Annotated in this window: 41 protein-coding genes (1 of these 41 running past the window's edge); 19 read left to right on the top strand and 22 right to left on the bottom strand. The window is 34.5% G+C overall.

The window, feature by feature from the left end; genetic code table 11:
- The 3 genes from EGI22_RS20570 to rpmH all read right to left on the bottom strand — a co-directional run.
- Positions 1-585 carry the beginning of a S41 family peptidase gene (locus EGI22_RS20570; protein WP_255070338.1) on the bottom strand. Its footprint begins 1,089 nt before the window's first position, so the window shows 585 of its 1,674 coding nt (coding positions 1-585); it begins with the start codon at positions 583-585; its stop codon lies beyond the left edge, outside the window.
- 391 nt (positions 586-976) lie between these two features.
- Positions 977-1,378, bottom strand: a complete 402-nt coding sequence (gene rnpA, locus EGI22_RS20565; RefSeq protein ID WP_255070337.1) for a ribonuclease P protein component — start codon at positions 1,376-1,378, stop codon at positions 977-979.
- Between the two features lie 66 nt (positions 1,379-1,444).
- A complete protein-coding gene (rpmH, locus tag EGI22_RS20560) occupies positions 1,445-1,600 on the bottom strand; it encodes a 50S ribosomal protein L34 (protein WP_255070336.1) in 156 nt (51 codons plus the stop codon).
- 85 nt (positions 1,601-1,685) lie between these two features.
- Here rpmH and EGI22_RS20555 point away from each other — a divergent pair, with 85 nt between their 5' ends.
- The 4 genes from EGI22_RS20555 to glmS all read left to right on the top strand — a co-directional run bounded on the left by EGI22_RS20555 (position 1,686) and on the right by glmS (position 7,600).
- Entirely contained in the window at positions 1,686-3,110 is a 1,425-nt protein-coding gene (locus tag EGI22_RS20555) for a M61 family peptidase (RefSeq protein ID WP_255070335.1), read from the top strand.
- A 145-nt stretch (positions 3,111-3,255) separates the two neighbouring features.
- Positions 3,256-4,065: a glycogen/starch synthase gene (locus tag EGI22_RS20550; protein ID WP_255070334.1), complete on the top strand. Its 810-nt coding sequence runs from the start codon at positions 3,256-3,258 to the stop codon at positions 4,063-4,065.
- The gene (locus EGI22_RS20545; protein ID WP_255070333.1) at positions 3,974-5,416 is read left to right on the top strand and encodes a DUF4270 family protein; all 1,443 of its coding nucleotides are present in this window, start codon (positions 3,974-3,976) and stop codon (positions 5,414-5,416) included. The genes EGI22_RS20550 and EGI22_RS20545 overlap by 92 nt, the downstream gene beginning before the upstream one ends.
- Before the next feature lie 345 nt (positions 5,417-5,761).
- Positions 5,762-7,600 (top strand): glutamine--fructose-6-phosphate transaminase (isomerizing), encoded by a 1,839-nt coding sequence (glmS, locus tag EGI22_RS20540; protein WP_255070332.1) that lies wholly within the window; start codon positions 5,762-5,764, stop codon positions 7,598-7,600.
- A 60-nt stretch (positions 7,601-7,660) separates the two neighbouring features.
- Here the strand turns inward: glmS and EGI22_RS20535 are convergent, their stop codons facing one another.
- Positions 7,661-8,263, bottom strand: coding sequence for a M23 family metallopeptidase (locus tag EGI22_RS20535; RefSeq protein WP_310588198.1), 603 nt, complete (start codon positions 8,261-8,263; stop codon positions 7,661-7,663).
- Between the two features lie 71 nt (positions 8,264-8,334).
- On the opposite strand from EGI22_RS20535, the gene panC reads away from it, so the two are divergent.
- A complete protein-coding gene (gene panC / locus EGI22_RS20530; RefSeq protein WP_255070331.1) occupies positions 8,335-9,171 on the top strand; it encodes a pantoate--beta-alanine ligase in 837 nt (278 codons plus the stop codon).
- Positions 9,172-9,185: 14 nt separating this feature from the next.
- On the opposite strand, the gene EGI22_RS20525 is transcribed toward panC, so the two are convergent.
- On the bottom strand, positions 9,186-9,809 hold the full coding sequence (locus EGI22_RS20525; protein WP_255070330.1) for a 4'-phosphopantetheinyl transferase superfamily protein: 624 nt from the start codon (positions 9,807-9,809) through the stop codon (positions 9,186-9,188).
- A 61-nt stretch (positions 9,810-9,870) separates the two neighbouring features.
- Between EGI22_RS20525 and EGI22_RS20520 the strand changes: the two genes are divergently transcribed.
- The 7 genes from EGI22_RS20520 (at position 9,871) to htpG (ending at position 18,435) form a co-directional block, all read left to right on the top strand.
- Complete coding sequence (locus EGI22_RS20520) at positions 9,871-10,770, top strand: WD40 repeat domain-containing protein (protein ID WP_255070329.1); 900 nt, start codon at positions 9,871-9,873, stop codon at positions 10,768-10,770.
- Positions 10,771-10,928: 158 nt separating this feature from the next.
- Positions 10,929-12,149, top strand: coding sequence for a DivIVA domain-containing protein (locus EGI22_RS20515; protein ID WP_255070328.1), 1,221 nt, complete (start codon positions 10,929-10,931; stop codon positions 12,147-12,149).
- Positions 12,150-12,156: 7 nt separating this feature from the next.
- A complete protein-coding gene (gene folB / locus EGI22_RS20510) occupies positions 12,157-12,513 on the top strand; it encodes a dihydroneopterin aldolase (protein WP_255070327.1) in 357 nt (118 codons plus the stop codon).
- On the top strand, positions 12,510-13,691 hold the full coding sequence (locus EGI22_RS20505; RefSeq protein ID WP_255070326.1) for an MFS transporter: 1,182 nt from the start codon (positions 12,510-12,512) through the stop codon (positions 13,689-13,691). Before folB ends, EGI22_RS20505 begins: the two co-directional genes overlap by 4 nt.
- An 82-nt stretch (positions 13,692-13,773) precedes the next feature.
- The gene (locus tag EGI22_RS20500) at positions 13,774-14,655 is read left to right on the top strand and encodes a bifunctional 5,10-methylenetetrahydrofolate dehydrogenase/5,10-methenyltetrahydrofolate cyclohydrolase (protein WP_255070325.1); all 882 of its coding nucleotides are present in this window, start codon (positions 13,774-13,776) and stop codon (positions 14,653-14,655) included.
- Positions 14,656-14,696: 41 nt separating this feature from the next.
- Positions 14,697-16,118 (top strand): sodium:alanine symporter family protein, encoded by a 1,422-nt coding sequence (locus EGI22_RS20495; RefSeq protein WP_255070324.1) that lies wholly within the window; start codon positions 14,697-14,699, stop codon positions 16,116-16,118.
- 514 nt (positions 16,119-16,632) lie between these two features.
- Complete coding sequence (htpG, locus tag EGI22_RS20490) at positions 16,633-18,435, top strand: molecular chaperone HtpG (RefSeq protein ID WP_255070323.1); 1,803 nt, start codon at positions 16,633-16,635, stop codon at positions 18,433-18,435.
- Positions 18,436-18,560: 125 nt separating this feature from the next.
- Here htpG and EGI22_RS20485 read toward each other — a convergent pair whose 3' ends face one another.
- The 7 genes from EGI22_RS20485 to EGI22_RS20460 all read right to left on the bottom strand — a co-directional run bounded on the left by EGI22_RS20485 (position 18,561) and on the right by EGI22_RS20460 (position 39,402).
- The gene (locus EGI22_RS20485) at positions 18,561-22,211 is read right to left on the bottom strand and encodes an OmpA family protein (RefSeq protein ID WP_255070322.1); all 3,651 of its coding nucleotides are present in this window, start codon (positions 22,209-22,211) and stop codon (positions 18,561-18,563) included.
- A gap of 52 nt (positions 22,212-22,263) precedes the next feature.
- Positions 22,264-24,498 carry a DUF5723 family protein gene (locus EGI22_RS20480; protein ID WP_255070321.1) on the bottom strand — a complete coding sequence of 745 codons (2,235 nt, stop codon included), beginning with the start codon at positions 24,496-24,498 and terminating at the stop codon, positions 22,264-22,266.
- A 95-nt stretch (positions 24,499-24,593) separates the two neighbouring features.
- Positions 24,594-31,013, bottom strand: a complete 6,420-nt coding sequence (locus tag EGI22_RS20475; RefSeq protein ID WP_255070319.1) for a 3-coathanger stack domain-containing protein — start codon at positions 31,011-31,013, stop codon at positions 24,594-24,596.
- Between the two features lie 8 nt (positions 31,014-31,021).
- Positions 31,022-35,005, bottom strand: coding sequence for a GEVED domain-containing protein (locus EGI22_RS20470; RefSeq protein WP_255070318.1), 3,984 nt, complete (start codon positions 35,003-35,005; stop codon positions 31,022-31,024).
- A gap of 49 nt (positions 35,006-35,054) precedes the next feature.
- Positions 35,055-35,321, bottom strand: coding sequence for a LytTR family transcriptional regulator DNA-binding domain-containing protein (locus EGI22_RS24190; protein WP_369010886.1), 267 nt, complete (start codon positions 35,319-35,321; stop codon positions 35,055-35,057).
- Between the two features lie 192 nt (positions 35,322-35,513).
- Entirely contained in the window at positions 35,514-36,344 is an 831-nt protein-coding gene (locus EGI22_RS20465) for a LytTR family DNA-binding domain-containing protein (protein WP_255070317.1), read from the bottom strand.
- Positions 36,334-39,402, bottom strand: coding sequence for a histidine kinase (locus EGI22_RS20460; RefSeq protein WP_255070316.1), 3,069 nt, complete (start codon positions 39,400-39,402; stop codon positions 36,334-36,336). The genes EGI22_RS20465 and EGI22_RS20460 overlap by 11 nt, the downstream gene beginning before the upstream one ends.
- A gap of 147 nt (positions 39,403-39,549) precedes the next feature.
- On the opposite strand from EGI22_RS20460, the gene EGI22_RS20455 reads away from it, so the two are divergent.
- On the top strand, positions 39,550-40,383 hold the full coding sequence (locus tag EGI22_RS20455) for a winged helix-turn-helix domain-containing protein (protein WP_255070315.1): 834 nt from the start codon (positions 39,550-39,552) through the stop codon (positions 40,381-40,383).
- A gap of 40 nt (positions 40,384-40,423) precedes the next feature.
- Here EGI22_RS20455 and EGI22_RS20450 read toward each other — a convergent pair whose 3' ends face one another.
- Genes EGI22_RS20450 through EGI22_RS20435 form a run of 4 tightly spaced genes read right to left on the bottom strand, consistent with a single transcriptional unit; the run spans position 40,424 to position 43,187 of the window.
- A complete protein-coding gene (locus EGI22_RS20450) occupies positions 40,424-40,876 on the bottom strand; it encodes an FKBP-type peptidyl-prolyl cis-trans isomerase (RefSeq protein ID WP_255070314.1) in 453 nt (150 codons plus the stop codon).
- Positions 40,877-40,891: 15 nt separating this feature from the next.
- Complete coding sequence (locus EGI22_RS20445) at positions 40,892-41,242, bottom strand: DoxX family protein (protein ID WP_255070313.1); 351 nt, start codon at positions 41,240-41,242, stop codon at positions 40,892-40,894.
- A 1-nt stretch (position 41,243) separates the two neighbouring features.
- Positions 41,244-41,924 (bottom strand): response regulator transcription factor, encoded by a 681-nt coding sequence (locus tag EGI22_RS20440; protein WP_255070312.1) that lies wholly within the window; start codon positions 41,922-41,924, stop codon positions 41,244-41,246.
- A 3-nt stretch (positions 41,925-41,927) separates the two neighbouring features.
- Entirely contained in the window at positions 41,928-43,187 is a 1,260-nt protein-coding gene (locus tag EGI22_RS20435; protein ID WP_255070311.1) for a sensor histidine kinase KdpD, read from the bottom strand.
- Between the two features lie 141 nt (positions 43,188-43,328).
- On the opposite strand from EGI22_RS20435, the gene EGI22_RS20430 reads away from it, so the two are divergent.
- A complete protein-coding gene (locus tag EGI22_RS20430) occupies positions 43,329-44,963 on the top strand; it encodes a sodium/solute symporter (protein ID WP_255070310.1) in 1,635 nt (544 codons plus the stop codon).
- 229 nt (positions 44,964-45,192) lie between these two features.
- Here EGI22_RS20430 and EGI22_RS20425 read toward each other — a convergent pair whose 3' ends face one another.
- From EGI22_RS20425 to EGI22_RS20400, 6 genes are all read right to left on the bottom strand, one after another.
- Positions 45,193-46,854, bottom strand: coding sequence for an AMP-binding protein (locus EGI22_RS20425; protein ID WP_255070309.1), 1,662 nt, complete (start codon positions 46,852-46,854; stop codon positions 45,193-45,195).
- A 151-nt stretch (positions 46,855-47,005) separates the two neighbouring features.
- Positions 47,006-47,830 carry a serine protease gene (locus EGI22_RS20420; protein ID WP_255070308.1) on the bottom strand — a complete coding sequence of 275 codons (825 nt, stop codon included), beginning with the start codon at positions 47,828-47,830 and terminating at the stop codon, positions 47,006-47,008.
- A gap of 15 nt (positions 47,831-47,845) precedes the next feature.
- Positions 47,846-49,468: an amidohydrolase gene (locus EGI22_RS20415; protein WP_255070307.1), complete on the bottom strand. Its 1,623-nt coding sequence runs from the start codon at positions 49,466-49,468 to the stop codon at positions 47,846-47,848.
- 11 nt (positions 49,469-49,479) lie between these two features.
- On the bottom strand, positions 49,480-52,020 hold the full coding sequence (locus EGI22_RS20410) for a M14 metallopeptidase family protein (protein ID WP_255070306.1): 2,541 nt from the start codon (positions 52,018-52,020) through the stop codon (positions 49,480-49,482).
- A 132-nt stretch (positions 52,021-52,152) separates the two neighbouring features.
- On the bottom strand, positions 52,153-53,004 hold the full coding sequence (locus EGI22_RS20405) for a pirin family protein (protein ID WP_255070305.1): 852 nt from the start codon (positions 53,002-53,004) through the stop codon (positions 52,153-52,155).
- Between the two features lie 5 nt (positions 53,005-53,009).
- Positions 53,010-53,720 (bottom strand): pirin family protein, encoded by a 711-nt coding sequence (locus EGI22_RS20400; protein ID WP_255070304.1) that lies wholly within the window; start codon positions 53,718-53,720, stop codon positions 53,010-53,012.
- Positions 53,721-53,830: 110 nt separating this feature from the next.
- On the opposite strand from EGI22_RS20400, the gene EGI22_RS20395 reads away from it, so the two are divergent.
- The 5 genes from EGI22_RS20395 to EGI22_RS20375 all read left to right on the top strand — a co-directional run.
- Positions 53,831-54,358 carry a DsrE family protein gene (locus tag EGI22_RS20395; RefSeq protein ID WP_255070303.1) on the top strand — a complete coding sequence of 176 codons (528 nt, stop codon included), beginning with the start codon at positions 53,831-53,833 and terminating at the stop codon, positions 54,356-54,358.
- 50 nt (positions 54,359-54,408) lie between these two features.
- On the top strand, positions 54,409-54,822 hold the full coding sequence (locus EGI22_RS20390; RefSeq protein WP_255070302.1) for a hypothetical protein: 414 nt from the start codon (positions 54,409-54,411) through the stop codon (positions 54,820-54,822).
- 82 nt (positions 54,823-54,904) lie between these two features.
- Entirely contained in the window at positions 54,905-55,108 is a 204-nt protein-coding gene (locus EGI22_RS20385; RefSeq protein WP_255070301.1) for a PspC domain-containing protein, read from the top strand.
- A 120-nt stretch (positions 55,109-55,228) separates the two neighbouring features.
- Positions 55,229-56,977 (top strand): aspartate--tRNA ligase, encoded by a 1,749-nt coding sequence (gene aspS, locus EGI22_RS20380; protein WP_255070300.1) that lies wholly within the window; start codon positions 55,229-55,231, stop codon positions 56,975-56,977.
- A 181-nt stretch (positions 56,978-57,158) separates the two neighbouring features.
- A partial coding sequence (locus tag EGI22_RS20375; RefSeq protein WP_255070299.1) for a transposase occupies positions 57,159-57,671 on the top strand: 513 nt, incomplete at its 3' end.

The raw sequence follows: 57,671 nt of genomic DNA, 5'->3' as shown, positions 1-57,671 counted from the left end.
AAAGTGTGGCACATTTGGAGTTTTTATTACACCTCTATCTACTTTTATTGTCAAAGGTTTGCTTTGCCCTACTCTATCCAATGTCAACTTAACCGAGGTCCCGGTCTGGCCTTTAAGTAACCTACCGAACTCCGCATCCGTTTTGTCAGTAACATCTATTCCGTTGATTTTCAGTACTTGATCTCCAATCTTTACACCTGATTTATCAGCAGGAGAATCTTCGTAAAGCATAGCTACAATATGTTTTTTCTCAAAATATTCAATAGTAGCACCAATGCCATTATACGCACCAGTATTCATCGTGAAATAGTCCTCGATTTCGTCTTCGGGATAAAATACAGTGTAGGGGTCTAGTTCTTTCAACATTGCTTGTATTCCTACCCGCATGGCTTTTGTGGGGTTTATCTCGTCTACGTATAAGGCATTCAACTCCTTATACATAGTAGCAAAAACATCGAGGTTTTTGGCGATTTCAAAAAGCCTATCATCAACAGTATAGGCTGAAAATACCAAAACCGAAGTGGCAAAAAAACCGATGATGGCTATTTTTGATTTCTTCTTTATTTTATTAAAAATGTTCATCATATTTTGTTTCATACTAAATCAAAACGCAGAAGTAATGATTATCGTTTAATTATTATTTCAAAAAGTAATTCTTAATACCTTTGTGCCAAATTAAAACTCTGCAATGACAATACCAAAATTAAAATTTCATCAAAACTTTTTGCTTTGTCTCTTATTTTCAACAATTCTAGTATTGATTATACATTTTTCGAGCTCAGTATATTTATCATTATTCTTTATAATACTTTTTTCAGTATTAGTTGCCCTTCTGGAACCTAAAAAAGGCTGGATACTGATTATTTTACAAATCTTCGTGATTATAAGTGGATATTGGATTTTGGAAAACCTAAATATTAAGGCCCAAAAACCAGATGAGGCTATATTTGCAACGCACATAAGCTTCCTTCCTTCTTTAGTCGCTAGCTTTATGACGAGTTTCCTTTTCAAGCCTCGCTAAAACACCTTTCATTGATTTTTCAAGAATACGATAGTCTAATATCTCAGAAGCAACATATATTAACGCCAAAGTAATATTTTTCCCAAACAAAAGCTTATTTTGACGATAAGCTTCTTTAGTTCTACGTTTTATTTTATTTCTATCTGTAGCGTTTTTAAACTTTTTTTTGGAAACAGAAATTAAAACTTGTGGTAGTAAAACCTTATCTAAGTCTACGGAAACAGAAGAAAAAATAACTTTATAAGGGTAGATAAGAAAGGAAGAATTGGCAGCAGAATTCCTATCAAAGAGTGAAGAGATCACCTTTTTGCTTTTTATACGCTCATTTTTGCCAAAACTTTGCTTTGATGTGTTCACGTAAGTACAAATGAAAAAAGCCGCAAGAAGCGGCTAATATCTTAAATAAATGTAAAACCTCAAATCTTATTTGTGAGATTTTTCATCCGAAACAGATAGCTTCCATCTACCTCTAGCACGACGAGCAGTAATTACTCTTCTACCACCTGGAGTAGACATACGCTCACGAAAGCCATGTTTGTTGGTACGCTTTCTATTTGATGGTTGGAATGTACGTTTCATATCCTTTTTCTATTAATTTTGTTCCTCGACCCGAAATTGGACTGCAAAGGTATTAATTTATTTTTAATAAAAAAACCTCAAACAAATGATTCAGTATTTTTTTTCTTTTTATCCTGAAAAACAAATCATAGATATAGAAATACGTTTAGCTAGTTCAAACGAATCGCGAAGGAAACTACATCTTCCTATGTGGCGTCCTGGCAGATATCAACTCCAAAATTTCGCAAAAAACGTCTTGAACTTCTCGGCGAAAGATGATGAAAACAATGCAATATCTTGGCGAAAAACTGAGAAAAACGTTTGGTCGATTTATGAAACTACAAATAAAAATCTGATTATTAAATACCAATACTATGCAAATGAGCTAAATGCTGGCACAAGTTTTCTGCAGAAAAGCTATGCATACATTAACCCTGTCAACCTTTGTCTTTACGAATTAGAGCACATAAACCAATCATTTGAAGTTTTCATAAAAAAAACAAATGATCATGTAATATTTGCATCAGGTTTAAAAACAGAATCCATAGGTAACAATTTTAAAATAAAGCCTAAAAACTATCATCACTTTTTTGATTCTCCAATTATTATAAGCAACAACATTTTTCACAAAGAATTCGAAGTACTCAAAACCAAATTTCATGTTTGGATACAAGGCAACTACCAAATTGATTCTGACAGGTTTATTCAAGACTTAGAGAAAATTGCAGAAACTCAGATTCAAATATTCGGAGAATTCCCTGAAAAGGACTTCCACTTTATGTTGATTGTGCCAGAAAATAGTTATTACCATGGTGTGGAGCATGCCAATAGTACCATGATGGTATTGGGAGAAAACGGCGTATTGCCACAGACATACTACAATGATTTGTTAGGCTTGGCATCACATGAGCTTTTTCATGCTTGGAATATTGCCAAAATCAGGCCTAAAGAGCTCTTACCCTATAATTACGACAAAGAAAACTATTTCGAAACGTGTTTTGTGGCTGAGGGTTTCACAACGTACTATGGCGATAAGGTCTTGTTAAGCAGCGGGGTATTAAGTTATGATCAATATTTACATGAATTAGAGACAACCTTGCGAAGACATTTTGAAGAATCCGACAACGCTTCTCAATCCTTATTAGAAAGTAGCTTTGACCTCTGGGTAGATGGCTATGAGAAAGGCACACCTAACAAAAAAGTAAGTGTTTACAGTAAAGGAGCAGTAGTTTCGCTTATTCTTGACATTAAAATTCGGAAAAAATTCAGAGAAGCGAAATCATTAAATGAGGTAATGTTGGCTCTTTGGAATAAATTTGGAGATCAAAGGATTGGATATTCGTATCAAGACATAATAGATATATGTGAAAGTGTTTATGAAGCTCCCTTAAAAGACTACTTTTCACAATGCATCGAAAGTAATAGCTCACTGTTTGATTATACCAATGAACATCTTGAATTCTTAAATTTAAAAATGATAAAAACTGGCAATATTTGCAGTTTGACAGAAACTAATGTATCGAAAAATTAATTTAAAATGCCATTTTTTAGGTGAATAGAATAGGCAAGTAAATCAATTTGTTTGAATCCCTTGTATTTTAATAGATTATTTTTTAGTATCTTTGCACCTGTATTTGATTCAAATACAATAAATTTAGAAACATTATTGGTTTTTTATGAGCAAACTGCGAATATTATATCTCTCTTCAGAAATTGATCCTTTCTTAGAAATCTCTAAAATTGCTTCATTATTAAGAAAACTACCTCAAGAAATGCAAGAAAGAGGTATGGAAATCAGAATATTGGTCCCTCGTTTCGGATTAATAAACGAAAGAAAGCATAGGTTACACGAAGTGGTTAGACTTTCTGGAATCAACATCACCATCGGAGAAGAAGAAAAACCTTTGATTATTAAAGTAGCATCTATCCCATCTGCTAAACTCCAGGTATATTTCTTAGACAATGAAGACTATTTTCAAAGGAAAACCGTCTTTACTGACAAAAAAGGAAATTTTTATGATGATAACGACGAGCGTGCAATTTTCTTTTGCAAAGGTGCGTTAGAAACTGTGAAGAAACTTGGATGGGCACCTGATGTGGTTCATTGTACTGACTGGATGACCGCATTGGTTCCATTGTATTTGAAAACTACTTACAAAAACGACCCTATTTTCAAGAATACCAAAACCATTTTTTCGGTTTTCAACAATGTCTTTGAACATAAGTTTACAGAAGACATGATACCGAAAGCAAAAATGATGGATATTAGCGATGAGAATCTTGCAAATCTAAGATCTCAAGACTTCCTTGGATTCATAAAAATCGGGTGTCAATATGCCGACGTAGTTGTTAAGGCCAACCCATCTTTGAATGACTCAATTAAAAATGCTTTGAATGAAACTGCAGACAGACAAATTGATTCCTTTTTTGATGACGAAAATTCAACAGAAACCTTCTTTAACCTTTACACTGAGCTGGCCGATTGATTATTTTATGAAAAAAATGCTTTCTGACTTACAGAAAATTGCTTTTTTGCTTTTTTCTGTTTTCGTATTTTCTTGTGAGAATCCCGGAGAAATAGGATTTGATTTAGATGGAACTCAAAACGGAGCTTCTATATACACCGACACACTAAGTTTAGATATATCTACAGTTTTAGCCGACTCTACTGTAAATGGCAAGTCAAATTATTTGATGTTTGGAAATGTAACCGACCCAATTTTTGGTAACATTAAAGCTACTACCTACTTTCAGCCTACCATGGTGGGTTATACTGATGTTAACGGAGCTGTTGCGTACGATACTTTAAAGGTAAACGCTAATCCAATAGCAGATTCTCTAAGACTTAGATTGGTTAATTTTGGCCTTATTTATGGCGACACTTTAGCTAAAAACTTTTTCAGTATACATAGATTAAAATCCCCGATGGATTACAACAAAAGATACAATGCTGAAGATAAATTAGAATATGAATCAACCGAAATAGCTAAGTTTGGCGTTACATTAAAATCTTTCAAAAACGATTCAGCTTTTAATTCATATTACATAGACCTTCCTAAAAGTATTGCTCAGGAAATTCTAAATGCTGCTCCCTCCATAAACGGAGATAATTCGAAATTTGTTTCCGCTTTTCCAGGATTCGCAATTGTATCTGAAGGTTCAAACAAATCAGTTTATACTATTCTAACTGGTCCATATAGTGCAAGCACTAGTACTTTAATTGCAGATTGGCATTATGAAGGAGATACAACTAAATATTTTTACCAATTTGATTTAAACGGCCCAAGGCATACCTCTTTCGAATTTGACCGAAGTGGCACAGCCTTAGCAGCACTTTCTAAGTCTAATAATGAAATAAATTCGAACAAAACAGGTAACCTATCTTATATTCAGGGAGGTAGTGGTATAAGTACAAAGATTAACTTTGACAATATTTCTAAATTAGGCACCAATATCAAAGTAAGTAAGGCAATTTTAGAATTTAATACACTACCGAATTCTTTAGATGGTCTTTATCCAAAAGTATTTAATTATGTCCTAGCAGAAACGGGCACCAACAATCAACAATTAAGAAGTTCTGGCAATATCCCTACATACTTAACGCCGATTGGAAATGATTTATCTGGCGTTTCTTTTACTTTAGATACGACCCAAACTGTTAATTTGGATATTACCAATTTCTTGCAAAAACTTACAAATAAAAAAGTCACTTCTACTTCTATAATTTTAATGCCAGCGGCACTTTTAAGTACCGGCAATGGAATTCTTGCTAATGACAATTTACGCCGAATGGTTTTTACCAAACCCAAATTAAAAATATATTATTCTAAATATTAAGAGCCTTTTTAAGGCTCTTTTTTTTGTGTATTCAGAAACCAAATTAATAAGGTATTATAATTATTCAAAGAATAATTATACATTCAAAGCCTATAACTTTATTCTCGTCTTTTGATTTTAAAAAATTTCTTTTTTTTTAAAATAAATTAATAAATCAGAAAAGGCAATTTTCACAAATACCTAAAAATAAATATATTACTACCCAACTTACTCTAATCTAAGCAGTTAAAGACTAATTGTATTTTTTAAAATAATTTAAAATTTTAAGAAAAATATACTTAAGAAATATTCATTAATTTTGTAACGAAAAGTATTCTTTTATTGTAATATTTTAAGAAATTATATATGTGTGGAATAGTAGCTTATATTGGTCATAGGGATGCCGCTCCTTTAATAATTAAAGGATTGAAAAGATTAGAATATCGCGGATATGATAGTTCTGGAATTGCGGTTATAAATGAAAAAGGTTTAGGTGTTTTTAAGAAAAAAGGCAAAGTAGTTGATCTGGAAAATGTCTTAGCGAATGAAGGAATCTTTGCAAATATTGGCATAGGACACACAAGATGGGCAACTCATGGAGAACCCAATGACGTAAACGCCCACCCACACAAATCAAATTCCGGACGATTTGCCATTATACACAACGGAATCATAGAAAATTATTCTTCTATTAAGCAAATCTTAATAAACAAAGGCTATGTATTTCATAGTCAAACTGATACGGAAGTTTTAGTCAATTTTATAGAAGAAATTCAGAAAACTAAACATTGTGATTTACCTGAAGCTGTTAGAATTGCACTTCAAGAAGTAGTTGGTGCTTATGCAATAGTTGTGCTTGATGCTGAAAATCCAAACGAATTAGTTGCTGCAAGAAAAGGTAGCCCACTAGTTATTGGTGTTGGTGAAAACGAATTCTTTTTTGCTTCAGATGCTACGCCAATAATCGAATACACCAAAGAAGTTGTATATCTTGATGATTTGGAAATAGCTGTTGTAAATGAAAACGGCTTAAGTATCAAAAACCTTCAAAACGAAATCCAGGATCCCTATATCCAAACTGTGGAAATGGAATTAGAAGCCATAGAGAAAGGCGGATATGACCATTTTATGCTTAAAGAAATTTTTGAGCAGCCTAAATCAATCGCTGACTGTCTTCGTGGAAGAATAAACGCTGATGAAGCCATCATTCAATTGGGCGGCTTAAGAAATCATATCTCAAAACTAGCAAAAGCCAAAAGAATAGTATTTGTCGCTTGCGGAACTTCGTGGCATGCGGGTTTGGTTGGGGAGTATCTATTTGAGGAACTTGCCAGAATTAATGTTGAAGTAGAATACGCTTCAGAATTCCGCTACCGCAACCCAATCATAAAAGAAGGAGATATTGTAATTGCAATTTCTCAATCGGGAGAAACGGCAGATACCTTGGCGGCTCTTGAGTTGGCGAAATCAAAAGGTGCAATTATACTTGGCGTATGTAATGTTGTTGGTTCTTCTATTTCAAGAGTAACTGAAGCAGGGGTTTACACACATGCCGGCCCAGAAATAGGCGTTGCGAGTACGAAAGCTTTTACTGCCCAAGTTACGGTATTAACGATGATTGCGATTGCTACTGCTCATGCTAAAGGCACCATAAACGAAGATACTTTTAGGAGACTATTAACTGAAATGGCTGCAATACCGCAGAAAGTTGAGGAAATATTAAAAAGTGCCGAAGAAATTAAAGATATATCAAAACTCTTCACTTTTGCGTCTAACTTTATATTTTTGGGTAGAGGCTTAAACTTCCCGGTTGCTTTGGAAGGAGCTTTAAAACTTAAGGAGATTTCATACATACACGCCGAAGGATATCCTGCTGCTGAAATGAAACACGGGCCTATTGCATTAATAGATGAAGATATGCCCGTGGTATTTATTGCCACAAAAGATAGTTCGTATGAGAAGGTAGTCTCAAACATTCAAGAAGTGAAAGCTCGAAAAGGTAGAGTGATAGCGATAGTTTCAGAAGGTGATGTGGAAGTTAAGAAAATGGTAGATTTTGCCATAGAAGTACCAAATACGCATGAAATCTTGCAACCATTATTGACTGTAATACCTCTGCAATTACTGTCATATTATATAGCGGTAATGAGAGGAAGAAATGTAGATCAACCAAGAAACTTGGCTAAATCGGTTACTGTGGAGTAAAATAGAAGTATTCAAAGAATTAAAGGTTTTGGGAAACGTAAGTTCTTCAAAACCTTTTTTTTAAAAAGCCTTTTCAAAAGTCATGAAAAGAAAATCGAAAGGATCTAAATATTCTTGATTCTTTTTAAGCGTATAGTGAAGATGTGGCCCAGTTACTTTACCCGTTGCTCCAACCTTACCAATATTTTGGCCTTTTAACACTTCCTGGCCTTTTTTAACTGAAATTTTACTTAAATGCCCATAAATGGATTCAAAGCCATATTTATGCTGAATTTTTATAAAATTACCTAAATCTTCCCTAAAGCCAGCATCAATTACTTTTCCGTGTCCACTCGCTATCACTTGTTCGCCTTGAATTCCTTGTAAGTCAACACCCCTATGAAACTTCACAACTTTATGAATAGGATGCGAACGAACACCATAGAAAGAATTTACTGAAATTTCTCGAGCGAGAGGATTTCCGCCAGGAATAAAATCTACAAAAATAAAATTATATGGGTCGTGATGTATATAGGTAACGATTTCGTTTAAATCTGTTAATGGACTTAATTCTTCCACCCAATAATCTTCCAATTCCACTGGAACTATGGACACTTTAGCGTCGAGTTGGGCGAAGCAAATATTCGAAAACAGATACAAAAAGAGAAATATTCTTAACATCATATTTATTTAAAACCGTGCAAAATTACAATATAAATGCTTAATTGCCTTCATGTTTAACATTATTAAAGACAATGCTGATATTCGACAACATAATTGAGACGCAAAATTTCCTTAAAAGTCAACATGGAAAATCTATCGGCTTTGTACCCACAATGGGTGCCTTGCATGAAGGACACAGAGCTTTGGTTAAAAAATCAATAGCTGAAAATGATTTGACTGCGGTAAGCATTTTTGTAAACCCAACGCAATTTAACAATCCTGATGACCTCAAAAAATACCCAAGAACATTAGAAGAAGATTGTAAATTACTTGAAGAAGCTGGTTGCGATGTAGTTTTTGCACCTTCAGCAGAGGAAATGTACCCTAATTTACCTCAATTAAAAATAGACTTTGGCTTTTTAGAAAATATCATGGAAGGGGAATTTCGACCAGGACATTTTAACGGCGTAGGTATTGTGGTGAGCAAATTATTTAATATAATAAAGCCAAATAGAGCATATTTTGGACAAAAAGACATCCAGCAAGTTGCTGTAATTAACCGATTGATAAACGACCTCAGTTTTGATATCAAATTGGTGGTTTGCGAAACTATTAGAGAAAAAGATGGCCTAGCTATGTCATCCAGAAATCGAAGATTAACTGAAGACGTACGACCTTCTGCACCAAAAATATTCCAGTCTCTTGTGATTGGCAAAAAGTTATTGCTTGAAGGAAACTCTCCATTTATCGTAAAAAACAAAATCGAAGACTTTTATAATTCAAATCCCGAATTTAAACTTGAATATTATGAAATTGCTGATTTCGAAACTTTAGAACCTATTACTGAATTTGATAAAAAAAGAAAAACAGCATTGATTGTTGCTGCACATTTGGGCGGAGTTCGCTTGATTGATAATAAAGTGTTTTAAATTGAATTAATAACTCAATATGCAATCACTAAAAAATAATCAAAAAGTTTTTCTACAAAAATATGATGCTCGGCTTCATGGTCGGGCATTTTTATTTTACCTAGAATATAACCTTCAATATTTTCCAAAAACAAATTCTCTTTAAAATCGACCTTTCGTTTTCCGTACAATTTATACAAGGCCTCTTTTGCTGACCAATAAATGGTCGCTTTATCAACATTCTCATTTACTTCTTCAACTTCAGCTTCAGAAAACAACCGTTTAAGTATCCGCATTATTTGAGGTCGAGGTTTTTCAATATCTATCCCTACGGGGCATTTTTTCGAAAAAACTACACCGATATACTCTAAAGTATGGGTTAAAGAAATCTCAAAAGGATTATCTTTCAAGAAAGGTTTACCATGTTCGTCTTTATAAATTCCCAAAAATGGCAAACCTTGTGATTCGCACATTTTCATTATTGCATTTTTCCCTGCGAGATATTCTCTTTTCTTTGCGTCGTGATTTATTGCCTCTAAAATCGACAAATCAGCTTCATCAGGATTTACCATTTGCCATAGTTCTTCAGTGGTTTCGGTTAAATGCCAAACCATATAATGAATTTCAGGTGATAATATTTTGTTGAAAAGTAGAGCCATAGGAATATTTTGGCCGAAATTTGCAATAAAATATACATATAAGAAAGCCAAAAGGATAAAAATGACATTCAATATTGAAAAAATAGAGAATTTTACAGGACATAAAGATTGCGTTTACACACTTTGTGAAGGCACAAATGACCAAAGTTTTTTCTCGGCTGGAGGAGATGGAATGGTAGTAGAATGGAAAAACGCTGACATTGGAAAACCCATTGCCAAAATCCAAAATTCTATTTATGCCATGCATCACGAGCCAGAAAATCATAAACTATGGGTAGCCAACAATACTGAAGGCATACATCTTATAGATACAGAAAATAAAAAAGAAACGCTAAATGTGAGCCTTGGCAAAGTTTCTATTTTTGATATTAAGAAAAACAACAATTCACTAATCGTCAGCGACAATATTGGTTTTTTGCATATCTTAAATCTTGAAACAAATACTTTTGTAAAACATATAGAAGGATCTCAAAAAAGTGCTCGTTGTATAGCTATCAACAACAAAACCAACGAAATGGCCGTAGGTTTTTCTGATTGGAAAATTAGAATTTATGACCTTGATACTTACAAATTAAAACAAACGCTGGAAGGACATCAAAATTCAGTATTTAGCTTACAATATATAAACAATGACACTCAACTTATTTCTGGTGGAAGAGATGCTCATTTGATGCTATGGAATGTTGAAAATTCTTATGCAAGTGGAGAAACTATACCAGCACATTTATTTGCGATTAACCACATCATAGAAATTACTCAGCATGGATTGTTAGCCACTTGCAGTATGGATAAGTCTATAAAAATTTGGGATAGTCAAAGTCTCAAACTTTTAAAAGTAATAGACAAAACCAAAAATGCCTCGCACGGAACCTCGGTAAATAAGCTACTCTGGAACCAAAATACTCAAAGGTTGATATCTGCAAGCGATGACAGGAGTATTTCAATGTGGAAATTGTTTTAAGTTCCATTGTTTTTTTTGTTATTTTGTAAAAAATTAGAATGCTCCAGTAAACAAGGAATTATAACAGGAAAATAAAGCTACGTTTTAGTAATAAATCAAGGCATATAGTGTTTTCTTTAATATTATTCCATTTTGTTTTTCCTAAAACATAATTAACAATGAAAATAACGTCGTTAGAAATAAAACAACACGAATTCGAGAAGTCATTTAGAGGTTACGATATAGAAGAAGTAAATCATTTTCTTTCAAACATAGCTCAGGAATGGGAACGCATGTTGAACGAGTCCAAAATGCTGAAGATGCAATTGGATATTTCAGAAAAAGAAGCTTCTAAACTACGAGAAGTAGAAATGACCCTGATCAAAACTCTTCGTACTGCAGAAGATACTAGCACCAGACTTACAGAAAATGCTGCCACAGAGGCCAATCTTAAAATTGAAAATGCTGAGCAAAAGGCAGCTCAAATCATAGCTGAAGCAGAAAATACTGCTAAGCAATTGGTAGATGATGCAGAGCAAAAAGTTAACAATATAAATACAACTGCTAAAGCCGAATTTGCAGAATTAGAAACCAACTTTGCGGCACTCGAGGCTAAAAAGGCACAATTTCTAACAGAACTGAAAGGTATATCTGGGGAAATCAACCAAATAGTTGGTGGTCATAGCTCAGAAATCGTGTATAATGCACCTCAGATAGTTCAAGAAAAAACGGTTAAATTTGTTTCTAACTCAATAGAAATGGAAGTTGAAGAGATTGAGATTGAGATAGAATCTGAAGAGGAAATAGCAGCAATTGTTGAAGAACAATTAGAATCTCATAGTACTCAAGAAATTGAAATTCTTGAAGAAGAGGAAGAAGAATCTCACGGAATTAGTTTTTCTTCTGCCGTAAACGAAATCACTAGTGAAAGTGAGGAAAAAGATAATACTAATCTTGAACTGATAGAAGGAATTGGACCTAAAATCAAAGAAGTTTTAAATAATGCACGCATTGTAACTTTTAGAGATTTGGCCACTACACCATTGTATAGAATTAAGGACATTTTAGATAACGCTGGCTCTCAATTTGCCTCTCACGACCCAAGTACTTGGATAGAACAAGCTCTTTTGGCAGAACATGGTCAGTTTGAACAACTCGAAGAGCTCAAGAAATATCTAATAGCAGGTAGAGTACCAAAAGAAGACTTCAAACCTGAGAAATCTAAATCTGAAATTTCGGAAAGTGGTAATACAGAAGAAATGCTTGACAAAGTAAATAAAGTAAAGGCTGCCATCAGAAAAGCTATGGTTGAGAAATCAGAACCAAAAGAACCAAAATCAGTAAATGATTACATAGCTGAGAAAAAACAGAGTGGCTCTTTCTTTGACAACTTAAATTAATCCTCAAATGGACCAAATAGCCTTAGAAGGCATGGAGTTTTTTGCCTACCATGGCCATTTTGACGAAGAACAAAAGATTGGAAACAAATATTCTATAGATGTTTTTCTAGATACTGACTTATCAACTGCGGCAACTACTGATAAGTTAAAAGACACCATAAACTATGGAGACATTTATGCAATTGTAAAACTGGTAATGTCCAAAAAACATAGATTACTAGAGCATGTTGGCCATGAAATAATTGATGCCATTAAACTGCAATTTTCAGGAATCAATAAAATTACGGTAGAAGTTTCAAAATTCAATCCGCCTATTGGTGGTGTTTGTCATAGGGCAAAAGTTAAACTACAAGAAAGTTTTTGAAAAAAGAAAAAAGCATATTTACCCTTCAGTTTTGGTTATTATGCACTAGTTCGTTCTTGTTTTTTTCAAGTTTCAATATGCTCATTCCTGAGCTACCTGATTACCTATCTAAAATGGGTGGTGGGGAATTTAAAGGGCTTATCATTTCCTTATTTACACTTACAGCGGGACTTTCAAGGCCATTTAGTGGAAAACTAACAGACAAAGTAGGTCGAGTGCCAGTAATGGCTTTTGGATCTTTGGTTTGTTTTGTAGTCGGTTTTCTATATCCATTAGCTACAACTCTACTCCCCTTTTTTCTTTTAAGATTTGTCCATGGTTTTTCTACTGGTTTTAAACCAACGGGCACTGCCGCATATATTGCTGACATAGTACCTATAAACCGGAGAGGAGAATCCATGGGGATTCACGGTTTGGTGGGAGGATTAGGGATGGCTTTCGGACCAGCTTTGGGTGGTTGGATTGTTCAACATTTCGACATAAATGTTTTATTTTACACATCATCTGCTCTTTCCTTATTATCGATTTTGATATTGGTAAACATGAAAGAAACCTTAAATCCTATTCAAAAAGTACCATTTTCATTCTCCCTTTTAAAACTAAATCGCCACGAAATTCTGGACTTTTCGGTTATGCCTGTAGTAATCGTAATATTCTTTTCCTCATTTGCTTATGGCACTATCGTAACTCTAGTACCCGATTTAAGCAAACATATAGGATTACAGAACAAGGGCTATTATTTCTTAATATACACCTTGGCATCAATTGCTGTTAGATTTTTGGCAGGTAAATGGTCAGACCGAAACGGTAGAGTTAAAGTTTTGCTTTTGGGCCTTTGGGTCTTAATTTTTGCTGTTTTGACAATTGCTTTTGCCAATTCAATTTTTGTTTTGACGGTTTCTGCCATTCTTTTTGGTATAAGCATGGGCATTATTTCACCTATTACCCAAGCATGGACTGTAGACTTGTGCAAGGAAGAAAACCGAGGCAAAGCAATCGCTACTATGTATATTGCCTTAGAAGCGGGAATTGGTTTTGGAGCTTTGCTTCCAACACTTATTTATCAAAATCAAATTAAAAACTTACCACAAACTTTCCTTTTTTCAATGTTAGTTGTTTCTGTTGCACTTATTTATCTATTGAGATTTAAGCGAAAAAGCCAGATTAATTACGTTTAAAATCTTCCATAAATCATTTAAGTTTTGAATTGGATAAGATAGCCTTGAGTTTTATCTTTGTAAATAAAAAAGCTTCAAGAATATGGAAATTATAGATGGAAAATTAATATCTGCACAAGTAAAAGCCGAACTACAAATCGAAGTAGACAAAATCAAGGCCGAAGATGGCAAAATTCCACATTTAGCAGCAGTATTGATTGGTGACAATGGAGCCAGCGAAACATATGTAGCCAGCAAAATAAAATCTTGCGAGCAAATTGGGTTCAAATCAACTTTAATTAGAAGAGATTCCACAAGTACCGAAGAAGAAGTTTTAGAAATAATCGCTCAGCTTAATGCAGACGAAGATATTGATGGTTTTATAGTACAGTTACCACTGCCCGAACACATCAACGTTGACCGTGTAATAGAGGCGATAGACCCTAAAAAAGACGTTGATGGCTTCCACCCCATCAATATTGGAAGAATGGCAAAAGGGCTTCCAGCGTATATTTCTGCCACTCCTTTTGGTGTTTTGGAATTGATAAAAAGATATAAAATAGAAACATCAGGAAAGCATTGCGTGGTTGTGGGTAGGAGTCAAATAGTCGGCTTACCAATGAGTATATTGATGCAGAGAAATACGTATCCTGGTAACTGCACCGTTACTTTGGCTCATAGTAAAACCAAAAACTTACAAGAAATCTGTCTTCAAGCTGATATTTTAGTAGCCGCATTGGGAAAACCAGAATTCATAAAAGCTGATATGGTAAAAGAAGGTGCAGTGGTGATAGACGTCGGTTTGACAAGAGTAGTAGATACCAGCAAAAAAAGTGGCTTCGCATTGAAAGGAGACGTGAAATTTGACGAGGTAGCTCCGAAAACCAGTTTCATAACACCAGTTCCGGGAGGAGTAGGTCTTATGACCGTGGCAGCATTGATGTACAATACTTTATTGGCTTCGAGATCTGAGATTTACAAATGATAAAACTTTAATTTTCAACAAACTATAACCCTAAACATAAAATGGAACAAATCGTAAACACTGTAAATGACCTGGTTTGGTCAAATGCCTTAATCATTCTTTGCCTTGGTGCCGGAATTTATTTCTCTATCAGTACGAAGTTTTTACAAGTAAGGTTTTTCAAAGAAATGATTCGCTTACTTTTTGGAGGTAAAAGCTCTGAAAAAGGTGTGTCGTCTTTTCAAGCCTTCGCAATAGCAATTTCAGGTAGAGTTGGAACTGGAAATATTGCTGGCGTAGCCACTGCAATTGCGATGGGTGGCCCAGGAGCATTGTTTTGGATGTGGTCCATTGCATTTTTAGGTGCCGCCTCCGCATTTGTCGAAGCCACGCTTGGCCAAATCTACAAAGAAGTAAAAGATGGACAATACAGAGGTGGGCCGGCATATTATATTGAAAAAGGAATGGGCATGAAATGGTATGCAGTGACTTTTGCCATCGCAACTATAATAAGCACTGCACTATTACTGCCAGGCGTACAGAGCAACAGTATTGCTTTAGGTGTTAAAAGTGCATTCAACATACCTGTAGAATACACTGGGGCTATCGTTTGTTTATTTTTAGGATTGATAATATTCGGAGGTGTAAAAAGAATCGGAAAAGTTGCAGAAGTTGTAGTCCCATTTATGGCAGGTGGATATATATTGATGGCTTTGATTATTATTGCAATTAATTTTGCCAAAATCCCAGAAACATTTGGATTGATTTTCCGCTCGGCATTTGATTTGGAGCCTGCTTTTGCAGGTATATTCGGAATGACTGTAGCTTGGGGAGTAAAAAGAGGAATTTATTCAAATGAAGCTGGACAAGGAACTGCACCACACCCTGCAGCAGCAGCTGAAGTAAGTCATCCGGCAAAACAAGGCCTAGTTCAAGCTTTCTCTGTATATGTTGATACACTTTTCGTTTGTACTGCTACTGGTTTGATGATTTTGTTTACAGGTAAATACAATGTATTAAATCCTACTGGAGGTTTTTTAGCTGAAAACGTACCAGGAATGGCCGTTGGGGCAGAGTTTACGCAGAATGCAGTAGACACCGTTTTCCCTTCTTTAGGAGCTGGCTTTATTTCAATAGCCTTGTTTTTCTTTGCTTTTACGACCATAATGGCTTACTATTATATAGCTGAAACCAACTTTAGTTATCTTTTAGAAAAAGGTGGTAAACAATGGATGATTCAAGGATTAAGAGTAATGATATTAATAGCTACTTTCTATGGAGCCATAAAAACCGCAGCTTTAGCTTGGACTATAGGTGACATTGGTGTAGGTATAATGGCTTGGCTAAACGTTATCGCAATTTTAATTCTAAGAAAAAAAGCCTTCGCCACCCTCAAAGACTATGAAAAACAAAGAGCAGAAGGCAAAGACCCCGTTTTTGTGGCCAAAGACTTAGGAATAGAAAACACAACAGAGTGGAATTAAATAATTCACATTTCAATCAAAGCTTTCAAGGTAAACTTGGAAGCTTTTTTTATTTAAAATACTAGTTTATTAAATGCCACGAATACACTAATTTTCAAGGATTTATATAAATTATTATTTGTGTTAATTCGTGCATTCGTGGCAATTGAAAAACATATTAAATGCCACCAATACTCTAATTTTCACTAATCTATTTCTATTATTATTCGTGTACATTCGTGAATTCGTGGCAAATAAAAATCACAATAAATGCCACAAATACTCTAATTTTTACTAATCTATATAAATTATTATTCGTTTTCATTCGTGCATTCGTGGTAAATGAAAAACAAATTAAATGCCACCAATACTCTAATTTTCACTAATCTAAATAAATTACTATTCGTTTTCATTAGTGCATTCGTGGCAATAAAACCCACAATCTCTTCTTAACCCTCTGTCAAATTGTCACAAAAACAAGTATTGGAACAAGGTTTGACAAGTATTCAGCAGTAATCAAAAACAACATAAGAAAATGGTAGCAGAAAAAGGTACAATTTCGATTAACACCGAGAACATTTTTCCGATAATTAAAAAATTCTTGTATTCGGATCATGAAATCTTCCTAAGAGAATTGGTTTCAAATGCAGTCGATGCAACACAAAAAATCAAAAAACTTTCTTCTATAGGTCAATTTGAGGGTGAATTGGGCGATTTGAAAATCAAAGTTTCGATAGACAAAGAAGCCAAAACCATCACGATTTCAGACAAAGGCTTGGGAATGACAGCCGATGAAATCAAAAAATACATCAATCAAATAGCATTTTCAGGTGCTAAGGAATTTGTAGAAAAATACAAAGACGAAACTGACAAAACCCAAATAATCGGACAATTTGGCTTAGGCTTTTACTCTGCCTTTATGGTAGCCAAAGAAGTAGAAATCATCACAAAATCTTACCAAGATGCTCCCGCAGCAAGGTGGTTTAGCGATGGTACTACCGAGTTTGAAATATCGGCAGCCGAAAAAACCGAAAGAGGAACAGACATTATATTACATATAGCTGAAGATTCAGAAGAATTTTTAGAAGACAGTAAACTAGAAGGAGTTTTAATTAAATATGGCAAATTCTTGCCAGTTGAGATTGAATACAATGACAAAGTCATTAATAACCCCAATCCTATTTGGGTAAAATCACCTTCTGAACTTAAAGATGAAGATTATATAGCTTTTTACAAAGAGTTGTATCCATATAGCGAAGATCCACTTTTCTGGATTCACCTCAATGTTGATTATCCGTTTAATCTTACTGGAGTTTTGTATTTCCCAAAAGTGAAACAAGACTTCCAACTCAACAGAGAAAAGATACAATTGTATAGCCGTCAGGTATTTATTACAGATGATGTAAAAGATATCGTACCTGAGTTTTTACAGTTATTGCATGGCGTTATTGACTCTCCGGATATTCCATTGAACGTATCCAGAAGTTATTTACAAGCTGACGGGAATGTAAAACGAATCAATTCGCATATCACCAAAAAAGTGGCTGATAAGTTGGCGGAGTTGTTCCGTGACGACCGCAAAGCTTTTGAAGAGAAATGGGAAAGCATTGGCCTTTTTGTAAAATATGGCATCATCTCTGACGATAAATTCTACGATAGAGCCAAAGACTTTATTTTATTGAAAAACACTGAAGGCGAATGTTTTACGATAGAAGAATACAAAACCAAGCTTGAAGCCAACCAAAAAGACAAAGACGGTACTTTGGTGGCTTTGTACGCCAACGACAAAGACAAACAAGATGCTTTCATCAGTAATGCCAAAAAACGTGAGTTTGATGTTTTGGTATTTGACGATGTTCTAGATGCTCACTTTATCAATGCTTTAGAAAGCAAAAACGAGAAGTTCACCTTCAAAAGAGTTGACGCAGATACATTTGACAAACTGATAGACAAAGGCCTTAAATCAGAGGTGGTGCTTAGTGAAGACGAAAAGAAAAAAGTTGAGGAAGCCTTCAAGGAGTTTGCTGGAACCAATATCGTACAGATAGAAGCTTTGCCAGTGGACGAAATACCTGTTTCAATCGTAATGCCTGAGTTTATGCGTAGGTATGCTGATATGTCTAAGGTAAACGGACAAGGTGGCATGTTTGGCAATATGCCAGTTATGTACAACTTGGTAGTAAACGGCAATCACCCAATCATAAGTAAAGTAGCCGCAGAAGGAAACGAAAACGGACTTGTAAAACAATTGTACGACCTAGCCCTCCTTTCACAAGGAATGCTAAACGGCAACGATCTTACACAGTTTATTGAGCGTAGTGTTGAGAAATTAGGGTAACATCCTATTTTAACATATTTAAAAAGCCACTCTTCGGGTGGCTTTTTTGGTGAGTACTTTTCTGAAACAAGAATCAAAATACACTTTCAATAAAATAACTAATATGTTAATCTTTTAGATTAAAACTAAAGCACTAAGAACTCAACTCTACGATTTTTCTTTTTGTTTTCTTCGGTATCATTTGGAGCAATAGGTTCTATTGGCCCCCGTCCTACTACCGAAAGCCTTGTTTTTGAGATGCCTTTTGAAGATAAGTATTCAGTTACAGACTCACATCTACTTTTTGAAAGTTTGACGTTTTCAAACAAATCTCCAACATTATCAGTATGTCCTCTTACTTCAATCTTCAGATCAGAGTTTTCTTGCAAAACCGTAACCAACTCGTCCAATTGTTTAAAAGATTCAGGTCTTAAAACAGGGCTACTTTGGTCAAAATAAATATTTTCTAAAGTTATTTTCTTGCCTTTACTAATTTCTCCAAAAGTTTTTGTATTTATTACTGCTGGTGCATTTTCTTCAACTTTAGGTGTTTCTAATTTCTTTTGTACCAAAAATATATTTTTCTCAAAATCCTTGGATTTAATCCAGTCTAAAGCATCTATTTTTAGCACCATAGGTTCGTATAAAGGGGTATTTAATGTAAAAATATAAGATTTTTTTGGTGATAAATAAACGAGATTTTTTCCATTTAAAAACTTTTGAACTTCAGCTTTGCTTGAGGTCTCTACAACCGAATATTCTATCCTTGGAATAGATTTATTTGTTTTTTTATCATAAAATCTAAACTCAAACTCATAACTTAGTTTTTGAGCTAATAAATCCTGCCGAACTTTATTTATCAAACTATCCACAAAAGCCAATTTATAACTTTCTGGCTCAATATTTTCTCCGCTTAAATTGACATTAAAAACTGTATTTTCGGGACCTTGAATAAAAGTAGGTGCTACACCTTTAGAAGTGGTATTGGAAATAACATTCGGAAATAGTTCTTCCTCTGTAAAACGATCATACACAAAAAGTTTTAATTCATGTATTTTTATTTTTTTCTCAATAGGTTTAAAAGTCACTTTGGTATTCAACTTCAAATCTTCTATTGCTTGCTCATCATTGTCATAATTTTCTGCTGATAACAAAACAGTATATTTATTTTTTTGAGGTAAAATATATTCTACAAATCCTTTACTATCTGCTTTCAAAACAGCTATTTGCTTTTTATTATTATCTAAAATTGTAAAAGTAGCCATTGGAATTGGTTTGTTTTTCTCTAAATCTATGGCAAAAAGTTGGAGCTTATATATTTCTTTTTCCAGCTTCATTTCGATTATGAAATTTTTAGAACCTTCCTTTGGTAGTTCTATTTTCACAATTTGCTCTGTAGAATTATAGTTCTTTGCAATTGCTTTTACTCTCCACGTATCTTCACCTACTAGTGTGATTTTCAAAACGCCTCCTTTAATATCATACACTGTTGAATCTTTCGATTTTCTACTAAACACTATGATATTCCCATCCAAAGGTTCATTGGTATTTATATCTTTTAAATATACCATAAGGCTGGACTCAGCCCACCTCTTTTTCTCTTTGGCCAGTATTTCTTCTTCTAGCCTTTGCTTTTCTAAGGCAGCTTTTTGTTGCTTTTCTAACTCCAAAGCTTCTTGTTTTAGTTTTTCAGCAGCCAATCTTTCTTCTTCTAGCCTTTGTGTTTCTAAAGCAGCTTTTTGTTGCTTTTCTAACTCCAAAGCTTCTTGTTTTAGTTTTTCGGCAGCCAACCTTTCTTCTTCTAATCTTTGCTTTTCTAAAGCAGCTTTTTGTTGCTTCTCTAACTCTATAGCTTCTTGTTTTAGTTTTTCGGCAGCCAACTTTTCTTCTTCTAATCTTTGCTTTTCTAAAGCAGCTTTTTGTTGCTTCTCTAACTCTATAGCTTCTTGTTTTAGTTTTTCGGCAGCCAACCTTTCTTCTTCTAACCTTTGTTTTTCTAAGGCAGCTTTTTGTTGCTCCTCTAACTCTAAAGCTTCTTGTTTTAGTTTTTCCGCAGCTAACCTTTCCTCTTCTATTCTTAGTTTTTCTAAGGCAGCTTTTTGTTGCTTCTCTAACTCTAAAACTTCTTGCTTTAGCTTTTCCGCAGCTAATCTTTCTTCTTCTAGCCTTTGTTTTTCTAAGGCAGCTTTTTGTTGCTTTTCAAGCTCCAAAGCTTCTTGCTTTAGTTTTTCGGCAGCAAGTCTTTCTTCTTCTATTCTTAGCTTTTCTAAGGCAGCTTTTTGTTGTTTTTCTAACTCCAAAGCCTCTTGTTTTAGCTTTTCAGCAGCCAATCTTTCATCTTCTAAGATTTGTTTTTCTAAGGCAGCTTTTTGTTGCTTTTCTATCTCTATAGCCTCTTGTTTTAGTTTTTCAGCAGCCAATCTTTCTTCTTCAATTCTTTGCTTTTCTAAAACAGCTTTTTGTTGCTTTTCTAATTCCAAAGCTTCTAACTTTTGCTTTTCAGCAACTAAATTCAAAGATTGGCTTGGATTAATATTATCTGTATTTAGTGCCAATTGTACAATTTCCTCTTTGCTTGTTGGTATTTTTTGCAATTGAAAATCTTTGGGAATAGGGTTGCAATCGACGATATCTTCACTTAGAATTTCCTTACTTAAAGTAAAATACTCCGGAATATTTACAGAAACATTATAAGAACCGCCAAAAGGCACAATTGCTGTATATCTCCCATCAGACGGGTTATTGTCTAGAACGGTTAATACCTTATCTGTATCTTTTTCTTTTACCACAACTTTGGCTGAAAGTGGCAATTTGGAAATTGAATCAAGCACAAAACCCTGAATTGTTGCACTTTTAATTGGCCTCAAAGACTCAGGAATGGTAGAAGTGAAAATATCCCCGTCACTTACATAATACATAAGATCTCCGCAGGGACTTACAGACACAAAAAGATCAGACTTCTTGGTATTAATAAAGTCGAGGTTTATAGGCTCTGACCATCCGCCATTATCGAGCATTTCGGATTTATATAAATCAAAATCACCACGACCTTCTTTTTTAATTGAAGAAAAAACCAAAGTTTTACCATCTGCTAATATCCTTGGTGCTTTTTCACAATCAAGGTTAATTGGTGCTGGCAGTTCATACGGCAACCTCCATTTTCCATTTCTGGCTTTTTCAGAAACCATAATTCGGTAACACTGCTTATCATTTACTTTTTTACCCAGTATTTCACGCGTAAAATACAACTTTTTGCCGTCGGGTGAAATGGAAGGAAACCCTTCATAATTGTCCGTATTGATGTTTGAACCAATATTTTCGGGCCTTGACCACCCCGTCTTCTTCCTTTCCGAAAAAAATATATCCTCTCTTCCAAATCCATTTTTACCAAAATTTGCGAAAAAATAAATCATATTCCCGTCATAACTTACACTTGGCCCTCCCATTATTGGGGTCATGTTTTCGTTTGCATATTGATTTATTGGCTCGATATTTTTGGGAGCCATCCACTCACCGGATGGGTGGAGCTTTACCTCATATACACCAAAAAAAGAGGCCTCAAATTCGTCAAGAATCACATTGCTTTTACCTTCAGCATTTATCTGAGGAACTTTTTTGGCAGCATTCACAAAAAGCCCATATTGATCCGACTGGTAAACCAAAGTTTGACCATCAGCGGTAATGGACGGAGCATACTCGATGGATTTGGAAGTATTAATCGGATTAGGCAATCGCATTTTATTTTGCCCTAATGCCAAGTTAACTAACAAAAAAAGACTTAAAAATATATATTTCATTTTATTCAAAACTTAAACTACTTTGCTGGTTTTCTTCATCTATTGTTACTATTTATATTCCAGCATTCTTTAAAGCTAAACCATAAGCCATTCTGACTTCAGACCCCATTTTGCCTTTTACTATGAGTTTAATAGGTGAACTGAGCATAGAAGTTGCATTTTTTATTTCCTCCAAATAAGAATTCCCTAATTCTTTATGCGAAACTGCTATTAATAATCCTTTTAGCAAATCATTTGAAGCTGAATCGACAATTTCTAAAGGTTTAAAATTTATAGACAGAGGACAACCACTCCAAAGTGAATTTCCCGCTATAGCAGGACATTTATCTAAATAATCTACTATACCATCGGCGTCTGTATCTGGACAGCCATTATTTTCTTTTAGGCCTTTCTGCTGTGGGCATGTATCCTCACTGTCTTTTATGCCGTCTCCATCTGAGTCTGGGCATCCATTAAGGGTTCCTTTTTCATTAGGACACCCGTCTAATTTATCTATCACACCATCTTCATCTGTATCAGGGCAACCTCCATTTTCTAAAGTACCTTTTTGATCTATACATTTATCGTCTTTGTCAGGAATTCCGTCTCCGTCAGTATCAGGACAACCTTTGAACAATTTCGGACCCGCAATTTCCGGGCAATCGTCTTCAGAGTCTATCAAGCCATCGCCATCACTATCCGGACAACCACCAAACTCCTCCTCTCCTGCTTTTTGGGGACAATCGTCTTCTGAATCAGGAATTCCGTCACCATCGGTATCGGGGCAGCCATTAAACCTAGCCAAGCCTTTAACATTTGGGCAAGCGTCTTGATTATCGAAAATTCCATCGCCATCGGCATCTGGACAACCTTGCGTTTCTTTCGGCCCAGCATGTTCAGGACATTTATCTTCACTATCTTGAATACCATCCAAATCTGTATCTGGACAGCCCATAAACGTCCAAAGGCCAGGAATATCGGCACATTTATCTTTTTTGTCTGATACTGCATCGTTGTCTTTATCTTTTATTTTTTTCGCAAAACCCGTAAAGTTAAACCCAGCATAAACCGATGGGTTCGGAGCATTTTTTGAAAATAAATTATTTAAAGATTCTGTACCAAAAAACAATGAGCCTATTTTCAGATGAAATCCTACCCCAGTCTTTTTTGTAGTTTTGTTCAAAATAACAGGAACTGAAAATTCAAAATCTTTGACTTCTTTACGAGGGTATAAGGCAAGAATACTTTGCTGATTAAAACCCACGGCCGTCCTTTTTGTAGCTGAGCGATATACCGAACCGAGATGCCAGCCTTTTTTGCCAAGCCTGACTTCGGCCAATAGGTTGATTCTGGCAGGTAGCATATATTTTTGCGTTACCAGATTCTCACCAGAAAAATTCAGAGATGCTAAAGCATTTGGTACTCCCGAATTTAGTTTATTTTGATCTAAAGCCGCTCCGTTATTTATAGATACCTGATTATAAGCATCGAAATTAACGCTTCCCAAGTCTGTTAGGCTAAAAGCAAACCTTGCTAAGTATTTATTTACGGTAGGATCATATTGTTTTTTACCATCCATATTATATTCATAATCTTGGTACTTAGGGCGATATTCATACACCAAGCCTAGATCAAGTCCAGTGCCCATACCTTTACTTTTTAGCATATCGAGCCAATTAAAATGTGTGCTATTGGTAGAAAGCAAACCAGTTATAGCTCCATTTATCGTATTGTTTTTAACATTAAAATCAGTACTAGCTAATTCATATTGATGATACAATGAAGCTAATTTTATAGTTGTGCCTAATTTCAGAAAATGATTTTTAAAAGCCAATGGATGGGCATAAGAAAATGCTATCTCTTTTAAACCGACCGAATAGTAATTTCCCTGAAAATCAGAATTAATTCCAAAGTTTGGATCACTGGAGAAAAACTTTGGAAACTCTCCAGACGAAGTCTGTAAGGATCGGTAATGAGTGCTTAAGGCAAAAACATTGTTTTTGGGCAACTGTTTCATAAATGATGGCCCTTGCAAAACAATATCAGAGGTTTTCCAATTCTCACCTTTCAGCTTTAAGTCGATTTTTGAAGATGGTACAAAAGGATTCCATACAGCCTCTTTAGATAAATTAGTATGAAATGCCCCCAAACTAAACATAGTCCCAAGCCTAGAGTCGGCCATCATGGCAGGATTAAACCCTACAGCATAAACACCCGAAACATTAGACTGTCTATACAAATCCAAAGTCTGTGCCTCAGCATTTAAAAAACTCAAAAACAGGCAGATAAAAGTAAATTTTCTAATCATAAAAAAAGTAGTATCGTGATTTCGCAAGATACTACCTTATTGACCTTTAGCGGTTACCGAATAATAAATTTGTGGGGTATTGAAACTGTTATTTTTCAATAATCACAGCCCCCTATTTCTGCTTTAAAAACTCCTCCGCTATTTGGTTTAGCTTCAAATCCAGGTCGAAGTAGAATGTTTGACTCTGACCTGAAACTGGCCCGTGCAGTGTTCCTGATTTTATTCTCTGCTGTTATTTGTTTCCTTGTCTTAGCATCAACATTACCACTAAAGACATCATCTGTTGGAGAATAATAACCTATCACTCTCCCGCACTTGTCTATAATTACAACCACATCGTCTGAGAAGCTGCATGCATTTGGAGCTGTTGCTTTAATAAAATAAGTACCACTAACATCAATATTTGCAGGATTAGGAACAGCACTTAAAAATTCTGCATCTGAAAAATAAGCCATAGTTGAACCTAATGGAAGTACCAAATTTGACAATACCGAATCCGCAGATAAATTAACCAGAGAAGTACTATATACTGTATCAACCAAAGCAAAGGAAGGTGTTGGCTTTGACTGAAATTCCAAGCTGTTTGAAGAGGCACTTTTTAGATAATTATCAGTTTTACAGTTAGCCACTAAATTTATGTACCCTTCTTTTACTTTGTAATTCCTTGGAGATCCTACAAAACCATCGCTCCAAAAAATTGTACCGTTTTCACAATTTAATGCCATGAGAAGAACTTGTTCGCCAACACAAAACTCATTTGCTGCAGAGATTCCTTTTACAGTCGAAGTCCCATTATTTTTATCAGTAGCACTAACTGTAATTTGGTTGCCAATTTCTATAATTGGTGGTGGAGGTGGACTACAATCAAAAGAGACGGTGAAGTGTTTCTTAGCTGACTCACAAGTACTTGATTTATTCTTGCACGTGACCTTATAGCTTCTACTTTGATTTCTATAATCGTAATTTATGATATTTCCTTGACCAGTATTTCTAAATAATTCATCAGACAAAATGGTTTCTATTCCCTGACTAATATACCAAATAGGCTCTTCTATAGATAAACAATTATCTACAATTGGAGTTAATACAACTGGAGTATTACATGCTACAATTGTATCCTGAATTGAAGGAAATTGGGGCATTGGACTAACAATGACTTTTACTTGTTTCAATGTTGTTTGAGTTACACCATTATTACAAGCCACATAAAAAGTGACAATAGTGTTTGTGGTTCCTGTATTATTATAAGTACCAGTACTAAAAGAATCTCCAGTATATAGCAATGAATTCCCTAATGAATCCGCGAACCATTTTACATTGGAAGAAATACAAGAATTTGCTTTTAAAATGACAGAACCACCTCCACAAATGTAATATTCATCATTTGCTGGAGTGATTAATAAGGTATCTGTTACGGATATATTAATTGGTCTTCTTTTATCTTCACATTTACCGGCTCTTTCACAAACTAAAAATAATTTTATATCAGATGAACTGCTAAGAGTGTCAAAGCTGTTACCCGTTTGTAAAAAATTATTCTCACTATCAAACCACTTAATAATTCCGTTGCTGCAATACTTAATCATATTGTAAATACCATAATCTTGAGTGTATTCTTCTACCTCTAAATGAACAGGTGTGTTTTGACCAACTTTTAACGTATATTCTTCAGGATAATTAATATAGTTTGCAGGAGATATTTTAGGTAAATGGTAACTAAAATTATCTACTTGGTGCAAATCAATTTTACTAATCCCTTTGGCTACAATTCCACTTTCAGAACATTTTGCATAAACTGTATTCCCATAAGGAACTGTTAATTGATATGGCTCATAAGTATCTGTTTCAAATGGATAATTGAGACTAGCATCCAGGTACCATTCTATTGTACCCGTACATCCTGTTGCAGTTACAATTTGAGGATTAGAATAAATATTGGCAGTACAAACACTGTCCTCATTTAAAGTTAGAATAGGAGGAAGTGGGGCATTAAAAGGATCTGTAACTAATATGACTACTTCTCGATAATCGCTAATGCATCCAGATGTGTTACAAGCCAGGTAGAAAGTCGTATCCGCATAATTTTTAAAATTATAGGGCACTAAACTTGGATATGGAGCATAAAACGCAAATGGTGAAGGTGATATAACTAAACTACCAATACAGTTTGCATTTAAATTAAGTGTATTTCCCCTTTGAATACTAACTGTTGTATCAGAAAAAGAAGGGGCTCTATTTTCTATTAAAAAAGCAATATTTAAACTATCTGAGGATAATAAACAACCATTGTATTCCATTTCGACATGGTAAAAACCTTGATCTGTATTTTGGGCGAATGTAATCAGGTATTTATCCTTTTGCTTTGTCTTTGATGATTCAGTGACATCCGCACCATTTTTAAAAAATTTGATATTTCTGTCAAATATATAAGTATTGAAATAAGGCGAAGAAGCAGAAAAATTAAGCTGGGATCCCTCACAATTGAATCCATTATTATTGAAAATTCTGGCGGCACCCCTACCTAAAACTGTAATTGGAAACACCTTTTGATAGCATAAAAATTCCCCCGGCCCAAGATTGGTAAGACTTGGGACAACTCGAATTCTATATTGATCTCCTGCTAATATAATAGTTGGTAGTGCTACGGAAATACTAGTTTGATTTGAAGAGATGCTGCTTCCTAAATCAACTGCATTCTCAAAACTTCCAAACTTATCAGACAACTGTACTGTAAATATATTTCCATTAGGAAAAGTCTCAGATAAATCAAAAGTTACATCAAAGCTTTCCCCATGGCAAAGGGTGTCTTTTGAGGTTTGGATGTTTGCGATCAGAGTGTTATTGGCGAATTGGGGGACAAATACAGAAGTATCAGTGTAGCAATTAGCATTTGTAATTGAATTTACATGACAATACAAACTTACTTTTACAATATTTGTGAGTTCAACTTCAATTGTATCAGAATAATAATTCGACCCGTAATTAAGATTACCATCTGTATGAACTCGCCAATGGGAAGTAAATTGAGGAGATGGACAATTCGGAGAAAATAGTTTCAGTTTTGTGCCTATACAATAATTCGCATTGTTGGATTCTATTTCAGGGGTTATATGTAACGAATAGTCGACAACATGAAATATCGGTTCAGAAATGCACAACCCTTCTATACAAGTTAATTTAAGTGTGTCGCCTTCATAGAATTCTGCATTTGCATCCAATAAAAATTCTTCTTCTATGTTAGATGAGCTATTATATTTCAGCCAACTTAAAGTGCCATTTGAACATGCATTTGATAATACGCTTAGAAATCCTCCTTTTTGACAATACAACAAATCGTTATCAGGTATTTCAGGTGGTGACAGAATGGGAGGATTAGACATATCATAAAATATAGAATCGTATGAAAATGTATTTGAACAAACTGGATCAATACAGCTTACATAAACGTATTTACTTGTGTCTAAATTTATAAATTGCTCTTGACTACCTTGCCACTGGATATAGTTTATGTTGCCTTCTAAATCATAGTAATGTCCGAAATAATTATTGGAACTACAACCAGAAGCTGAAATAAATCCTCCAGAATAGCATGAATAGTTTTCGCTTTGAAAAAGTGGTGGTTTCTCATTGGCATATTGAGGCTCTTTAAATGACCAAGTAACATTAGTAGTATCGCTATTACATCCATTTACTTCACAATAAAATGAATATACTTCTATAGAGTCAGGCCTGAAATTTTGATTTAAAATAGGACTTGTACCATCTGTCCAACCCAAAACAGATCCAGGTACACAAATAGCACCTATATATAAATCTTCCGCCCCTTTGCAGTGATTATAGGAAGGAACACCACCTTGGATTTCATTGGAGTTGAAATATAAATTAGGCGAAGAAACAAAACTTCTCGGAGTATCATTAAAACTCACATTCTGATACGCCGTATATATCGATCCTGAAGCACACCTTACTAAATAACTCTCATTGACTGATATGACCTTTAGTGTGTCATTATCAACAAAAACAGGACCTATATCTTGAATAAACCATTCCACAGTATTACCACTACAATTAACACTAACTATTGGGATTTCTAAATTACAATAATGTTCTTTATCGTAAGTAATAATCGGGTTGGGAACCGGTATAACTGTAAGGTGAAGTGTATATAGAGAATTACATCCATTTGTGCCATAAATTGTAAAACTAAAAGTACCCGTTTGATTGAAATAGCCTCCATCTGGAGCAACATAATGATCGACAACTGTTGTGTCAAGTATAACAGAGACTGGCGAACAAGGGGTATCAAATGCATTGCTTCCTGTAAAATCAGAAGTTGTATTTAAGCAATTGGTTTGAAGTTGTATTTCATAATGTTTCCCCGGACTTAAATTATATAAAGAAACTGTGTCAGTGGAAATATTCGAAATTAGATTCCAATTAACTTCATTATCAATCCTATATCTAAAGTTATAGAAATAACTAGTATCTGGTTCAATCCATGAGACTATTGCTGATGAATCAGTTAGATTTGAAATAGGAGGATAAACAAATTGACTTTGCTGACAATTTGTAAAGAAGTTAGGGCCTGCCACAAATTCACTAAAATTTGATGAACATATTGCTTTTACCTGCCAGTAATAATTACCATTTGTTTCCAAATCATCGATAATTAATTCATTAACAGCATGCAATGTATCTGAATAAAACCAATTTATTCCATCAGGAGTATATCTTACCAAATATGAATTTGATAGTAAACCTTGCCATTTTAATTTTGCAGAATAAGAATTACTATATTCAACTTCTCTATTGTCAGGTGCCGCACAAACATTTTCATTTGATGGCAAATATTCCAAATCGTCATAATGAACATTAACAGGAAAAATATAAGGGGGCATCATAGGGTCAGGATCCTCCATACTTTCAATACTGTTTGGCAATAAAAATTTAATCTTTTTCACAGGGCCCCATTCAAGCGGAAGGTATTGATAATTACCAAAATAAACAGCAGGATCTATAAATGTTGAATATAGCACATTGCTATTTTCATCTAAACCCTGGATATAAGCATTTCCATCTGGAAAATCTAAAAGCCTTAGCCAAATACCATGAGGTTCAAAATATTGACTGGCAACCAAATAAGATGTTGTATTTGTGGATGAATTACCTCCAGCAATTCCTGACCTGGGGTCATTGGTCCATATCTGACTTCCACCATTTTGGTATTCCCATGTGATTCCATTTTCAGTCCAAACGGTAGTACCTACTGTTTGGTCAAAAGTTAGAACATCATAACTTTGAATTGTTAAATTTATAGTAATTACACTATCGCAATTTGTTGAATTAGGAATAGTAATTATATAGCTACCACTTGTATTAAGAATCTGACCATTTGGTGCATAATATGAATTTATTACAGTAGTATCTATTGTTGATTCCGAATCTTCACAAATAGTTCCAAAATAAGTACTTGTATTTGTATAAGCTGAAATCCCACCAAAACAATGGTTTTGAACTTGGATTTCATAACGTGTAGCAGAAGGTAATCCTGTTAAATTGTAATTTGAGGTATCTATTTGAAAAACTTCTGTCCAATCATCAGTTCCGTATATTCTATATTTTAAATTATACCGTTCATAACTGCCCTGTGAAGTCCAATAAACATTTATAGTTGATTCTGTGGCCGTATGGTTTAAAGCATATAACACAGGATCACATTCTGTTTTAAAACTCATCAATGAAGAATAATTACTTTCAATACCATTGGTACAGATACTCTTTACTTGCCAATGATACCAGGTATTATTTGTATAATTTGTGATACTCCCTTTTATTAAATCATTAGATACTGCCAATAAAGTGTCCGAATAAGCCCAAATAGTGGAAGATATTGGCTTGAACCGAAAAATATATTTTTCACCTATTGAACCTCGCCAAACAGGGAAGATTGAATCGTTTCGAATAAAGTCCATTTGACTTTCTGAAGGCGATAAGCAGATATTAGTTGAGTTTGAAAGCTCGTAAATAATTTCATCATAATATACATCAACAGGAAATTCCATTTCAGGAAACATTGGATCTGGCCCAGGCATTAGCTCTGGTGGAATATTAAATTTTATCTTCTTGATACCCATCCAGTTAAGAGGCTGGAAAGCATAATTAAACATGAAATTAGAAGCATTTAATTCTTGGGAAAATAAAACATTATCGTTTTCATCATATCCATACATATATGAAAATCCAGTTGGAAATCCATTCATATAAATCCAAAGACCAGTAACATTAATAGGTGTATCAAATGTCAGAAAAGAAGGTTGATTTGAAGAAGTTTTGGCATGCCCTGAACCCAAATAAGGGTTAGAGGTTCGAATTTGATCAAACCCTGTTTGAAAAGAACAACTTAAGCTATTTTCATTCCAACTTATAGTACCATAGGGCTGTTCAAATTTTAAAGTGTCTTGACAAATAGCAGAAATTTGAAAAATAAAAAAAAGTAGCAATAAATTTTTTTTCATAATCTTAATTAGTTTTGACATCCACCAATCACAGCCTCAAAAACTTCATTACTCCCTGCAGAAAAACCAGGAGATAATAAAATATTATTACCAGCTGAATATTTCACACCTGTTGGTACGTTTATAGAACTTATAATGGATTGAGCAGCTAAATATTCTTGTGATAAAATGGATGAGTTATGAATAATATGCTGTGCACATTGGACAATTGATATATTAACCTCAACCCGGCTGCTTTCGCAAAAATCTTTACTGCAACTAATCCAATATGTGGAGTTTTGAGTAAGTACAGGAGTTGTGAAGTCCTTTCCTGTATACAGTAAATTACCTCCAATATCTGTATCATACCAATTGACTTTCCCTAGGCAATTGTTTACCGTCAAAGTGGCACTTTGTCCAGATGGTATATTTCCTACAGGATCCAAACTAAATCCAGAAGGTGGGGATCCAATTTCTATTTCCACTGTATTCGTCTCGCCTACGCAACCAAAATTGTTATTATATCCAACTGAGTACAACCCTGGTTCATTTGTATAAAAATTGACGGATTGGTGTGGAGGTAAGGTAGTACCGTTCTTTTTCCAAGTTAATAGATTAGGGTTTATATTTAACAAACCTTTAAATTCTAATAAGCTAACCCTGCCAGAACATTCCAAATTTGGATCAAGTGTACTTAAAATCATGTCATTATTATTATTTCCAATAATGATTTCATTTGAAAAATTAGTGCAAGATCCGCTACTCACTTGTAGTTTATAAGTTCCTGCAGTTGAAACATAAATTGTATATGAGGTTTGGCCAGGAATTAAACTACCATTCTTAAACCATTGATAGGAATATGCAAATGAGTTTCCAGAAAAGTCAAACATTAAAGGAACGTTATCCTGAGTGCCACATAGATTTTTCTTCTTATTATCTACATATTTTATTTTTGGGTTTATCGTGTTTCCAATGGTAACCTGAATTGGATCAGATTCATTTTGGCAAGTACCGTCTCCATTTTTTATTTTATATTCTCCGCTTTCATTTAAGTAGAAAAAGTAACCTGCATTACCCGTTGATTGCCCATTTTTATAGAGATAATTTAGAGCTTGGAAGGGACCTTGAATATTTATTGGACCAGAGCAGGCATTCAATGTCTCACCGTATAAAATCTTTGGCTTAGGATTTATATTGCTTTCTGATATCGTTATTTCATTGCTATAGGAAACACAGTCACCAAATTGCTTTTTTAATCTATAGATGCCAAGGCCGGTATTAAGGCTATCTCTATAACTGATATCAATGTAATTTTTAACCGTTTTTGAAATATCTTGGCCGTTTAATTGCCATTGAAAGGAGTACAATTGAGGGACAGTTAAACCACCACCATATACATCTTCAAGCCTGATTACATTACTAGATGTTAAATTTAAATATGGATTTGTATATTTACAAAGTGTAGTATCACCATTAATAGATTGAATTTTTGTTGGAGAACCAGTAGTAAAGCTAACTGCTTTAGCGTTCCCCGTTATAATTGTACAACCTTGGTCACTTACAATAACTCCATAGTTTCCGCTACTATTCGCCTTTAATACTTTATTTGTGGCGTTAGGAATATTTGTTCCATTCTGCTGCCATTGATAACTTGCTGTTGTACTTTGATATTCAGAATAAATTAATTTTTCTCCGCCATTACAACCAAAATCCTGACCTATGGTATTCACACTATTTAAAAGTGCAGTAACTGACTGAACATTCATTGGTCTGCTATTACTTGAACTGGTAATACATGAGCCTTGTTGAACTTCAAAAGTATATTTTCCCGCTTGATTTACTAGAATACTGTCAGCTTGGGTTGTTAAAAAAGTGGACCCGTCTTTTTTCCAAGTAAAAGTTAAACCTTCTGTGGTGAAATTGCTGTTATCAAGAGCAAGTACTTGGGCATATATATATTTGCTTTTACCCTGACATAATTGTGTGTACGTACTTTTAGGGTTGTTTACATCAAAATATTCATTTTTATTTTTAACTACACCGTGAGAGCTGTTTTCAATTGCCCCTATCATAATTGGGCTAGAAATGACTTTGAAAACTTCATTCGTATAGGTGTCAATATATTCTATTTCGATACTGTAATCATTCCCAAAATTTAAATTAACCAAAGGCCCACCAGTATAAGTAGTGTAGCTTTTTGGTATTTCAAATGATATTGAACCAGAATTTTTAACGAGTTTATTTTTAATCAAAACTCCACCTTTTTTCAAACTCACACTTAAGAAGCTTGAAATTGGTATTGAACTAGTAAAGGGAATAGTTACGCTACTATTCGCACAGTAGCCAATTGAAGACAAACTCCCAATATTCATATTTTGCAAAACCTTAACGCTTACTGCACTTGGTAAACTTGAGCAATTGTTTATTGTACAAGAAGCTTGATAGTTTTTTGTTGCAAATAGGTTTCCAGTAAAGAGAGTACTTCCGCTTGAAATAAACTCACCTCCTGAAAACCATTTAATTGTTCCCGTACAATTAGTAGCAACTAGTGTCGTAGATTGACCGTAATTTATTTGTTGATTTAGAACTGTTGGTGAGGCCGGCTGCGAACATCCTGTTATTAATTTAACGCTAAAGTCTAAAGCTGATCCATAACCAGCAGTGGTGCAAGAACTGTAATTGCTGACACTACTTCTTACAAAACGTGCTCTAAGCCATTGATTACTTACTGCAGTGCTAGGAATTGTTAAAGAACCAAAAGCAGAACCTTGATTCTTTTGACCACTAAAAACGGATTCAGAAATATCTTCAAAATCTCCATCTCCATTGTAATCTATGTATAAGTGATAATATAAAAGAGTCGAAGAATTGATATCTTCAAAATTGAAGGAGTATATTTCTCCTTTTTTTAACTCAGTTTTTAAGGCACAGGAATAGTCAATAAAACTACCAGATTTTTCATATATATTTTTGAAAAACAAGTCATTAATATTAAAAATAAGTGAATTGTCGTAGCTGTTAGAAGTATTAGTGCTAGAAAATGTACATGCAGTAATTGGACTTCCTTTGGTGTCCGATAGCGTATAAGTTGGTTTTGGATGATATAAATTGTTAGGTGTTAAAATTTCAGGATAATTAAAATTGATAGTCTCTCTCATTTTATCCCGTTGCATGGGAGTGAAATTTGGGTCTTTAAAACCATAGCTCATAAAGTTGTAGATGACTTTTCCTTTTTTTTGTCCCGTACAAAGATTGATATCATCTGGAAAAAAAATATCATCTTTTCTATGAGGATCCGTATCAGACAATCCATCTCCATCAGTACAATTATTATCAGAACCAAAAAAGGTATGACTTAATCCGAGTACATGTCCGATTTCATGAGTGAAAACTTCAATAAGGTTTGACCCAATAGTGCAGCCAGTACACAGCATTACATCTTCTAAATCACCAAGTGAGACACTGCCAACTAAACCGTTAAAGTAGGGTATTAGTCTTATATTCAAACATCTAATAGAAACTGGATTGGGACTTAAGCGATTGATTTCTTTATCAAAAAACTGTTTTGAGCCTGGATTTATACCAACTTGAAAATAGTTTTGAACTAAATAAGGTGGTAAATTATTAAGGTCAGCCCTTTTAATTCCATTTGATGGAATACCTGATTCTGAACAATTTATACTGTCTTTTAATAAGTAAAATTCTATTTTGGTGTCGATAGTTTGTGAGTATTTGCCCTTACCAGAGAAAGCCAAGTTTAAATCAAGTATGGTCTTTTTTAAAGTGTCTTCTGAAATATTGAACCCTGAACCAATACCTTCACCATGATGGTACACGTGGAAAACTACTGGAATTCTAATAATAGAATTTGAGTTAGGCAGAATTGAAGTTTTAAAAGAAGTTCTAAGCTTTTTAGAATTAGTTATTTTGTCATTAAAACCACATTCAATTTTATTCTGACTAAAAGTCTTTGTGAAAATTATTATAAGAAATAGGAAAATATTTTTTTTCATAGACATATATTTAATTAAGAAATCCAGGAGAATTCAAAGATCATTCCCTTCACACCCTCCTCCTCCTAGCCAAAGGCAGCTTCTTCCCGCAGGAAAGAAACACCTCCGACTCATTATGAGATGCAATAAATTTTCGATTGACTAAATACCTGCGGTGGATGCGGGAGAAGGCTTTTGATTTCGAAAACTCATTTTCGAATTTTTTGAGCGTATAGGCATGTATTTCACGGTGGCCATCTTTGAAATGAAAGATAGTGTAATTGACCGATGCCTCAAGATGTGTAATGTTAAAAGAGTCAGATAAATTTGTTTTCATATTTTTGAGATTTAATGGCCAAAATTGAACAATTATAGAGAGTTCATCAACCACTAAATAAAATTCTGTCGATTTTTATAATATTTGGAATTTCATTGTTTCTCAAGACTATTGTATGGATAATTCTACTTCAAATAATAATAAATTTTAAAAACTTGAAAAAATTATAGCTTTTCCAAAACTGACAATTACTTAAATTTTTAGTTTTTGAATTAAATCTTTGATAAAACCCATTTTTAATTTTGAGGGCGAATAATCCAAAAGATATTCTTTCAAGACCTTTGTACCGCTCCGAGAGGCTTCTAATTCTATCCCATTTTTCAGGTACACTTTTTTTGTTGCGGGTGTGAAAGATTTCAAATAATTTAAGTTAACAACTATACCTTGCTGAATCTGTATAAATTCATAATCTCGGCAAAGATTATCGGCATAATATCCAATGTTTTTATACCCTTTTATTTCAGACCCATCTATAAATTTAAATATTGTTAGAATACCGTCAGATTTAAGATACAGCACCTCATTTAAAACCACATTCTGAATCTGTCCTTTGGATGACTGTACACCAATTCTTTGATTGATGTTGTTAGGATTGTCGAGCAGTTCAAGCAATAACTCTAGCTTTTCGTTTTGGTCTTGCTTTTGTTTTATACTTTCTATAATGATTGAGATTGATTCTTTTAACATTGCCGCGTCAATGGGCTTTACCAAAAAATCATTGGCCGAATATTTTATGGCCTTTATTGTATTTTCGGTGTTGCTATGAGCAGTCAGAAAAATAAATTTGAAATTAACTTTTCCTTCGGCCTTTAAATTGGTTAAAATATCGAAGCTAGTGCCATTAATTATATCAATATCAAAAATCACAAAATCAGGCTTGAGTTTTCGGATAATAGCTTCGCCTTCTGCTACATTATCCGCTTGACCAATTACGTTTATATCTCCGAAATTTAATTTTAATATTATCTCCAACGATTCCCTTATCTTGGGATTGTCCTCTATAATTATCGTTTTAATCTTCATATTTCTGTGCAATTTTTATAATAACCCTTGTACCACCTTCCGCTTTATCTATTGTTTGTATTTCTATTTTATAATCCGTTTCATTCAAAAGCTTTACCCGCTCATGTACTAGATGTGTTCCATATGATTTGTAAGAATGCTCAGATCGTTTTTTTATTTCTGCGGCTGCTTTGCGGCCAATGCCATCATCATCAATGGTACATATCAAAACCTCATCTATCTGTTCAAATTTTACTACCAAACTTCCTTTTCCTTCTTTGTGCACTAATCCATGCTTTATGGCGTTCTCAACAAATGGTTGAATGATAAGAGGAGGCAATTTTATACTGTCTAAAGGTAGATCAGGCGAGGTCTCAATCACATAGGAAAATTTGTCATTATGCTGAATACTCTCAAGATCCAAATAAGAATTCAAAAGCTCAATTTTATGCCTTAAACTAATTTCGTTTTTCCTGATTCTAGGATTATTGGCCGACACGCTTGATTCCAAATAGCTACGCATTAAAGTTGCTAATTTTGTTAGGCTGGACTTGGCCAAAACAGTCTCTTTTTTAAGGATCAAATGTTGAAGCGAGCTTAATGCATTAAATAAGAAGTGTGGATTTAACTGTGCTTGCAAAGTTTGGATTTGTAGATAATTGATAGTTCGTTCTTTTTCTGCCAGTTTTCGTTTTTCGTATCTAGACCTTACAAACGAATATAAAAACCATGAAAATAAGAATAAACACGCCACTCCGAGATATTTAGAAAAATTCGGTGATTTGTAAAATGGTGCTTGGATATTTACAGTTAGTACTTTAGGGATAAGTTCGTTGTCTAAAATACCATTCGTTTTTGCCCTTACTTTAATCTGATGTTGACCGTTTGGCATAGCAGGCACAAAATACTCTGAAGATTTTTGCCAAGAGCTCCATGGCTTGTCATCTATTGCAAAACTATAAAGAGACTCTAAGGGTCTGTTAAACCCAACCGCTCCTACTTCAACATGGAAGTTATTTTCCTCAAAAGCAAGGTTTACATCATTTGTAAAAGCAACATTTTTATAATTTATTTTGTCGATGTACGGTTTTAGCTGACTGTTATCCAGATCTAATTTATCGGGTTCTAGATATGATAATATAGAGCCAGAAGTTATCCATAGCCTTCCTTTTGAATCCTTAAAAAGTCCATTTTGACCAGGTTCAAGCCCATCAAACCCATTGTGATAATTATATAATTTTATTAAGGCAGCCTGACCAGCTTTAAGTTTATGCCTATCCAAAATCATTAGGCCTTCATCTACGCCAATAATTAACTTATCTTCTGATATTTCTCCTATTAGTGTTACGAATTTTTTAATTTGATTTGGAAGTACTTGTTTCCAGCTGTCATCAGATTCAACATAATAATATAATCCTGAAGTTGTTCCCGCCCACAGTATACTATCAGCATCTTCAAACATTGTAATAAAACCCTTAAAAGGAATATTCTTTTTAGCTATTGAATACTCCTTTGATCTTTTCTTAAAAATTTCTGAAAAACTCTCGAAACGGTTCATTCCTCCCCAACCGCCAAGCCAATACCGCTTTTTACGGTCTTTATAAATATACATGTAGTTTTGATAAGGTATTAAATCCTTTTTGCCATAAAGTGTAAATATTTCATTTGGCCTTAAAGAAGGAAAAAGATTAATCCCATGATTCCCAGCTTGAAAAACATAATCGTGCTCTTTGTCGTAAAAATTAAAATATGCAGCATTTTCATTTGTCCTTTTAAATGATCCATTTTTAAATTGAAGTTGGCATGAAGTGTTTGGTAACCAAAGAGTTCCGTGCATATCTTTGAAAGCAGAAAAATAGAATAAACTACCTTCTCTATAATTAGCAACAGTCTGGTTTGATTTAATAAATGGAAAAAGTTTTAAATGTCGATTTTCAGAATAAATTTTATTGCCATCAAATATTTTTATTGCACCTCCGAAGGGTAACATCCAAATATTATTTTTATCGTCTTCCGTTACAGACCAGATATATTCGGCCTCTTTTTCATCAAAATATCGTATTCCGTTATTAATAAACTGTAAAAGTCCTTTTTCGGTGGGTATCCAAATTGTTTTTCCGTCAGAAGAAGATTGACCTACTCTGGAGGCACCTAATTCACTTGCGATTAACTCTATCTTTTTGGAGCCTTTCTTTATGTAATAAACCGAACTTCCATTTGAAACAACTTGATCCTCATTAATAGGATTAAGTACTTCAATTACCATATTCGTTTTTTTTCTTTTAAGTAATGGAATAAAACTCCCATTAACCGTTTTGTATAAATCAATATAATCGCCCTCCAAATCTTTAAACTTTAAAAGAATGTGATTTTTAAAAGTTTGACTTATATATACTCCTTCTCTTAAATATGTATCATAAATTTTTTCATACTTCCCATTTCGAAATTTAAATATACCTTCTTTAATATTTCGAGAAGAAATACTAATTCCATAAAAACTTTTATCTTTTTTATCATAAAAAATTGGCGAAAAACTTAAGTCACCGTTTATTCCTGGGAAATTCTGTTTTGAAAATTTCTTTTGAGAAACATCATACATCACGACTAATCGAGGTTTAATATCTTCAGGCTCATTGGATATGAAAATGATTCGGTTGGAGTCTGAATCAAAAAATAAATTATCGGCAGGATCATATATCTTTACCTCATCAGGAATCCTAACCTTAGTAAAAGTTTTGTTGTCGAAAAAAAACAAATATCTGCCGTTTACAAACGAAATCTCTCCATTTGGCAGCTCGATTATTTGACTAAAATGTGAATTATCATCTAAGCCATCTTCAACAAAATACTTTTTAAAATACTTCCCATCGTATCGATTGAGTCCATTTTTGGTTGTAACCCATATAAATCCTCGACTGTCTTCAAATACACCAAGGCATTGCATTGCAGAAAGTCCGTCTTTAATGTTGAATACTTTATAAGGGTATTTTTGAGCAGTAGTTGGCAAAGAAACCCATAGAAAAACAAAGGCAACTTTAAGAAAAACCAAAAAATTTGGATTTATGTAGCGTTTATTCATATGAAAGGTCTAAGTTTTTACAATACTACACAATCGCAAATTGCCATTAAATAAAAAAATCAAAAATTTATTATTTGGTAAATTTATCGAGAAGTATTTTATAAATTTGGCGGAGAGTCCGTCAAATCCCTTTAATATTATCATAAAATGTTACCACAGAATTTTCTTCAAATCGCATTGTTAGAACTGGAAAAAAGGTATCCTCAAGGTGCTGTTTATGATTTTTTAGTTGATAAAAATACACAAAAGACTGAAATTGAGAGCCTTAAGAAAACTACAAAATACGAGCAGTTTTTCTTTGTTATAAACTTGCCCGAAAGAAAAGTAGAATATGCTTACGGTTTAGCCGAATGGCTGGGCTATGCTGACGCCAGTTTCACCCTTTTTGATTATTTCCGAATTATCCATCCAAGGCATTTGACCGCTCTAAACATGTCGGCACAATCTGCCTTTGAAACTGCGAATTCAGATGCTTTCAATTTAAAATTCATGGGACAAAGGATAGTTATACAGATACCTTTGTTACATGCAAACGGAAAGTATCTTTTGTGCAAAAGAACCCTTTACCCATTCCAAATCGACAAAAAAACGGGCATAGTTACCTCATACCTTAACCATTATGTAGTGTTAAAAGAATACCAAGATCTTGATGCTCTGGATTTGAGAGTGGGTAACGAAACCCAACTAAATACTAATGCTGAAAATAAAGCATTGAAACAAAACCAAAAAGTATTGTTAGACACTACAAATAAACCCTTTAGCTTTAATACTAAAGAGATAAAAATATTAGAATTGATAGCTCAAAAACCTGATATCACCCAAAAAGAAATCTGTGAAGAGCTCAAAATTCGCTTAGAAACGCTTCAAAAAACTACGAACCGAAGAATATTAGCCAAAGCAAGAGAACATTTTGACATTGAAGCTTTTTCGAGTATTAAGGAAGTAGCTCTTTATTTAAAGAAGGAGGGAATTTTAGGTTAAAGATTGATTCCGAAATAAAAAAAACTATGATTGGCTAAAATTAATTCGTAGACAAAACCTCTATCTCAAATAAAAGGGGAGAATTTCCTGGAATGCCGCTTGTTCCTTTACTGCCATAACCTATGCTTGAAGGGAATATCAAAGTAGCCTTTTCTCCTACTCGCATTTTGGCAATGCCTTCATCGAAACCTTTAATAACTTGACCTGCCCCCAATGTAAAGCTAAAAGTACCTGAGTCAAACTTTTTGCCAGTAAGCAATTTTCCGACATAATTTAATGCTATACTTCTACCAACTCTTAGTTGGGTTCCAGTAGCGTTTTCTTTTGTACGAATATATCGCAAACCAGTTGCAGTTTTCTCTGTAACTGTTAAATTTTTTTGGGCGATGTAGGTTTCTATTTGCTCATCTTCTGTACCTGTAAGGGTATCTTTTTCACAAGAAAACAAAACCAAAACCAAAAGACCAAAAACTAGAGATTTATTGAATTTCATTCGAAAGAATTTTATTTATTTTATATATAAACTTACCCACCAAATCAAAACAACCTGTAAAGGCAATCTGCCCCAACGGATTATTGGAGATATTTTCTGGAATTTTTCGGCAGTGGCCATATAAATATTAGCAGGAAAAACTGCCACTAATAGTATAATCAAAGCCCAAGCCGATGCAGATTGCAAATCTGGTAAAAGTATATTGTATCCAAATAATATTTCGGCAATTCCACTAATCCAAACGGCCTCTTTGTGAAATGGAAGATATGGGGGCATAATGGCCAAGAAAAACTTAGGCTTGGCAAAATGCATAATACCTGCAAAAATAAAAAACACACTACAAAGCACTTGATGCCACTCAAACATATCAGCAGTTTAGTTTAAATCCGACCCCGTGAATATTTTCAATCTTAATATTTGGATCGCCAGAAAGCATTTTTCGGATTCTTGTCACGAAAACATCCATACTTCTGCCCAAGAAATAATCGTCCCTACCCCAAATAGCCGTTAAAATCTCTTCGCGTTTGGTGATTTGGTTTTTACGTTCACATAAAAACTTCAAAACTTCTGCCTCACGATGTGTTAATTTCTGCACATCTTCGTCAATCTTAAGGGTTTGTTGAGAAAAACAAAATTCGTATTCCCCACAAGAGAAAACATCAGTGGTAGCTGTAGAGTCCGAAACAGTATTTCTTTTCAAAAATACTTTTATTCTCAATACTAATTCCTCTATGCTAAATGGCTTAGTGATGTAATCGTCCCCTCCTATTTTCAAACCCGTAATTTTGTCCTCTTGAAGGGTTTTGGCGGTTAGAAATATAATCGGAATCTGAGAATTCTGTGTCCTAATTTTTTCGGCCAGAGAAAAACCATCTAATTCTGGAAGATTGACATCCAGCAAGCAAAGGTCAAATTTCTCTTTTTTGAAGAATTTCCAAGCTTCTTTGCCGTCCGAAAAATGCACAATTTCGTAGCCTTCTTCTTCCAGACTGTCTTTTGTCACAAAACCCAGGTTAGGGTCATCTTCTACATATAATATTTTAGCCATAAATTAGTCAGGTAATGGTATAAAAATATCGAAAACTGTGCCTTCACCAAGCTCACTTTTAACATTTATTTTCCATTTATGAAGGTTGATTATTTCTTTTACGTAGTTGAGTCCCAAGCCAAAACCCTTGACATTGTGCACATTACCTGTCGGAACTCTATAAAACTTATTAAATATCTTTGATACATGCTCTTTAGGTATGCCTATTCCTTTATCAGCTATAGATATCACCAAAACATGGTTTTCGTTTCTAGTTGTTATTTTGATTTTTGCAGGCTTGCTGGAATATTTTATAGCATTATCTATCAGATTCCGAATTACATTCATCAAATGCATCCTATCTGCAGTAATTGAAGTCTTAGTAGCTTTGAGGTCTAAAGTAAAATTATCCTCCAATTCTGCCTTTACACTATCTGAAACTTCACTAATAATCTCATGAACTTCTTGGAGTTGGGAGTCTAAAACAATTTGCCCTTTCCCAATTTTTGCAGTTGCCAAAACGGCTTCCACTTGATTTTTTAGCCTATTATTCTCTTGTTTTATAATCTGAACATATTTTTTCATTCGTTCAGGTTGATCAAAAATCTTGGATTGACCCAAAACATCAGTGGCGATTTTAATAGTTGATATTGGCGTCTGAAACTCATGCGTCATGTTATTTATAAAATCACGCTGCACTTCGCTTAGTCTTTTTTGTTTCAAAATAATAAACATAGAATACCCGAAGAAGGCCATTACAACTAAGGTAATAATTGAAGAAACTATCCAAAAGTCGAGTTTACTAGTTAAATAGCTCTTCTGGTTCGGAAATTTGACGCCGAAGTAATTTAAGAACTTATCGGTCTTGGGTAGAAAAATCTCATGGTTCACATTCTGAACTTCGAAGTCACTGTTTATGTGCGATCCAAATACTATTTTATCAGTTTCGCAATCATAAATTCCATATTCAAAATCAGTATTAATATTACTTTTCTTAAATTCCTCTTTTAATAAATGTTCCAAAAGACTATGCTCAAGTGGAACTCTTAGATTCACTACATAATAATCTGATGAATATTGACTTACGGGATTTTCTATAAAAGAAAGCTTGTAGGCTTTTGAGATTTGATTGGCAACGTTACGCAAGGAAACCATCACCGTTTGTCTGAACTGCTGGTCTTTAAGGTCAAAAGCTTTTTTTACCCAATAAATTTGAATTGCGATAATTCCGCTTATGGCAACTATCCCCAATATGATTACTAACCGTATAGTATTTCTACTCAATTTACTGTCTTTTAATTATCTGGAAAGGATTCGAATTAACACAAAGATAATAAGTGTTTTTTAAGAATTTAAATGAATGTTTGAATAAGTGCCTACAGTTTACTTTATTTGCTGAAATATTGGCTATTTAACCCTTATCAAATGCAAAAATTACAAACCTTAGATTACTTAGTATTCTTCTTCTATTTTATTGTGGTGGCCGGCTATGGTTACTGGATTTACAACAGAAAAAAATCAAAAGAAGCCTCCACGCAAGACTTTTTTTTAGCTGAAGGGTCTTTGACTTGGTGGGCTATTGGTGCTTCACTTATTGCGTCCAATATTTCAGCCGAGCAGATGATCGGAATGTCGGGTAATGGATTTTCTATGGGTTTAGGTATCTCAACTTATGAGTGGATGGCGGCAGCAACTTTGATAATAGTTGCCGTATTTTTTATGCCAATATACTTAAAAAACAAGATCTCGACCATGCCTCAGTTTTTGAGTCAGAGATATAATAAAACAGTAAGTTTGATTATGGCGATTTTCTGGCTGTTATTATATATAATGGTAAACTTGACTTCAATTTTATATTTAGGTGCTTTGGCGGTTTCAGGCATATCAGGTTTAGATTTTTATACTTGTATGATATTCTTGGCCATTTTTGCTATCATCATTACAGTAGGTGGAATGAAAGTGATTGGTTTTACAGACGTGATTCAAGTGTTTTTCTTAGTTATTGGAGGTCTTGCTGCTACTTACATAGCTGTAAATTTAGTTTCTGATCCTGATAGAGGAATTACTGACAGTATTGCTGGATTGGTGAATGGCTTCAAAGATATGACACAAAACAATGAAGATCACTTCCATATGATTTATCCAAAAGGGAATCCGCACTATATGTCACTTCCTGGACTTACTGTATTGTTTGGAGGAATGTGGATTGTGAACCTTAACTATTGGGGCTGTAACCAATATATAACCCAAAGGGCTTTAGGAGCAGATTTAAATACCGCAAGAAATGGTCTTTTGTTCGCAGCATTTTTAAAATTATTGATGCCAGTGATTGTTACATTGCCTGGTATAGCGGCATATGCTCTTTATCAAAAAGGTATGTTCCAACAGGAAATGTTAGGCGTAGATGGTACTTTCAACCAAGACAATGCCTACCCTGTTTTATTGAATTTATTACCCATGGGACTAAAAGGCCTATCTTTCGCAGCTTTAACAGCGGCAGTTGTAGCATCTTTAGCAGGTAAAGCCAACAGTATCTCTACAATTTTCACATTAGATGTTTTCAGACCGTATTTTGCTAAAGATATGTCTGAGAAAAAATTAGTAGTTGTGGGTAGACTTACAATCGTGGTTGCTATGATTTTGGCAATTGTTATTTCTCCATTTATGGGTATTGAGAAAAAAGGTGGTTTTCAGTTTATTCAAGAAATGACTGGATTGTTATCTCCAGGTATATTTGCCGCGTTTATTATGGGATTTTTCTGGAAAAGAACAAACTCCGCAGGAGCGTTTTTCGCAATAGTTGGAGGCTTCCTAATAGCTCTTTCGATGCATAACAATTGGCTTCCAGGAGCGGATTGGAGTACGGTACCTTTCTTAGACAGAATGGGATGGGTTTTCTTGATATGTGTGGCGGTTATGTTTGTATTGAGTATGGTATTGCCAAACGAAAACAAAGGCTTAGAAATAGATGCATCAATGTTTAAAACAACCAAAACATTTGCAATAGGTGCAACTATTGTGATTTTGACAATTATCGGATTGTATAGCTATTTCTGGTGATGATTGGTTATTGGTTTATTGGTAATTGGTAAATTTGTTTATCAGTTATTAGTTTATTAGTTCAATGGTTTCAAATTGCTACAGGGTAGTTTAAATTGGATTTTTAGAATGAAATTTGGTTCCAAAAAAGAATCTTGAATTTTGAATTTGAACTTGATTTTGAACTTAAACTTGATTTTGAACTTACAATAGGATAGAAAACAAAAAAAGGAGCGAATGCTCCTTTTTTTTATTCAAAAATCAATGTCCCAGGTGACTCAAACCAATCTTCATATTTCTTTTCAAATTCTTTCTCAATCACATTTCGTTTGATTTTCATAGTCGGTGTCATTTTGTTATTTTCCACCGTCCAAGGTTCTTTTAACAATACTATTTTGTTTATCTTTTCATAAGATTTCAAAGAGTTGTTAAGGTCTTTCAAAACCGCTTTTAATTTCTCCTCTATGGTTTCTTTATGAATGGTTTTGCCATAATCCGATAAAACCATTAGGGCAATTGGCTGTGGTAAACTTTGTCCTACCACACACACTTGTTCTATTTCAGGATTACCCGAAAAACCCATTTCTATCTGTGCAGGAGCTACATATTCGCCTTTTGAGGTTTTGTACATTTCCTTTACTCTGCCCGTAATTTTCAAAAAGCCTTCGGCATCTACCTCGCCCACGTCACCTGTGTGGATATAACCCTCGGAGTCAATAGTATCCGCAGTCATTTGTGGTTCTTTATAATAACCCATCATATTCCATTTAGATCGGGTTAATATTTCGCCATTTGCTGGATCTATTTTGACTTCCATACCAGGATAAATCTTGCCAACTGAGCCATCAACAGATTTATTACCAGGCATCATAGTTACAGCTCCCGCATTTTCAGTCATTCCATAAGCTTCTTGGATATTGATACCAACTTTTCTAAACCAAAGTATTAAAGACAATGGCATTGGAGCTGCTCCAGTTAGACAAATCCATGCATCATTCAAACCCAAACCTTTTTTGATTTTTTTCTTGATTAGGCCGCTAACTATAGGTATACTCAATAACAAATCGAGCTTTTTCTGTGGGAGCTTCAACAAAATTCCTTGTTGGAATTTCGTCCAAATCCGTGGCACTGCCAAAAAGTGAGTAGGATTAGCAACCTGAAGATTTTTAGAAAAAGTTTCTAAATTTTCTGCAAAATATATTACGCCTCCAGTTACTATACACACTGACTCAACAATATTTCTTTCTGCAATATGGCATAGTGGTAAATAAGAAAAAAACCGTGTTCCAGGTCTTTCCAAAAAAGTGAAATTTCTGGTTTCATAAATACATTCTGATGCTGCCTTAAAGTTTAGCATAACACCTTTTGGATTTCCAGTAGTACCTGAGGTGTAAATTATGGTGTGCAATTCCTCAAGATTAGGAATGAAAGTAGAATTATCCACAGGGAATTTTTCTAAAATGTCATTCCATTGAGTATGCGATGGATCGGGGTTATAAGTTGGAAAAGAAACGCAATTAACTTCTTTTGGAATACCACTTTTCATTTCCTGCCAATTATCTATTTTCCCAATAAAAGCCACTGGACTACCAGAATGCTCCAACACTTGATTTATTTGGGGTCCAGTAAGTGTAGGATACAAAGGCACCGAAACATTACCAGATTGAATAATTGCAAGGTCGGTTATGATCCACTCAGCACAATTTTTCGAGATAAGTGCTATGTTGGTTTTGGGAGGCAAATTCAAGCTTTTGAGATAGCTAGAAATTTTACGGATTTGAATACCTGCCTCTTTCCATGAAAAATCGACAAATTCCTCGCCAAATGGTTGTTTCAAGAATATATTGTCTGGAGTTTCTTTCTCCCAATGATAAAAATATTCAATAATTGATTTTTCTCTCGCAACTTTCATTTGGGTTTGTTTTTAATGAAAAATGATATTTTGAGTAAAAATAATGATATTTTTGAAAAAGAAAAACTTATGAAATCTTCTTTTTTATAATTTATATTAAAGTCCAGAAAAAGTGGCTTTTATCAGTAAAAATATGTCGAGGAATTTGAGATTAAACTTCCAACTGATATTTAACTTTATAGAAATCTAAAAACTTAAGAATGGTTTCCACATGGGCACCTAAGCCAACGTTCATAAACTGATTTTCCTCAATTTCTATTCCGTTTTTTATGATTTTCGGAGAAAATCCCAGAGGCAAATGCATAGTTTTGGATTGAATTGCCCAGATTTTTCCATCTCTGTCAAATGTGGGCCCACCACTCTGACCTCTCAGCCCAGGCGAGCTAGTTTCTATCCATTTATATTCATACATATTGTCTGGGCTTTTGCCAGTGATTACATTTCTAGTCATCATGCCATCCATCGGAAAGGACGGTATAGGAAAAGCAGTAGAATCAAATGAAAAACTCTTAGTATTATCTATAAACTTGGCTTTTAAATCATAAAACGGATAGCCTAATTTACACAAACTCGTACCTGGCTCTATATTTTTAGGATGCTTAAATATTGGATAATTCTTCACAAACTGAGGATTGAAATTCTCAATTTTTCCAATAGCCAAATCATTTTCTGATAAAACATGAAATTCCTTTACTCTATGAGAATCTGCCGCAAACCACATGGAATGGTTGAGAATCCATTTCGGATTAGCAACTAGATCCGCAGTTTTGGTATTTTGAAATGCTAAAATTTCTCTCTGATGTTGCTGATGTTGTTGTAATCCTTGCAATACGTGAGCAGCAGTAATAAACCAGCCTTCGTTATTGATAATCACAAAACTTCCTAAGCCACTTTCAACGGTATTGTCATAAAACCGATTGGAAATAATCAATGGAAATGTGTACTGTGTGGCGATTTTATATGCTTTGGAAAACATCGATACTATATTTATTTAAAAAACTTTTTCTCCTCCAATGTAGGTACCTAGTACCTTCACTTTTCTGATTTTATCAAGACTAATGTTCATAATATCATCTTCTAATATTACAAAATCTGCCATTTTGCCTTTTTCAATACTTCCGCGTTCTTTCTCCTCAAAATTGGCATAAGCACTCCAAATCGTCATGGCTTTTAAAGCATTCTGGCGTGAAAGAGCATTTTCCATCTGAAACCCTCCTTTTGGCCAATTTTCATCGTCCTGCCTTGCCACTGCCGAATGAAACCCAAAAAGTGGATTGACAAACTCCACAGGAAAATCGCTACCATTCGCTATCATACCGTTTTGTTTTCTCAAATCCTCAAAAACATAGGCATGTTTTACTCGCTCAGCTCCTAACCTATCCTTGGCCCAATACATATCAGATGTAGCATGAGTAGCTTGAATTGACGGAATTATAGAAAACTTACCAAACTTTGGTACATCTGCTGGATTTACAACTTGACAATGTTCAATCCTCCAGCGACGATCGTTTTTCCCTTTGAGATATTTACCATACAAATCCAATACCAATCTATTAGCGGAATCGCCGATACAATGCGTATTTACCTGATATTGAGACTTATATATTTCAGAAAAATATTTATCCATCTCATTTTTAGAAGTTAAAAGGAAGCCTATTTTCTCAGGTTCGTCGGAATATGGCTTAATTAAACATGCACCTCTCGAACCTAAGGCCCCATCAGCATAGACTTTAAACGACCTTACATTTAGCCTATCAGTTTTTATTATGCCTTTTTTGGTAAAATACTCCACATTTCTTAAACCAACCGAAACCATTGCATAATCTCTGATTTTTAGCGTGCCAGATTTATGCATTTTCATCAAAAGCTCAATATCATCTTGGCTTAGTCCAGAATCAGAAACAGTAGTAAGTCCATATTTTAAGCATTCTTTTTGTGCTTCCAATATCTTCTTCATTCTTTCTTTTTCATCATCCTTAGGTAGCACTCTTTTTACCAAACCCATAGCGTTATCAACTAAAATACCTGTTAGTTGCCCATCGATTACTTCAACATCTCCTCCTGCTACTTTTGACGAAGGTGATATCTTGGACATTTGAATAAGTTTGTTGTTAATAAGCATTGCATGTCCATCTATCCTAGTCAACATTACAGGAACATCAGGATAAATTTGATCTAAATCGTCCTTGTTTGGAAAAGTTTTAACATCCCAATCGTTCTGATCCCAACCTCGACCGATTAATAAAGCTTGATTAGGATGCTCTTTTCTGAAAATTTGGAGTCTTTCTAAAATTTCTTTGAATGATTTTGCACCAACCAAATCGCATTGAGAAAGCATATCTCCAAGACCAATAAAATGAGAATGTGGATCATAAAATCCAGGAAAAACGGTTTTGTTATTTAAGTCAAGCTCCTGCTTTGGAGCATATTTTGCAGCCAAATCTTTGTAATTACCGACTTCTCCAAACAAACCTTTGTCAACAACAAAAGCAGATGCCATGCTAAATTTGGCATCTACAGTATAAACTTTGGCATTTTTCACCAAAAGGTCTACTTTGATTTTTTGTGCAAAAACAATATTGCTTAAAAATATAAAAAGGAATATTTTTCTCATAATTATAAATGTTATTCTTCGCTACCAAAACGCTCCTGTCCAAGCGAATTACTAATAAAAAGTGAATTAAAAAATAGTTTGTTTGTACCGTACCAAATACCTCTGAAGTTAGGATTATGTGAAAACAATATCAATCGTCCTGAACCTGAATTCTCTACAATCAGAGAGGCCGAGTTTTTGATTTTATCCAATACTTGAGGATGAACATATCCACTCAACCAAGGAGCAGCCGTATACTTTGCCACCGTAGCCGAACGGTCTTTTGAAGGCTCTAGGATGGTATTGTTATTTCGATAAACTGCCAATTTCCTATTTGTAAAACCAAAACCCATTGGATGTGTATTATCGATATCAACTTCAAATATTGCTCCGCCAGTAGTTTTGGCTCCTGCTATATTTTGAATATTTTCAAAATTCACCCTCTCGGTACCTTTTTCGTCATCTAATTTTATTAGTTTCTCTGACGAAAATTCATTTTTTATTAACCATTCAATGGCAGTTTTCATAGCTATTATGGTTCCACCTTGTTTAACCCAAGCTTTTAGCTTTGAAATCGTCGAAGTTCCCAATTCGTCATAATTGCCGCTAACCAAAACCAAATGCGTATAACTATTTATGTTTACTCTGCCAAAATTTGCCATATCTACCTTTGTAATCGGCATATTAAGCTTGGTATCCAGCATTTGCCAAATCTCTCCAGCCTCATATTGGCTCGTTCCTTGACCAATAATCATAATAGGTTTGGGGGCATTCAACGTTTTAAAACTATTGCTACCGAGATCTATACCTTGGTCACTAAAACCAGTACTGACTGCTGTAAAACCTAGATTAGTTTCCTTTTGAATATTAAGCAATTCATCATACAATTCTTTTGAGCTTATGTCTTGCAATGACACAGGAATCATTAAAGTACCTGATGGATATTTGTTTTTTTCTAAGGAAAAACCTCTCATGGCTACTTTTACTCTGATACCTTTTTGATGCAAATAACTCAAGAACTTAGCCGCATTATAATCTTGCCAATCAACAATGTAGGCATACTCTGAATAGCTGGACTTGGGCATTTCAAGCTTTAAATCAGCTTCAGTTATTTTTTGGGCTTGTGAAGGCAAGGTTTTCATTTCTGCATGTTCCATACCGAAAGCCAAGGCGAGGTTCCAGGTAGATGTATCATAAAAAATACTATCAGCAAATTTTTTCGGTCTGTCAAAAATAGATTTCACCAAAAGTCCTTGTGCTTGTGCTAAAGGGATAAAAACAGAAGCATCTTTTTTGAAGGTTTGACCATCAGCACTTACATCCTTATCTAACCAAAAGGCATTAATATGATGGACATTCAGCAAATCACAAAAAGCACTAAAGCGGTTTGCATCAGTAGGTGAACTTACCACATAGCCTTTTATGGTCTCATTTGTTTTTTCTATGTTTTTATAAAAATCCGATTGATATTTCAACAAATATTTTCTTTCGTCTACAGACGCCCGAATTGTAGCTAGTGCATTTACCAATTGATTTCTGACTGCAAATCCAAATTTCAAAACTCCATTTTGAGAGTCTTGAATATGACCACGACTGCTACCTTGCTCAAACAATAAACCAAGTCCTCCCTGAAGATCCGGATAGGTATTTCCATAACCGGGATAAAAATTATCAAAAGCCTCTTTTGTAAAATAAAAAGAGCCAATTTCATTCATCGATTTTTCGAAATATTTAGCAAAACGAGCATTAAGCACATCATAGTTTGCAGCTGGAACAATCGGGTTTTGGGCATTGATTTTTGTAGGTTCAAAGAAATGCGAACTATTTGTCCCCATCTCATGGAAATCCGTCACCACATTTGGCAACCAAGTATGATAAAACCTCAAACGATTCCTAGTTTCTTGATTTACAGCCAAATACCAGTCTCTATTTAAATCAAACCAATAGTGATTTACTCTGCCTGAAGGCCAAACTTCATTGTGTTCTCTATCCAAAGGGTCTGCCACCATAGGATTGCCTTTGTGCATATTTACCCAATTGGCAAACCTATCTCTGCCATCAGGATTAATAACTGGTTCCATCAGAAACACCGCATTGTCTAACCACTTTATAGCCTCCTCATCTTCTGATGCGGCCAAATAATAAGCAGTAAGAATAGATGCTTCACCGCCAGAAGCTTCGTTTCCGTGCACATTATAACCCAACCATACTACCACAGGCTGCATGCTGGCATCCGAAACTTTACCTTGAGCATTTGCCAAATGACTTTCTCTGATTTGCTCTATTTTGCTAAGATTGTCAGGTTTTGCAAAATGTACAATTACCTGCTCTCTGTGTTCATAGGTCTCGCCAATAGTCACTACTTTCACTCTGTCTGATTTAGCCTCCAAAACCCTCATATATTCTATGATTTTATCATATCGGGTATGGTGCGTACCCATTTCGTATCCAAAAAATTGTTGCGGACTAGGAATAGAAGCATTAAGTTTTTTACCAGAGAAAAAATACTGATTTTGTGCTAAAAGAGAGAAATTAAATAGAAAAAGAGAGAAAAATAATAAACGTTTTTTCATGAATATTGATGTTAAATGTAATCGATTTCAAATTAATCAATTATCTAAAAAAAAGCACTTGGTTTTTCATTTTTTACAAAAAAAAAGAGATAACCTAAGTCATCTCTCATAAATATATCCATGAAATCAAATTTACATCACACCCATTTTCCCCATCTGATAATCTCGCATAGCTTCCATGATTTCGGTTGTAGTATTCATCACAAATGGGCCTTGAGAAACCACTGGCTCGTTTATGGCATCACCAGTTCCAAATATAAATCTTGAATCGGCTTGCGATTTTATTTCTATTTCTGTGTTTTTTGCATCAAAAACTAACAATTGATGACCAATTGCTAACTTTCCATTTACAATTATCTCTCCATCCAATACGTAAAAAAGTATATTCTTATCTTCTACAACCTCAATTTTTAGATCTGAATTTGCTAACATTTTAATATTGTACATTTCTAATCCTGTAATTGAATTTGCCGCACCTTTCATTCCTTCAAATTCACCTGACACCACAGCGACCTCTACTTTTCCTTCAGATATGAGCACTACAGGAATTTCTTCTTTTTGAAATCCTTGGTATTTTGCTTCTGTCATTTTTAAACGAGCAGGCAAATTCATCCAAAGCTGAATTATTTCCATTTTGCCACCTTCCTGTCTTTGCTTCGGTGAAAGATTTTCAGAATGAACTATTCCACGAGCCGCTGTCATCCATTGCACACCACCAGATTTTATTACAGAACTATGGCCATGTCCGTCGGCGTGTTCTATTTCTCCATCATAAATAAATGTGAGCGTTTCAAATCCTCGATGTGGATGTGGCCCAAAAGGAAGTCCTTGGTTATGAGGAGCAAAATCATGTGGTCCATGATGATGCAACAAAATAAAAGGGCTAATCTGCTCCAAACCAACGTCAGGTATAGGTTGATACATTCGATGCTCCCCTACTCTTTGCCCCGACGAACTGCTTATTTTTAATATTTCCTTTTTCATAATTTTTAAAATTTCATTGGTACTTCCATCAGCAAAATTTCGGCTGAAGTATCTGTTTTTAAGTTTAAGGTTCCGATTTCCCAAACTCCAAAACCATCTCTTCTGTTTAGTTTTTGATTCTCTACTTCAACATCTCCTTCCAAAACAAATACATAAACGCCATTGCTTTTGTCTTTTAGGTCATATTTAATTTCGCCAGATAAATCCACTAAGCTAAACCACGCTTTTTGATTAATTTTCAAACCTCCATCGTTCGAGCCAATCGGAGAAATCACCGTTTGTATTGCATTCTTTCTGCCTTCTGCTTCAAAGACCTCTTGTTCGTATCTGGGCTGAATGTTTCTTTTTTCTGGCATAATCCATATTTGCAAAAACTTAACGGTGTTTTTCAAGTCAAAATTCTTTTCTGAATGAGTCACTCCAGTTCCTGCAGACATCAATTGCACCTCTCCTTTTTTTATAATGGCCTTATTTCCCATACTATCTTGGTGCTCCAAAGCCCCATCAAGAGGTATCGAAACTATTTCCATGTTATCGTGAGGATGTTTTCCAAAACCCATACCTCCAGATACTGTATCATCATTTAACACCCTGAGTGCTCCAAAATTTACTCTTTCAGGATCATAATAATTGGCAAAACTAAAAGTATGAAAAGAGTTTAGCCATCCATGATTTGCTTTTCCTCTACTATCTGAGGCATGATATATTGTTTTCATATTATTTACATTTGTATTTAATGTAAAGACATGCTAAAATAAGAATTAGTTCACAATAAGGCTAAGAATTAAAAAAAATATTTATTTTTATGAAAACTAATCAAAACTAAATGAAAACATTTATCGTCCTTCTCTTAATCGTCTCATTTTCAGCAAATTCGCAAAAACTATTTCCTTCTATAGATACCTACGGAGGAGTTTTTGAAGTTCCAGAAGCTGAACATTTGCTGGACCCAAACAAAAACTACAAAATAGTTTTTGATATCACAGCAGCCGAAAAAAATCCTTCAAAAGACATGAATCATGCCTATGAAGCAGTGGCGAGAGTAATAAACCTATATGGACTAGAGGGCGTAAAAAAAGAAAATATGGATATTGCAGTTGTAATTCATTTTCAAGCAACTCCTACAATTCTCAGCGATGAAGCTTTCAATCAAGAGTTTAAAGAAAATAACCCAAATACAGATGTTATAAACAAATTAAGCGAAAATGGGGTAAAATTTTATGTCTGTGGGCAATCCTTAAGAGCACGCAAATATGCGGATTACAAACTCAACCCCAATTTAAAAGTAGCTGTTGGTGCTATGGTTGCCATAACACACTTTCAAAGTTTAGGTTATGCTTTATTGAAAATGTAATGCAACCTTTTTTATTTTCATATCATCTTTAAATTAAAAAAGCAATCAAAATGAAAAGAGCAATTTTAAGCCTAACTATCTGCCTAGTGTTTACTAACCTTTGGGCAAACGAAAATTTCACAAACCCAGTTTCTGAGGAAGAGTTTTCCCAAATCAATAAAATTGAAGCTTTTGTGGAAGCTAATCCTCAAACTACATTAGCAGATTTAAAAAATAAAGATTCCGAACTAATTCAAGGGATTGATTTAATGGACAATACAGATGCTGTCGTAAACTCAGCGGTTAAAGACATGCCATTATTGAGTGGATTTTGGTGGGGATGTTGCTTAGGAGTTGTAGGTTTAGCTCTAGTGTATTTTATTACTGACAAAGACAGAGACCAAACTAGAAAGGCTTTAATAGGTTGCTTGATTGCAACATTAGTCTGGGGAGTTGGAGGTTTGATTAACCCATTTGGTTGGTAAAATTAACATTTTGATGAAAAATATTAACCTCTTGCGTTCGTGAGAGGTTTTTTTTGTAATTTTAGTAAAAATAAAAACACTTATGGGAAAGAAACTAACAAGATTAACTGGCAAAGATGCAATGTTTTTAGGAATTTGTGCTGGTTTAGGTAAATATTTTGAAATTGACCCTACATTGGTAAGAGTAGCCACAGCTATTGTGACTTTTTTCAGCTTCGGATCTATGATTATTGTCTATTTTATTATGGCATTTATTATTCCAAAAGAAGAACCTACAGTATTATAACCTTAGATTAAATCCTAATTTATTATGTTCAAAAAAAGGTCTGTATTCTAAATATTTGCCACAACTTCAATTTTGCCAAAAGAATTCACTAATTTTGCAGCCAATTTCAAAAAAAATAGCATGTTAAGGACGCATACTTGTGGAGAACTTAGATTAGCAGATTTAAACAAATCTGTAATACTTTGTGGCTGGGTACAGAAAGTAAGAGACAAAGGAGGAATGGTTTGGGTGGATTTAAGAGACCGCTATGGCATTACTCAATTAATATTAGAAGAAGGAAAAACTTCTGCAGAGGTACTAGAAAGTGTAAGAACACTAGGAAGAGAGTATGTTATAAAAGTGGAGGGAAAAGTCATTGAAAGACTTTCTAAAAACGATAAAATCGAAACTGGTGAAATTGAGATATTGGCAGAAAAAATCGAAATTTTAAATCCTGCAAAATTACCACCTTTCTTAATTGAAGACGAAACTGATGGCGGTGACGAAATCAGAATGAAATATCGTTATCTTGATTTAAGAAGAAACACAGTAAGACAAAATCTTTTGCTGAGACACAAAGTAGCTCAGCAAACTAGAATCTATATGGATGCTCAGGATTTTGTAGAAGTTGAGACCCCTGTATTAATAAAATCTACTCCTGAAGGAGCTCGTGACTTTGTAGTACCTAGCCGAATGAATCCAGGCGAATTCTATGCTTTACCACAATCACCTCAGACATTTAAGCAATTACTGATGATTTCCGGTTTTGACAGATATTATCAAATCGTAAAATGCTTTAGAGACGAAGACTTAAGAGCAGACCGTCAGCCAGAGTTCACTCAGATAGACTGCGAGATGTCTTTTGTTGAGCAAGAAGACGTTCTAAATATGTTTGAAGGTTTGATCAAGCATCTTTTCAAAACTGTAAAAAACATAGATTTGCCAGAAGTCCCGAGAATGACTTATGCGGATGCTATGAAATTCTACGGTTGCGATAAACCAGATATCAGATTCGACATGAAGTTTGTTGAACTGAATGATTTGGTAAAAAACAAAGGTTTCCAAGTTTTTGACGATGCCGAACTGATAGTAGGAATAAATGCTACAGGATGTGCAGAATATAGTCGCAAGCAAGTAGATGAACTGACAGAGTGGATGAAACGCCCACAAATTGGAGCCAAAGGTTTGGTTTATATTAGGTATAATGCAGATGGGAGCATAAAATCTTCAGTAGATAAATTTTATTCAGAAGAAGATTTGAAAGCGATAGTTGCTGCATTTGATGCCAAACCAGGCGATATGATTTTGATTATTTCTGGTCAAGCAGATAAAGCCAGAAAACAATTGAATGAGCTACGTTTGGAAATGGGCAATAGATTAGGACTTAGAAATCCAGATGTTTATAAAGTATTATGGGTAGTAGATTTTCCTCTTTTAGAGTTTGGAGAAGAAGAAAATCGTTGGTTTGCGATGCACCATCCGTTCACCTCTCCAAAACCAGAAGATATTCCATTACTAGATACTGACTTAGGTAAAGTAAGAGCCAATGCCTATGATATGGTAATAAACGGAACCGAAGTAGGTGGAGGATCAGTGAGGATTTTTCAAAGACCATTGCAAAAGAGAATGTTTGAGATTCTTGGATTCTCTGACGAAGAAGCTAAAAAGCAGTTTGGGTTCTTAATGGAAGCATTTGAATACGGTGCCCCACCTCACGCAGGTTTAGCTTTTGGTTTTGACAGACTGGTATCTTTATTTGGTGGTGCGGAGTCTATTAGAGATTTTATTGCCTTCCCGAAAAACAACAGCGGACGTGACGTTATGATTGATTCTCCATCAAGTATATCTGACTTGCAGCTCAAAGAATTGAGCATTAATGTAACAAATTGAGATTTCAAAATATTTAGAAAGAGCCATTTTTGAAAAGATTTGGCTCTTTTTAGGGCGTCCTTAAGTTTCGTAACCTGCTAATTATCAGTATTATATTTTAAAAATAAAACCCCAAAAACCTCCAATTTCTTGGAAATTCGGGGTTTTTTGTTTATTTTAGAGCACCTTACCTCCCTAAAATATGGTGCAAAATACATTATTTTCTTTTGATAGCCCAATTTTTCCTGAATGGTATTTTTTCAATAATTCGACCGAGCTTGGGCGAATTTACAAGCTGATTCCTTGGAATGATTTGGTTAAAGTTCTCCCTGAAAAGAGGCACCCTGCTGGAGCCCCATCTTACCTTCCAAAAGCTGGTTATTTTGGCTTAATGTTTTTGAAACATTATACTGGTTTAAGTGATGAAAAACTGATGGCAGCTTTCCAGACCAATTTTTCTTACCAAATGTTTTGTGGTTGTCGGTTAAAATTAAATGAGGTTATTCGTGATAATGCGTTTATTAGTCGTGGTCGAGGTTATTTGGCTAAATATTGTGATATGAATAAAATTCAAAAAATATTAGTTGAAGCATGGAAGGGTGAGCTCGAAAACACCAACGTTTTGATGATGGATGCTACTTGTTATGAGGTGCATATGCGTTTTCCAACCGACGTAAAACTACTTTGGGAGTCATGTACTTTTCTTTGGGAAGAG

It is taken from the genome of Lacihabitans sp. LS3-19, assembly GCF_024343575.1.
GTDB lineage: Bacteria > Bacteroidota > Bacteroidia > Cytophagales > Spirosomataceae > Leadbetterella.
The sequence above is the reverse complement of the archived record's forward strand: the minus strand, read 5'-3'. Positions and strand labels throughout refer to the sequence as shown.

Coding starts and splice junctions, on each gene's coding strand:
- EGI22_RS20415 (WP_255070307.1), bottom strand. CDS start 49,468: ATGAGAAAAATATTCCTTTTTATATTTTTAAGCAATATTGTTTTTGCA.
- EGI22_RS20455 (WP_255070315.1), top strand. CDS start 39,550: ATGTTACCACAGAATTTTCTTCAAATCGCATTGTTAGAACTGGAAAAA.
- aspS (WP_255070300.1), top strand. CDS start 55,229: ATGTTAAGGACGCATACTTGTGGAGAACTTAGATTAGCAGATTTAAAC.
- EGI22_RS20555 (WP_255070335.1), top strand. CDS start 1,686: ATGATTCAGTATTTTTTTTCTTTTTATCCTGAAAAACAAATCATAGAT.
- panC (WP_255070331.1), top strand. CDS start 8,335: ATGCTGATATTCGACAACATAATTGAGACGCAAAATTTCCTTAAAAGT.
- EGI22_RS20400 (WP_255070304.1), bottom strand. CDS start 53,720: ATGAAAACAATATATCATGCCTCAGATAGTAGAGGAAAAGCAAATCAT.
- EGI22_RS20520 (WP_255070329.1), top strand. CDS start 9,871: ATGACATTCAATATTGAAAAAATAGAGAATTTTACAGGACATAAAGAT.
- glmS (WP_255070332.1), top strand. CDS start 5,762: ATGTGTGGAATAGTAGCTTATATTGGTCATAGGGATGCCGCTCCTTTA.
- EGI22_RS20430 (WP_255070310.1), top strand. CDS start 43,329: ATGCAAAAATTACAAACCTTAGATTACTTAGTATTCTTCTTCTATTTT.
- EGI22_RS20535 (WP_310588198.1), bottom strand. CDS start 8,263: ATGATGTTAAGAATATTTCTCTTTTTGTATCTGTTTTCGAATATTTGC.
- htpG (WP_255070323.1), top strand. CDS start 16,633: ATGGTAGCAGAAAAAGGTACAATTTCGATTAACACCGAGAACATTTTT.
- rpmH (WP_255070336.1), bottom strand. CDS start 1,600: ATGAAACGTACATTCCAACCATCAAATAGAAAGCGTACCAACAAACAT.
- EGI22_RS20390 (WP_255070302.1), top strand. CDS start 54,409: ATGAAAAGAGCAATTTTAAGCCTAACTATCTGCCTAGTGTTTACTAAC.
- EGI22_RS24190 (WP_369010886.1), bottom strand. CDS start 35,321: ATGAAAACAAATTTATCTGACTCTTTTAACATTACACATCTTGAGGCA.
- EGI22_RS20525 (WP_255070330.1), bottom strand. CDS start 9,809: ATGGCTCTACTTTTCAACAAAATATTATCACCTGAAATTCATTATATG.
- folB (WP_255070327.1), top strand. CDS start 12,157: ATGGACCAAATAGCCTTAGAAGGCATGGAGTTTTTTGCCTACCATGGC.
- EGI22_RS20445 (WP_255070313.1), bottom strand. CDS start 41,242: ATGTTTGAGTGGCATCAAGTGCTTTGTAGTGTGTTTTTTATTTTTGCA.
- EGI22_RS20385 (WP_255070301.1), top strand. CDS start 54,905: ATGGGAAAGAAACTAACAAGATTAACTGGCAAAGATGCAATGTTTTTA.
- EGI22_RS20405 (WP_255070305.1), bottom strand. CDS start 53,004: ATGAAAAAGGAAATATTAAAAATAAGCAGTTCGTCGGGGCAAAGAGTA.
- EGI22_RS20420 (WP_255070308.1), bottom strand. CDS start 47,830: ATGTTTTCCAAAGCATATAAAATCGCCACACAGTACACATTTCCATTG.
- EGI22_RS20425 (WP_255070309.1), bottom strand. CDS start 46,854: ATGAAAGTTGCGAGAGAAAAATCAATTATTGAATATTTTTATCATTGG.
- EGI22_RS20465 (WP_255070317.1), bottom strand. CDS start 36,344: ATGAAGATTAAAACGATAATTATAGAGGACAATCCCAAGATAAGGGAA.
- EGI22_RS20475 (WP_255070319.1), bottom strand. CDS start 31,013: ATGAAAAAAAATTTATTGCTACTTTTTTTTATTTTTCAAATTTCTGCT.
- EGI22_RS20410 (WP_255070306.1), bottom strand. CDS start 52,020: ATGAAAAAACGTTTATTATTTTTCTCTCTTTTTCTATTTAATTTCTCT.
- EGI22_RS20460 (WP_255070316.1), bottom strand. CDS start 39,402: ATGAATAAACGCTACATAAATCCAAATTTTTTGGTTTTTCTTAAAGTT.
- EGI22_RS20545 (WP_255070333.1), top strand. CDS start 3,974: ATGAAACTGCAGACAGACAAATTGATTCCTTTTTTGATGACGAAAATT.
- EGI22_RS20470 (WP_255070318.1), bottom strand. CDS start 35,005: ATGAAAAAAAATATTTTCCTATTTCTTATAATAATTTTCACAAAGACT.
- EGI22_RS20495 (WP_255070324.1), top strand. CDS start 14,697: ATGGAACAAATCGTAAACACTGTAAATGACCTGGTTTGGTCAAATGCC.
- EGI22_RS20500 (WP_255070325.1), top strand. CDS start 13,774: ATGGAAATTATAGATGGAAAATTAATATCTGCACAAGTAAAAGCCGAA.
- EGI22_RS20550 (WP_255070334.1), top strand. CDS start 3,256: ATGAGCAAACTGCGAATATTATATCTCTCTTCAGAAATTGATCCTTTC.
- EGI22_RS20450 (WP_255070314.1), bottom strand. CDS start 40,876: ATGAAATTCAATAAATCTCTAGTTTTTGGTCTTTTGGTTTTGGTTTTG.
- EGI22_RS20480 (WP_255070321.1), bottom strand. CDS start 24,498: ATGATTAGAAAATTTACTTTTATCTGCCTGTTTTTGAGTTTTTTAAAT.
- EGI22_RS20515 (WP_255070328.1), top strand. CDS start 10,929: ATGAAAATAACGTCGTTAGAAATAAAACAACACGAATTCGAGAAGTCA.
- EGI22_RS20485 (WP_255070322.1), bottom strand. CDS start 22,211: ATGAAATATATATTTTTAAGTCTTTTTTTGTTAGTTAACTTGGCATTA.
- EGI22_RS20395 (WP_255070303.1), top strand. CDS start 53,831: ATGAAAACATTTATCGTCCTTCTCTTAATCGTCTCATTTTCAGCAAAT.
- EGI22_RS20440 (WP_255070312.1), bottom strand. CDS start 41,924: ATGGCTAAAATATTATATGTAGAAGATGACCCTAACCTGGGTTTTGTG.